Annotated in this window: 50 protein-coding genes and 5 tRNA genes (2 of these 55 running past the window's edge); 49 read left to right on the top strand and 6 right to left on the bottom strand. The window is 43.5% G+C overall.

Annotated features, from left to right (window positions below; genetic code table 11):
• A protein-coding gene (gene accD / locus L0659_RS19580) for an acetyl-CoA carboxylase, carboxyltransferase subunit beta (protein ID WP_235128284.1) crosses the window boundary here: on the top strand, nucleotides 1-325 show its 3' portion. The gene continues 518 nt to the left of window position 1, outside the view; only the last 325 of its 843 coding nucleotides appear in the window; the start codon falls outside the window, past its left edge; the stop codon is at nucleotides 323-325.
• Nucleotide 326: 1 nt separating this feature from the next.
• Complete coding sequence (locus tag L0659_RS19575; RefSeq protein ID WP_235128283.1) at nucleotides 327-1304, top strand: radical SAM protein; 978 nt, start codon at nucleotides 327-329, stop codon at nucleotides 1302-1304.
• On the opposite strand, the gene L0659_RS19570 is transcribed toward L0659_RS19575, so the two are convergent.
• Entirely contained in the window at nucleotides 1301-1687 is a 387-nt protein-coding gene (locus L0659_RS19570) for a nuclear transport factor 2 family protein (RefSeq protein ID WP_235128282.1), read from the bottom strand. The two genes, L0659_RS19575 and L0659_RS19570, sit on opposite strands and share 4 nt — an antisense overlap.
• Before the next feature lie 165 nt (nucleotides 1688-1852).
• Between L0659_RS19570 and smpB the strand changes: the two genes are divergently transcribed.
• The 21 genes from smpB (at nucleotide 1853) to L0659_RS19465 (ending at nucleotide 24731) form a co-directional block, all read left to right on the top strand.
• Nucleotides 1853-2311 (top strand): SsrA-binding protein SmpB, encoded by a 459-nt coding sequence (smpB, locus tag L0659_RS19565; protein WP_235128281.1) that lies wholly within the window; start codon nucleotides 1853-1855, stop codon nucleotides 2309-2311.
• Nucleotides 2312-2452: 141 nt separating this feature from the next.
• Nucleotides 2453-2962: an HNH endonuclease gene (locus tag L0659_RS19560; RefSeq protein WP_235128280.1), complete on the top strand. Its 510-nt coding sequence runs from the start codon at nucleotides 2453-2455 to the stop codon at nucleotides 2960-2962.
• A gap of 195 nt (nucleotides 2963-3157) precedes the next feature.
• Nucleotides 3158-4984 carry a 30S ribosomal protein S1 gene (gene rpsA / locus L0659_RS19555; RefSeq protein WP_235128279.1) on the top strand — a complete coding sequence of 609 codons (1827 nt, stop codon included), beginning with the start codon at nucleotides 3158-3160 and terminating at the stop codon, nucleotides 4982-4984.
• A gap of 81 nt (nucleotides 4985-5065) precedes the next feature.
• Nucleotides 5066-5136 (top strand) — tRNA-Cys (locus tag L0659_RS19550).
• Nucleotides 5137-5411: 275 nt separating this feature from the next.
• The gene (locus tag L0659_RS19545) at nucleotides 5412-6728 is read left to right on the top strand and encodes a c-type cytochrome (RefSeq protein WP_235128278.1); all 1317 of its coding nucleotides are present in this window, start codon (nucleotides 5412-5414) and stop codon (nucleotides 6726-6728) included.
• 45 nt (nucleotides 6729-6773) lie between these two features.
• Nucleotides 6774-9866, top strand: coding sequence for a TAT-variant-translocated molybdopterin oxidoreductase (locus L0659_RS19540; protein WP_235128277.1), 3093 nt, complete (start codon nucleotides 6774-6776; stop codon nucleotides 9864-9866).
• A 49-nt stretch (nucleotides 9867-9915) separates the two neighbouring features.
• A complete protein-coding gene (nrfD, locus tag L0659_RS19535; protein WP_234615148.1) occupies nucleotides 9916-11349 on the top strand; it encodes an NrfD/PsrC family molybdoenzyme membrane anchor subunit in 1434 nt (477 codons plus the stop codon).
• A 34-nt stretch (nucleotides 11350-11383) separates the two neighbouring features.
• Nucleotides 11384-11914, top strand: a complete 531-nt coding sequence (locus L0659_RS19530; protein ID WP_235128276.1) for a DUF3341 domain-containing protein — start codon at nucleotides 11384-11386, stop codon at nucleotides 11912-11914.
• On the top strand, nucleotides 11914-12537 hold the full coding sequence (locus L0659_RS19525; RefSeq protein WP_235128275.1) for a cytochrome c: 624 nt from the start codon (nucleotides 11914-11916) through the stop codon (nucleotides 12535-12537). Before L0659_RS19530 ends, L0659_RS19525 begins: the two co-directional genes overlap by 1 nt.
• 33 nt (nucleotides 12538-12570) lie before the next feature.
• Nucleotides 12571-13926, top strand: coding sequence for a quinol:cytochrome C oxidoreductase (locus tag L0659_RS19520; protein WP_235128274.1), 1356 nt, complete (start codon nucleotides 12571-12573; stop codon nucleotides 13924-13926).
• Nucleotides 13927-13948: 22 nt separating this feature from the next.
• A complete protein-coding gene (locus tag L0659_RS19515; protein WP_235128273.1) occupies nucleotides 13949-15055 on the top strand; it encodes a cytochrome c oxidase subunit II in 1107 nt (368 codons plus the stop codon).
• 28 nt (nucleotides 15056-15083) lie between these two features.
• On the top strand, nucleotides 15084-16964 hold the full coding sequence (locus L0659_RS19510) for a cbb3-type cytochrome c oxidase subunit I (protein WP_235128272.1): 1881 nt from the start codon (nucleotides 15084-15086) through the stop codon (nucleotides 16962-16964).
• Complete coding sequence (locus tag L0659_RS19505; protein ID WP_235128271.1) at nucleotides 16942-17967, top strand: heme A synthase; 1026 nt, start codon at nucleotides 16942-16944, stop codon at nucleotides 17965-17967. The genes L0659_RS19510 and L0659_RS19505 overlap by 23 nt, the downstream gene beginning before the upstream one ends.
• Before the next feature lie 17 nt (nucleotides 17968-17984).
• Entirely contained in the window at nucleotides 17985-18878 is an 894-nt protein-coding gene (gene cyoE / locus L0659_RS19500; RefSeq protein ID WP_235128270.1) for a heme o synthase, read from the top strand.
• Between the two features lie 19 nt (nucleotides 18879-18897).
• Entirely contained in the window at nucleotides 18898-19485 is a 588-nt protein-coding gene (locus tag L0659_RS19495) for a cytochrome c oxidase subunit 3 (protein ID WP_235128269.1), read from the top strand.
• A gap of 10 nt (nucleotides 19486-19495) precedes the next feature.
• On the top strand, nucleotides 19496-20266 hold the full coding sequence (locus tag L0659_RS19490; protein ID WP_235128268.1) for a cytochrome c oxidase subunit 3: 771 nt from the start codon (nucleotides 19496-19498) through the stop codon (nucleotides 20264-20266).
• Between the two features lie 30 nt (nucleotides 20267-20296).
• Nucleotides 20297-20626, top strand: a complete 330-nt coding sequence (locus L0659_RS19485) for a cytochrome C oxidase subunit IV family protein (RefSeq protein WP_235128267.1) — start codon at nucleotides 20297-20299, stop codon at nucleotides 20624-20626.
• 9 nt (nucleotides 20627-20635) lie between these two features.
• On the top strand, nucleotides 20636-21265 hold the full coding sequence (locus L0659_RS19480; RefSeq protein WP_235128266.1) for a hypothetical protein: 630 nt from the start codon (nucleotides 20636-20638) through the stop codon (nucleotides 21263-21265).
• 2 nt (nucleotides 21266-21267) lie between these two features.
• Nucleotides 21268-21807, top strand: a complete 540-nt coding sequence (locus L0659_RS19475) for a DUF420 domain-containing protein (RefSeq protein WP_235128265.1) — start codon at nucleotides 21268-21270, stop codon at nucleotides 21805-21807.
• Nucleotides 21804-22085: a hypothetical protein gene (locus L0659_RS19470; protein WP_235128264.1), complete on the top strand. Its 282-nt coding sequence runs from the start codon at nucleotides 21804-21806 to the stop codon at nucleotides 22083-22085. Before L0659_RS19475 ends, L0659_RS19470 begins: the two co-directional genes overlap by 4 nt.
• Before the next feature lie 129 nt (nucleotides 22086-22214).
• Nucleotides 22215-24731, top strand: coding sequence for a glycosyl hydrolase (locus tag L0659_RS19465; protein WP_235128263.1), 2517 nt, complete (start codon nucleotides 22215-22217; stop codon nucleotides 24729-24731).
• Nucleotides 24732-24734: 3 nt separating this feature from the next.
• On the opposite strand, the gene murI is transcribed toward L0659_RS19465, so the two are convergent.
• Complete coding sequence (gene murI, locus L0659_RS19460; protein ID WP_235128262.1) at nucleotides 24735-25544, bottom strand: glutamate racemase; 810 nt, start codon at nucleotides 25542-25544, stop codon at nucleotides 24735-24737.
• Between the two features lie 161 nt (nucleotides 25545-25705).
• On the opposite strand from murI, the gene L0659_RS19455 reads away from it, so the two are divergent.
• From L0659_RS19455 to L0659_RS19355, 21 genes are all read left to right on the top strand, one after another.
• Nucleotides 25706-26296, top strand: a complete 591-nt coding sequence (locus L0659_RS19455; RefSeq protein ID WP_235128261.1) for an RNA polymerase sigma factor — start codon at nucleotides 25706-25708, stop codon at nucleotides 26294-26296.
• Nucleotides 26277-27074, top strand: a complete 798-nt coding sequence (locus L0659_RS19450) for a hypothetical protein (RefSeq protein WP_235128260.1) — start codon at nucleotides 26277-26279, stop codon at nucleotides 27072-27074. The genes L0659_RS19455 and L0659_RS19450 overlap by 20 nt, the downstream gene beginning before the upstream one ends.
• Nucleotides 27075-27084: 10 nt before the next feature.
• On the top strand, nucleotides 27085-28188 hold the full coding sequence (locus tag L0659_RS19445; RefSeq protein ID WP_235128259.1) for an outer membrane beta-barrel protein: 1104 nt from the start codon (nucleotides 27085-27087) through the stop codon (nucleotides 28186-28188).
• Between the two features lie 167 nt (nucleotides 28189-28355).
• Nucleotides 28356-28438 (top strand) — tRNA-Tyr (locus L0659_RS19440).
• 59 nt (nucleotides 28439-28497) lie between these two features.
• Nucleotides 28498-28570: transfer RNA gene (locus L0659_RS19435), tRNA-Gly, on the top strand.
• 234 nt (nucleotides 28571-28804) lie between these two features.
• A tRNA-Thr gene (locus L0659_RS19430) sits at nucleotides 28805-28876 on the top strand.
• Between the two features lie 163 nt (nucleotides 28877-29039).
• Entirely contained in the window at nucleotides 29040-30227 is a 1188-nt protein-coding gene (gene tuf / locus L0659_RS19425; protein WP_026631774.1) for an elongation factor Tu, read from the top strand.
• A 102-nt stretch (nucleotides 30228-30329) separates the two neighbouring features.
• A tRNA-Trp gene (locus L0659_RS19420) sits at nucleotides 30330-30400 on the top strand.
• Between the two features lie 16 nt (nucleotides 30401-30416).
• Nucleotides 30417-30608 (top strand): preprotein translocase subunit SecE, encoded by a 192-nt coding sequence (secE, locus tag L0659_RS19415; RefSeq protein ID WP_082216649.1) that lies wholly within the window; start codon nucleotides 30417-30419, stop codon nucleotides 30606-30608.
• A 36-nt stretch (nucleotides 30609-30644) separates the two neighbouring features.
• Nucleotides 30645-31199: a transcription termination/antitermination protein NusG gene (nusG, locus tag L0659_RS19410; RefSeq protein WP_026631776.1), complete on the top strand. Its 555-nt coding sequence runs from the start codon at nucleotides 30645-30647 to the stop codon at nucleotides 31197-31199.
• Nucleotides 31200-31276: 77 nt separating this feature from the next.
• Nucleotides 31277-31726: a 50S ribosomal protein L11 gene (rplK, locus tag L0659_RS19405; RefSeq protein ID WP_026631777.1), complete on the top strand. Its 450-nt coding sequence runs from the start codon at nucleotides 31277-31279 to the stop codon at nucleotides 31724-31726.
• A 37-nt stretch (nucleotides 31727-31763) separates the two neighbouring features.
• The gene (rplA, locus tag L0659_RS19400) at nucleotides 31764-32462 is read left to right on the top strand and encodes a 50S ribosomal protein L1 (protein ID WP_235128258.1); all 699 of its coding nucleotides are present in this window, start codon (nucleotides 31764-31766) and stop codon (nucleotides 32460-32462) included.
• 1 nt (nucleotide 32463) lies between these two features.
• Nucleotides 32464-32994, top strand: coding sequence for a 50S ribosomal protein L10 (gene rplJ / locus L0659_RS19395; RefSeq protein ID WP_235128257.1), 531 nt, complete (start codon nucleotides 32464-32466; stop codon nucleotides 32992-32994).
• Between the two features lie 85 nt (nucleotides 32995-33079).
• Nucleotides 33080-33466 (top strand): 50S ribosomal protein L7/L12, encoded by a 387-nt coding sequence (gene rplL, locus L0659_RS19390; protein ID WP_026631780.1) that lies wholly within the window; start codon nucleotides 33080-33082, stop codon nucleotides 33464-33466.
• 321 nt (nucleotides 33467-33787) lie between these two features.
• Entirely contained in the window at nucleotides 33788-37654 is a 3867-nt protein-coding gene (rpoB, locus tag L0659_RS19385) for a DNA-directed RNA polymerase subunit beta (protein ID WP_235128256.1), read from the top strand.
• A 79-nt stretch (nucleotides 37655-37733) separates the two neighbouring features.
• Nucleotides 37734-42056, top strand: a complete 4323-nt coding sequence (rpoC, locus tag L0659_RS19380) for a DNA-directed RNA polymerase subunit beta' (RefSeq protein WP_235128255.1) — start codon at nucleotides 37734-37736, stop codon at nucleotides 42054-42056.
• Nucleotides 42057-42192: 136 nt separating this feature from the next.
• On the top strand, nucleotides 42193-42522 hold the full coding sequence (locus L0659_RS19375) for a DUF3467 domain-containing protein (RefSeq protein ID WP_235128254.1): 330 nt from the start codon (nucleotides 42193-42195) through the stop codon (nucleotides 42520-42522).
• 141 nt (nucleotides 42523-42663) lie between these two features.
• Nucleotides 42664-43125, top strand: a complete 462-nt coding sequence (locus L0659_RS19370) for a (2Fe-2S)-binding protein (protein ID WP_235128253.1) — start codon at nucleotides 42664-42666, stop codon at nucleotides 43123-43125.
• 2 nt (nucleotides 43126-43127) lie between these two features.
• Nucleotides 43128-45272, top strand: a complete 2145-nt coding sequence (locus tag L0659_RS19365) for a xanthine dehydrogenase family protein molybdopterin-binding subunit (RefSeq protein ID WP_235128252.1) — start codon at nucleotides 43128-43130, stop codon at nucleotides 45270-45272.
• 103 nt (nucleotides 45273-45375) lie between these two features.
• Complete coding sequence (locus tag L0659_RS19360; RefSeq protein WP_235128251.1) at nucleotides 45376-46341, top strand: hypothetical protein; 966 nt, start codon at nucleotides 45376-45378, stop codon at nucleotides 46339-46341.
• Between the two features lie 339 nt (nucleotides 46342-46680).
• Nucleotides 46681-47076 carry a hypothetical protein gene (locus L0659_RS19355; RefSeq protein ID WP_235128250.1) on the top strand — a complete coding sequence of 132 codons (396 nt, stop codon included), beginning with the start codon at nucleotides 46681-46683 and terminating at the stop codon, nucleotides 47074-47076.
• A gap of 96 nt (nucleotides 47077-47172) precedes the next feature.
• On the opposite strand, the gene L0659_RS19350 is transcribed toward L0659_RS19355, so the two are convergent.
• Entirely contained in the window at nucleotides 47173-47424 is a 252-nt protein-coding gene (locus tag L0659_RS19350; RefSeq protein ID WP_235128249.1) for a hypothetical protein, read from the bottom strand.
• Nucleotides 47425-47684: 260 nt separating this feature from the next.
• Here L0659_RS19350 and L0659_RS19345 point away from each other — a divergent pair, with 260 nt between their 5' ends.
• A complete protein-coding gene (locus L0659_RS19345; RefSeq protein WP_235128248.1) occupies nucleotides 47685-47996 on the top strand; it encodes a hypothetical protein in 312 nt (103 codons plus the stop codon).
• A 76-nt stretch (nucleotides 47997-48072) separates the two neighbouring features.
• On the opposite strand, the gene L0659_RS19340 is transcribed toward L0659_RS19345, so the two are convergent.
• Nucleotides 48073-49377 (bottom strand): YihY/virulence factor BrkB family protein, encoded by a 1305-nt coding sequence (locus L0659_RS19340; protein WP_235128247.1) that lies wholly within the window; start codon nucleotides 49375-49377, stop codon nucleotides 48073-48075.
• 128 nt (nucleotides 49378-49505) lie between these two features.
• On the opposite strand from L0659_RS19340, the gene L0659_RS19335 reads away from it, so the two are divergent.
• Both L0659_RS19335 and L0659_RS19330 read left to right on the top strand, forming a co-directional pair.
• Nucleotides 49506-49868, top strand: coding sequence for a hypothetical protein (locus L0659_RS19335; protein WP_235128246.1), 363 nt, complete (start codon nucleotides 49506-49508; stop codon nucleotides 49866-49868).
• Nucleotides 49869-50117: 249 nt separating this feature from the next.
• A complete protein-coding gene (locus L0659_RS19330; protein ID WP_235128245.1) occupies nucleotides 50118-51584 on the top strand; it encodes a Gfo/Idh/MocA family protein in 1467 nt (488 codons plus the stop codon).
• A gap of 55 nt (nucleotides 51585-51639) precedes the next feature.
• Here L0659_RS19330 and L0659_RS19325 read toward each other — a convergent pair whose 3' ends face one another.
• A complete protein-coding gene (locus L0659_RS19325) occupies nucleotides 51640-52377 on the bottom strand; it encodes an NrtR DNA-binding winged helix domain-containing protein (protein ID WP_235128244.1) in 738 nt (245 codons plus the stop codon).
• A gap of 122 nt (nucleotides 52378-52499) precedes the next feature.
• Between L0659_RS19325 and L0659_RS19320 the strand changes: the two genes are divergently transcribed.
• Complete coding sequence (locus L0659_RS19320; protein WP_235128243.1) at nucleotides 52500-55952, top strand: ThuA domain-containing protein; 3453 nt, start codon at nucleotides 52500-52502, stop codon at nucleotides 55950-55952.
• 43 nt (nucleotides 55953-55995) lie between these two features.
• Nucleotides 55996-56379 (top strand): hypothetical protein, encoded by a 384-nt coding sequence (locus tag L0659_RS19315; protein WP_235128242.1) that lies wholly within the window; start codon nucleotides 55996-55998, stop codon nucleotides 56377-56379.
• A gap of 79 nt (nucleotides 56380-56458) precedes the next feature.
• Here L0659_RS19315 and L0659_RS19310 read toward each other — a convergent pair whose 3' ends face one another.
• On the bottom strand, nucleotides 56459-57671 hold the 3' portion of the coding sequence (locus L0659_RS19310) for a C25 family cysteine peptidase (protein WP_235128241.1). The gene runs 2105 nt beyond the window's last position; 1213 of the gene's 3318 nt are visible here — the last part of the coding sequence; the start codon falls outside the window, past its right edge; the stop codon is at nucleotides 56459-56461.

The following is a 57671-nucleotide window of genomic DNA, read 5'->3' as shown; positions in this document are numbered from 1 at the left end:
GTTTTCATTGATGCAAATGGCCAAAACTTCGGCGCGTTTGGCACAATTATCGGAAGCAAAAATTCCATATATATCACTTTTGACGGATCCTACAACGGGCGGTGTTACGGCTTCGTACGCAATGTTGGGAGACTTTAATATCTCGGAACCGGAAGCATTAATTGGCTTTGCAGGGCCACGCGTAATTCGTGAAACCATTGGTAAAGATTTACCTAAGGGGTTTCAAAGCGCTGAATTCGTGCTTGAACACGGATTCCTGGATTTCATTGTTGACCGCAAAGACCTGAAAGATAAATTAACCAGCCTGCTTACCATGCTTCGTTGATATGCGTTTGATTTCCCATCCGGTCCTTTGCAATTACTATGTGACTTATCGCTGCAATGCATCATGTAGTTTCTGCGACATTTGGGAAAAGCCTTCGCCCTACATTACGGTTGAGAATTTAAGAGAGAATTTAAGGGATTTAAAAAAACTCGGCGTTAAGGTCATCGACTTTACCGGCGGCGAACCATTGCTCCACAGGCAGCTGGATGTGCTTTTAAAAGAGGCTAAGGACCACGGCATGATCACAACTGTGACAAGTAATGGTCTGCTTTATCCTAAGCAAGCCGAAAAACTCCGTGGGCTCATCGACATGCTCCATTTCTCGCTGGACTCTCCGGATCGTGATGAGCATGATAAATCGCGAAATGTAAAGTGCTTTGATAAGGTCATGGAATCCATTGCCATTGCCAAATCATTAGGCGAGCGTCCGGATATCATTTTCACTGTTTTCGAGGATAATGTTGATAAAATCAGGCAATTGTGGGAAGAGGTTTGTTTGCCTAATGATCTGATTCTTATTTTGAACCCTGTTTTTGAATATAATAATGTCGGCTCTAATCTTTCCAAAGAAACATTGAATGCGCTGACATGGTGGGGAAAACAGAAGAATATTTACCTCAATGACGCTTTTGTACAACTGCGGCTTGATGGCGGAAACCACGTCGACGATCCGGTGTGCAAAGCTGCCAGCACAACCATTGTCATTTCTCCTGAAAATAAACTCGTTCTGCCCTGCTATCATTTAGGTCTGAAAGATTTTGAGATTGAAGGAAATCTTTATGATCTCTATCATTCAGACGAAGTTCAGAAACTTGTAGCACTCGAAGGGAAACTTCCCGCTTGCGAAAGCTGCGCGATTAACTGCTATATGCAGCCTTCCTTTGCAGTTGAATTGAATAAATACTGGTGGAAAGCACTTCCCAGCACCATTAAGTATAACCGCATTAAAGGCACCTGGAAGCAGATGGTGAAGTTCTAGTTTGCAGATGCCAGGCAGCCCTCTTTTCTGCGTGTATCTGTAACGGAAGTAATTTTCCAACCATTGCTCATTCTGATTAATGTGAAGACATTGACGCCGCAATGTGAAAACTTATCTCCTAAATAGAATTTGTAGGGAGCCCAAACTATCGCCATCGGTAAGTCACAGGAAATGTCGACATTATATATCTGCTCATCCCATCTATCAGGATGCGGTGTGCCTACTGCTTTGACAAATCCATCAATCGAACTCTTCTTAACAGCAAGAGAATCTGTCGGATCTTTCGGGACTGACATCATAACGGCGCCTAATGCAAAGGCATTTCGGACTTTCGTTGAATCTCCTGCACGCATACCATCGAAAAGGGACTTGACAGTCCGCATTATTTCAGGATCATATGCTTGGCTAAAAGCGTTCGTGAAAGAAAATAGACCGCACGAAATCAACAAGGTAAACTTTAAAGGGCTCATACGCGTGTGCATTTTCATTAATTGGTATAGTTTTAACAAAAGCTTAATTTTGAGCCCCTTTTGAATTTGAGAATCAATATGTCTGAAAAAATAGTTAAAAAAGTAGATATTAAAAACCGTAAAGCCTCATTCGAATACTTTTTCATTGAGGAGTTTACAGCTGGAATGGCATTGACCGGAACTGAAATCAAATCAATCCGCCAGGGCAAAGTCAACTTTCAGGATGCATATTGTTTGTTTATGGATGGAGAGCTGTATATCAGAAGCTTACACATTTCTCCTTACACAGAGGGCACACATTTCAATCACGATCCCATGCGCGATCGCAAATTGCTCATTACAAAACGGGAAAGGAAAAAATTGACTGAAAACCTTAAAGATCAAGGACTGACGATTATTCCTGTAAGGTTATTTACGAGTGAACGGGGATTTGCAAAACTGCACATTGCGCTGGCAAAAGGTAAAAAACTTTACGACAAACGCGATTCGATTAAAGAACGGGATGTGAAACGCGAAACGGACCGGATCAACTTCTGACATTTACCCATTGTACAAAAAGAGCTAAACCGGTGATATAGGGCACGTTCTGTCGGTAATTTTTCACAATAATTGAATTTCCCAGCGCGTTTTTTTAGGTAAAATTTCCTATATTGTCGGAATTAAATACCTCTAGGGCTCATGGGTAAAGTACTGGTTCTTAATCAAGATTATAGTGCGTTAAGTGTTTGCACCGTTCCAAAGGCGTTTTTATTAGTCTACATGAACAAGGCCGAAATGCTGGCCGAATCTCCAAGACATTATCTCCGGACTGTCAACGATCAGTTTCCCATGCCCGTTGTCATCCGCCTCAACCGTTACATTCATATTCCGTACAAAGGCGTCGTCATGACAAGGCAAAACCTTTTTAAGCGGGATAGCAACAGATGTCAATATTGCGGGACACACGATAATCTTACACTCGATCACGTTATCCCAAAATCGCGCGGCGGCAAGACAACCTGGGACAATCTTGCCACTGCCTGCAAGCGCTGCAATTCAAGAAAAGGGGACCATACACCAGAGGAAGTGGGCATGCCACTTCGCCAGCGTCCGTTCCGCCCTTCATTCCTCATGTTTATCCGTGACTTTTCCGGTTTAGCGGATGATGAATGGCTTCCTTATCTGGGTGTTAAGGAAAGATCATATTAATTTATAGCCTGGATTTCACTTTAAAAGCTTTATTTCGCTCCATCTTCTCCTTAATTCAAAAAAATCCTTTGGTACTAGGGATTTTATTTTGAATAATGCGTACTTTTGCGCTCTATTTTTCCAAAAATACTTGTTTAACTAATTTTCAGCTATTTAGCTCGGAAGCTGATGTACACAGAGCAATAATTCCTATTTATGTCTAAGGAAAATCAACATCAACCTCTTCCTGATTTCGATTGGGATAAAGCAGCAGACAAAGGTTTCGGTACGGGTTATTCAACTGCTGACCGCGATCGTTTCGAACAAATGTATGAGACTACCATTTCTCCCGTTCAGGAAAAAGAAGTAGTAAAAGGTATTGTAGTAGGTATTACAGACCGTGAAGTTATCCTTAACATCGGCTTCAAATCTGATGGTATCGTTTCTTCAAATGAATTCCGCGATTTGCCAGGAATGAAAATTGGCGACGAAGTGGAAGTTTACGTAGAAAACCAGGAAGACGCTCAGGGTCAGCTTGTTCTTTCACGCAAAAAAGCAAAAGTTATTACAGCATGGGATAACATTCAGAAATCGTTTGACGAGGATGTGGTTATCGATGCTAACGTGAAAAGAAGAACCAAGGGTGGTCTTATTGTTGATATATTCGGCATCGAGGCTTTCTTGCCAGGTTCACAAATCGATGTTAAGCCAATCCGCGATTTCGACATTTTTGTTGGAAAGCGTATGGAGGTTAAAGTTGTTAAGATTAACTACGCAAATGATAACGTAGTTGTATCTCACAAAATATTGATCGAAAAAGATCTTGAAGCACAACGTCAGCAAATCTTGAACAACCTTGAAAAAGGTCAGGTTCTGGAAGGCGTTATCAAGAACATGACAAACTTCGGTGTGTTCATTGACCTTGGTGGTGTAGATGGTCTTCTTCACATTACGGATATCTCATGGGGCCGTATCAACCACCCATCTGACCTGCTTGCGTTGGATCAGAAATTGAACGTGGTTGTTTTGGATTTTGACGAAGAGAAAAAACGTATTTCTCTTGGCTTGAAACAACTTCAGTCTCACCCATGGGATTCTCTTGCAGAAGAAATGCAGGTTGGATCGAAAGTTACAGGACGTATTGTTAATGTTGCTGATTACGGCGCATTCCTTGAAATCAAACCAGGTGTTGAAGGTTTGATCCACGTTTCTGAAATGTCATGGTCTCAGCACCTGCGCAATCCACAGGAATTCATGAACGTAAATGACGAAATCAGTGCAGTAGTTTTGACACTGGATCGTAACGAGCGTAAAATGTCTCTTGGTATTAAGCAATTGACTGAAGATCCTTGGACTCAGGCTTCGTTGAAAGACAAATATGCAATCGGAACACGTCACAAAGGAGTTGTTCGTAACCTTACTAACTTCGGTTTGTTCATCGAACTTGAAGAAGGAATCGACGGTCTTGTACACGTTTCTGACCTTTCATGGACTAAGAAAATCAAACATCCTTCTGATTTCGTGAAAGTAAATGATGAGCTTGAAGTTGTTGTTCTTGAATTGGATGCGGACAACCGTCGTCTGGCTCTTGGCCACAAACAACTTGAAGAAAACCCATGGGATACTTTCGAAAGCATCTTTGAAGTGGGTTCTGTTCATAAATCTACGATCGTTGCAAAAGGTGATAAATTCGCAACACTTGAACTTCCTTACGGAATCGAAGGCGTTTCGGCTATCAAAAACCTGACGAAAGAAGATGGTACAGTGGCAGAAGTAGGTGAAAGCCTTGACTTCACTGTTCTTGAATTCCTGAAAGACGAAAAGAAAATCGTTCTTACGCATTCGAAAGTTACGAAAGCAGCTCCTGCTGCTGAGGAGAAGAAAGAAGATCGTCCTGCGAAGGCACCTTCATCTGCTCCTGCGAAAAGCGCTCCTGCTTCGGACTCGACGAAAGAAGGTGAGAAATCAACTTTCGGAGACCTGAGCGTTCTTTCAGCATTGAAAGAACAAATGGAAGAAAGCGAAAAGAAAGGAAAAAAGTAAACAATAGTGCGGAGTAGCGAATTTTTTTGATACTTTTGCACCCGGATTAGCTGCCAGCGAGAGCAGCAGCTAATCCAAATTGGTTCCGTGGCCGAGTGGCTAGGCAGAGGTCTGCAAAACCTCGTACAGCGGTTCGAATCCGCTCGGAACCTCTTCTGATTGTTGTGTAAAAAGCGTAAGGCGAAGCACAATAAAATACTTAAAAAATGCCATTTGGTTAAAGTCAAAATGACGGCTTCCAAATGGCATTTTTTGTGCGTAAGTATTTGATAATCAAGGTAAGTTTTATTGAATGTGAATTTCGGGTACGAACTATAAATTAGACGAATTATAAATAAGAATGGCACCCAAAATATCCCTTAAATACTTTTGTGGATAAAAAATCGTGAACTAGTTTTGTCTGTTGAAGAATAATGAATAGTTGATTATGAATATACCATTCCGAAAGGACGCTAAGTTTTGTTCCTTCTTTAGTTACTCAAAAACTTTAATAGCCAGTTTTGCTCTTGCTATTTTATTAAGTGTTCCTAGCTTAATATATGCACAAGATAGCACCGCAGCAGCTGGTGGAGCTGCCGCCGGAGCAGCGCCTGCTGGTGGAGGTGATGCCGCCAAGGGCGAAACGTTATTTAAAAACAATTGCGCGCAGTGCCATGCTGTTACAGACGAGCGCGTTGTTGGTCCAGGTCTTAAAGGAGCCAGCGGTCGTCATGATTTTGCCTGGCTTGCCAAGTGGGTTCGTAATTCCCAGGCGGTCATCGCTTCCGGCGATCCTTATGCCGTTAAAATTTACAATGAGTACTCAAAAGCACAGATGACAAGCTTTCCTAATTTATCAGATGATGATATAAAAGGAATCTTTGCTTACGTGGATCAGGCTGGAACAGCCGCTCCTGCTGCTGCCGGAGCACCTGCTGCCGGTGGTGCTGCTGCCGGAGCTTCTTCTGCACAAGGCGGTGGCCCGTCAGATTTGTTTGTCATTGTGCTTGTGGCGCTGGTGGTTGTAATGCTTCTGGTGCTTGGTGTTCTTTTAGTGATTGTATCATTGCTTTCAAAAGCGGTGAGCGGTGAACCGGGAACAGCAGTGGAAAAACAAGATTTTATGGGTCGCTTAGGTAACTCATTGAAAAGAATCGCTTCTGATCCTGCCATTCGTTCTGCTACAATCTGGATCTTTGTTTTGCTCGTTTTGAAAGCAACATTGGATGGCGCGTATAGTGTAGGTGTGCAGCAGGGTTATGCGCCCAAACAACCGATTTCTTTCTCTCACAAATTACATGCTGGAGAATACAAGATCGACTGTAACTATTGCCACACTGGTGTTAACCGTGGTAAATCAGCGCACATTCCTTCTGCTAACATTTGTATGAACTGCCACGGCGTCATCAAAAAGGAATCTCCTGAAATTCAGAAAATTTATACTTCTATTGAAAACAACCAGCCTATTGAATGGGTAAGGGTGCATAACCTTCCTGATCTGGCTTATTTCAATCACGCCCAACACGTTAACGTGGGCGGACTTGAATGCCAGAATTGCCACGGCGAAGTTGAGAAAATGGAAGTGATCCAGCAACGCTCATCCCTGACAATGGGATGGTGTATTGACTGTCACCGTAAAACGGAGGTTAATACAAAAGATAATAAGTACTACGACAAGTTGGTACAGCTGCACGCTGGCGAAAGCAAAGAAGCATTGAAAGTTGCTGATATAGGTGGGTTGGAATGTTCTAAATGCCACTATTAATCAAAAAATAATACCTGATACAACTCATTTGTATTGAATAGTTTTATGGAAAATACTAATAAAAGATACTGGCGGGGACTTGAAGAGCTGCGGAACGACGAAAAATTTGTAAAAGACGCACGTTCAGAGTTTTCCGACGGTCCGACCGAAAACCAATACGAAAGTTTGGTAGATGGAGCCGGAACCCACCGCCGAGATTTTTTGAAAGTGCTGGGTTTTGGAATGGCTGCGGTATCACTGGCAGCTTGCGAAGCGCCTGTAAAGAAAGCAATACCGTACGTTAATAAGCCCGAGGGAGAATTCCCAACCATAGCAAACTGGTACGCATCTACTTACGCTGAAGGTGGCGATTATGCGAGCATTCTGGTTAAGACCCGCGAAGGCCGTCCTGTTAAGATTGAAAGCAATTCACTTTCCAAAACGTCTTTCGGTGTTAGCGCCCGCGCTCATGCTTCGCTTTTGGGATTATATGATAACGAAAAATTAAAAGGCCCAAAAAAGGGATCAGATACAAAAATTAGCTGGGATGCGGTTGACAAGGAAATTTCTGACCAACTGACCAAAATAGCAGCACAAGGCGGAGCGATCAGAATTCTTTCATCTACAATCCTGAGCCCTTCGACGAAATCTGTTATCGCTGATTTCACAACAAAATATCCTACGACTTCGCACGTGATGTACGATGCGAATTCGTCTTCCGCGATTTTAAAAGGGAATGAGCTTTCGTTTGGTAAAGCAGTTTTCCCATCTTACGATTTCAGCAAAGCAAAGGTTATCGTTGGTATTGACGCAGATTTCCTTGGAACCTGGGTTTCACCTGATACATTCTCTGCTCAGTTTGCAGATACACGCAGAGTTAGCAGCGGCAAGGAAGGCAAGAAAGAAATGTCGCGGCATTATCAGTTTGAAGCCATTCTTTCGGTAACCGGATCAAACGCAGATTACCGTACAGCAGTTAAGCCGTCACAACTTGGCTTGGTTGCAGCTGCTCTTTACAACAAAGTAGCAGCCAAATTAGGCGGATCTCCTATCTCAACGGCTGCCATCGAAGTTCCTAACCTTGACAAAGCAGCGGCAGATTTAGTAGCTGCAAAAGGACAGGCGCTGGTTGTGAGTGGCATCAATGACGCATCTGTTCAGGTGGTCGTTAATGCTTTGAACAGTTTGCTTGGAAGTTACGGAACGACTATTAATCTGGATAAGCCTGCTAATTACCGCCAGGGTAATGATGTGGCTATGAACACTCTGGTTGACGAAGTGAAGGGCGGAAAAGTGGCAGCATTGATTTTATTCGGTGCTAACCCAGTTTACGATCACCCTCGCGGAGCAGAATTGGCAGCGGCTTTACCACAGGTTTCCCTGAGCGTTTCCTTCAATGACCGCGCAGACGAAACGTCATCATTATTGAAATACATTTGTCCAGCCCCACATTACCTGGAATCCTGGAATGATGCAGAGCCGGTTGCAGGATCTTACAGCCTTGCACAGCCTGCGATCAGCATGATTTTCAGCACACGCCAGGCTCAGGTTAGCTTATTGAAATGGGCAGGATTGGCATCTGATTATCACGAATATATTAAGGCATATTGGAGAAAGAATGTTTACACACAAGGTGGAACGGGAGATTTTGAGAAATTCTGGATCAAATCCCTCCATGACGGTGTGTATGACGCGCCTGCAACTCTGATGGCTTCGGGAGCAACATTCTCGGGAAATCTAAGTGCAGCAGCAGCAGGAATTGCTAAAAAATACAAAGCTTCTTCGTCTGGGATAGAACTTACATTGTTCGAAAATGTTGGTCTCGGTAACGGATTTGCAGCGAATAATCCATGGCTTCAGGAATTGCCTGAGCCGATCACCAAAGCATGCTGGGATAACCACGCATGTGTTTCTCAGAAGACAGCTGCAGACCTTAGCCTTGCACAGGGAGATGTCGTGAAAGTGGATATCAAAGGTAAAGCGGTAGAGGTGCCGGTGATCATTCAGCCAGGTCTGGCTAATGGTACAGTTGCGATTGCAATTGGCTTTGGCCGCGAAAAGGCTGGGAAGTCGGCAAATGGAGTTGGAAAGAATGTTTATCCTTTGGCAGCGTTTGCAGATGGCTATCTGACATTCGCTCCGGGTGAAGTAACTGTTTCAAAAACAGGCGATACAAGAGAAATAGCCCAGACTCAGACGCACAATACGGTGATGAACCGTAAGTCAGTTCTACAAGAGACTGTTTTGGCTCATTTCCAGAAAGATCCAATGGCGGGCCGGTTTGCTCCGAAAATCCCGACATCAGATGGCGTAGTAGATGCGACTGATCTGTCTCTTTGGAATGGACATAAATATAAAAACCATTCATGGGGAATGGTCATTGACCTGAACACATGCTTTGGCTGTGGTTCTTGCGTAGTGAGCTGCCAGGCTGAAAACAACATTCCCGTTGTAGGACGTCAGGAAGTAATCAACGCGCGTGAAATGCACTGGCTGCGGATTGACCGCTATTACAGCAGTGACGCGGATGTTGAAGATTTGAGAGGATTGGAAATCGCTTCTGAAAATCCGGAAGTTACATTCCAACCGATGCTTTGCCAGCACTGTAACAATGCACCTTGCGAAACGGTTTGTCCTGTTTTAGCAACTACGCACAGTTCAGAAGGGCTTAACCAAATGACTTACAACCGTTGCGTCGGTACTAGATATTGTGCAAACAACTGCCCCTATAAAGTACGTCGTTTCAACTGGTTCAAATATTTCGATAACGATAACTTTGATTACCACTTCAATAATGATTTAGGTAAAATGGTGATCAACCCAGACGTAACGGTACGTTCAAGGGGAGTTATCGAGAAGTGCTCAATGTGTGTTCATAGAATTCAGGATGCAAAATTGACTGCTAAGAAAGAAAGAAGACGCATTGTAGACGGAGAGGTTAATGTGGCTTGTGCTTCATCTTGCCCAACCAATGCGATCACTTTTGGAGATATGAACGATCCTGAAAGCAGAATTTCGAAATTGCTTGAAGTAGAGAAGGAAGGCCGCGCATTCCACATGCTGGAAGAGATTAACGTTCGTCCTCAGATCTCTTATTTGACCAAGATTCGTAACAAAGATGCTGCTGCGAAAGCTCCTGAAAAAAAGGAACACGCTTAATTGAAAATAGAGTTTAAAAGAAGATTAAATCATTATAAATAATAGTAGTATGCATGTTACTTCACCTGTAAGAGAACCACTGATCCAAGGTGGGAAAACGTACGCAGACGTAACGGAAGACATATGCCGGCATGTGGAAGGGCCACCGACAAAAGAATGGAAAATTGCTTTTGGGCTTTCTCTGATTGTTCTGGCTTATGGATCGGTTTGTCTTGCATGGACTTGGTGGGAAGGGCTTGGCGTATGGGGTCTTAACAAGACAGTTGGCTGGGCATGGGATATCACAAACTTCGTTTGGTGGGTTGGTATCGGTCACGCCGGAACCCTGATCTCGGCGATCTTGCTTTTGTTCCGTCAGAAATGGAGAACATCAATCAACCGTGCAGCAGAAGCGATGACTATTTTTGCGGTTCTCTGCGCAGCATCATTTATTTTAATGCACATGGGCCGTCCCTGGATGGCATATTGGGCGCTTCCGCTTCCAAACGCATTCGGATCTCTTTGGGTTAACTTCAACTCACCGCTTGTTTGGGACGTATTTGCGATCAGTACATATTTCTCAGTTTCATTGGTTTTCTGGTACATTGGTCTGATTCCAGACCTTGCTACGATCCGTGACCGTGCAACTAGCAAAGTTTCTCGTCTGATGTACGGAACATTTGCAATGGGCTGGGATGGATCAGCAAAAACCTGGGCTCGTTATGAGTATATCAGCTTAATCCTTGCAGGTCTGTCTACACCACTTGTACTTTCGGTTCACACCATTGTAAGTATGGACTTTGCAACGTCGGTGATTCCGGGATGGCATACTACCATTTTCCCTCCTTACTTCGTTGCGGGTGCAATCTTCTCAGGATTTGCAATGGTTCAAAACCTGATGCTTATCACAAGGGTTGTTTACAAATTAGAAGACTACATTACACTAGAGCACATTGAAACAATGAACAAGGTTATCACATTGACCGGTTCTGTGGTTGGTGTGGCATACATTACCGAGTTCTTTATTGCTTGGTACTCAGGTGTTGAATATGAATATTATGCATTCTTCAACCGTATGACCGGACCTTACTGGTGGGCATACTGGGCGATGATGACCTGTAACGTAATTTCTCCACAACTTTTCTGGTCGAGAAAACTGCGCAGAAGCATCACATTTACATTCTTCATTTCAGTAGTTGTAAACATTGGGATGTGGTTCGAGCGTTTCGTGATCATTGTTACTTCGCTGCACCGTGATTATATCCCTTCAAGCTGGGCCATGTTCTCGCCAACGCGCTATGACATTGGTGATTACATTTTCTCATTCGGATTGTTCTTTACCTTATTCCTTTTATTCTCGAAGTATTTGCCAGTGATAAATATGGCGGAAGTAAAGGCAGTGATCCGTTCTACTTCTGCTAATCTGCCAACCAAAATTGCTGGTGTGGCAAAGGTAAGACAGCGCGGTACAGCTGAACCGGCTTTTGATAAGGACAAAGAATAATTAGACTGACAGGTATTTTAATATAAGTATTGATATGGCAGAATTATCTGGTAAATATTTGGTCGGAGTTTACGACGATGACGATACTGTACTTCACGCAGTGCCAAAGCTTAGAAAAGCAGGAGTAAAAATAAAAGAGGTCTATTCTCCATTTCCGATTCACGGACTGGACGAAGCATTAGGCCACCCAAGAACAAGGATCGGGATTGCCGCATTCATGTTTGGTGTAACAGGATGCTGCGTTGCGTTAACATTGATGATCTGGACAATGGGAATTGACTGGCCGATGATCGTCGGTGGTAAGGATCCGATTTCGATTCCCAACTATATTCCGATCACATTTGAGCTTACTGTGTTGTTTACAGCTTTTGGAATGGTAACAACATTTTTCATTTCAAATGGCCTGGGACCCGGTGCTCACTTTCATCCAAGATTTGATTTGCGCTCAACAGATAACAAGTTTGTAATGGCGATTGATCTGGGGAGAAATTCAATGTCAGAAGATGAAATTTCAAGAGCATTGAAAGACAGCGGAGCAGAAGAAGTCAACATTAAGCAATTTTAATGGAGTTTGAGAAAATGAAATTCAAAGATTTATATAAATATCTGTTAGTTGCTGCTGTAATCCTTACTGCTGCGGCTGGTTGCACGAGGGATCCTAATGATCCTGGTAAAGAGTATGCACCAAATATGTATCTGCCTGTTGGCTATGAACCATACAAACAGGAAAAAGCGAACCCTATTAATCCAATGGGTCTGACAATGAGATTACCGGTTGCAGGAACAGTTGCACGACGTAACTATCAGACATCATTCGGTGATGCAGATTCTGCGAGTACTGATTTGATGGTTTACAACATTCCGGCTGACAGTATTTCAATCTCGGAGCGTGTATTGAAAAACCCTATTCCATTGAATGAAAATACTTTGGCAGAAGGTAAAGTGCTTTACGACAGATATTGCCAGCACTGCCATGGCGCAACAGGAGCCGGAGACGGGAAAGTTGCAGCGATGTATAAAGGGGTTCCAAATTATGCGAGCGACGCTTATAAAAATCTGAATGAAGGTCACATTTTCCACGTCATTACACATGGAAAAGCACGTATGTGGCCACACGGATCTCAAATCAATCCTGAGGAGCGCTGGAAGATTGTACATTATGTACAGAAATTGCAGAAGGGAGCTTAATTACTTTTTGATAACAGAGAAATAAAATAAATAATGGCATCAGCACATTCGATTCCTTCTATTGAAGAACGGTTTGAATTTACATCGGGGGCTAAAAGAAATTTGATCATAGGTGGCGGCGTAGGCATTGCGCTGATCATATTAGGCGCTTATCTGGCGGCTAATGGTGGCGGCGGACACGAAGCGGCTGCACATGGCGCAGAAGCGGCTGCCGCAGTAGGACATGGTGCAGCAGAACACGGCGCTGCCGGACACGAAGCCGCAGCAGCAACGGGACATCATGAAGCAAACTGGGTTACACGTATCTGGGCGAACCTTTGGGTAAACGGCGTTTACTTCACGGGAATGGCAGTTGTCGGAATGTTCTTTATTTCTTACAATTATCTCGCTCAGGCAGGATGGTCAGCTGTATTTAAACGAGTTCCGGAAGCGCTTCCAGCATTCTTGCCAATTACAGGAGTAGTAATGTTGTTAACGTTTTTCTTCGGTGGACATGATTTATTTCACTGGACGCACGAAGGTCTTTACGAAGTAGGCGGACCGGAATATGATCCTATTATTGCTGGAAAAAGAGGATTTCTAAATACACCATTCTTTGTTTTCAGACTTGTATTTTACTTTGTTGTTTGGTACGGAATGTGGCGTGTGATCCGTAATCTGTCTTTGAAAGAAGATGAAATCGGCGGCACGGAGTTCTATGAAAAGTCTATTCGTTTTGGAACTGCGTTTCTGGTCGTTTTTGGTGTTACCTCATCAACTTCCGCATGGGATTTTGTCATGTCAATTGACACGCACTGGTTCAGCACAATGTTCGGTTGGTATACATTAGCTAGCTGGCACGTGGCTGGTTTGGCGGTGATCACATTGACCATTGTGATGTTGAGGGAGCGTGGATATTTAAGAGCGGTTAATTCGAGCCACCTTCGTGACTTAGGTAAGTTTGTATTTGCATTCAGCATCTTCTGGACATATGTATGGTTTGCGCAATTTCTTTTGATCTACTATGCCAATTTACCAGAAGAGACGATTTATTTCCTGGAGCGTTTTAGAGGACATGACGGATTTTTCAAAGCGCCATTCTTTATTACTCTGTTCCTGAATTTCTTCTTTCCATTCCTTGTTTTAATGACACGGGATGCGAAGTATACACATTCAATTCTCAAAGTGGCTTGCTGGAGTGTGATCATTGGTCATTATATGGATTTTTATACCAATATAATGCCGGGTACACTCGGATCAAGTGCAGGGTTCGGTCCGTTGGAATGGGGATTTTTCCTCTTGTTTATTTGTGCGTTTGGTTATTCAATTGCAAGTCAGTTAGAAAAGGCGAATTTGATACCAAGGAATCATCCAATGTTGGAGGAATCATTGCATCACGATATCGCCTAATTGCAAAACCCAGTTAATTATCATGAATATTATTATCGCATTAATTGCTCTTGTTTTTCTGGTTCTCACAGGCGTTGTGATATCCAGACTTCAGAATGTTCTTAAAAATGTAAACAGAACCGATTCGCCAGATGCGGAGCCATCGGGGAATAAGTGGAATGGTGCCATGTTTATCGTGATCCTGATTCTTGGAGCGATTTCAATTACCTGGTCCTATCTGCACGCCCGCGAATTCTTCCTGCCTGAGGCATCTTCGATTCACGGTAGAAGAACTGACGACCTATTCTGGTTCTCAATGGGTATTTTAACAATACCGTTTATCATCGTTAACTTCCTGATCTTCTTTTTTGCGTGGAAATATCAGCACAAGAAAAACCACCGTGCATCATTCTACCCTGATAACCACAGGCTTGAACTTATCTGGACTATTGTTCCAGCTATTGTTATGGCACTTTTGGTATTCACCGGCTGGAAAGCATGGTCTGACATAACATCTGATGCACCGAGAGATGCTGAGGTTATCGAGATTACAGGAAAGCAATTCAACTGGATCGCGCGTTATGCGGGGATGAGCGATAATAAATTGGGAGATTATAATTACAAATTGATAGATTCTCAAAATGAGGTTGGTATAGATCTTTCTGACGAGAATTCTTTTGATGATTTTACCAATCCAAGTGAAATGCACATCCCGGTAAACCGTCCTGTATTGCTAAAAATACGTGCAAGGGACGTTTTGCATAGTGTATTTATTCCTCACATGCGTGTGAAAATGGATGCCGTTCCGGGTATGCCGACCAAGTTCTGGTTCGTTGCAGATAAAACAACTGCTGACATGCGTGCTGAAACTGGTAATGCAAATTTTGATTACGAAATTGCATGTACTGAGGTTTGTGGACAAGGACACTTTTCAATGAAAATGCGATTGATAGTTGAGGACGAAGCGTCTTATAAGAAGTGGTGTGCTGAGCAAGCAACTTTCCTTCAAACTTACCCTGAGTATCTTGCGAAAGTGCCAGAGAACTTGAAAGCGAAAGCGATGAAATATGTGCCAGCCGAAGCGGCAACTCCTGCTGATAGTTCAGCAACTTCAACAGGAGGAGCAGGAACAAGTACAAGTCTACGCTAATTTGTTAATTTAAATACATTAGAAGTATATGTCAGCTATTGAAGGATTGGAAACAGCTCATCACCACGAAACTGAGCATGAACACCACCACGAAGCACAAAACTTTTGGCAGAAATATATATTTTGTGAAGATCACAAAGTTATAGCGAAGCAATATTTGATCACCGGGATTATGTGGGCGGTGATCGGGATTTCCATGTCGGTCATCTTCCGTATTCAATTGGGTTTGCCGGATTCAAATCTTTCCTGGCTGAAACCTGTTTTGGGCGGCTGGATCAGCGATGCCGGTAAGTTAGATCCGAACTTTTACCTTGCTTTGGTTACCATGCACGGAACCATCATGGTATTCTTCGTATTGACTGCCGGATTAAGCGGTACTTTCAGTAATTTCTTGATTCCGTTGCAGATCGGTGCGCGCGATATGGCGTCTGGTTTCATGAACATGTTGTCGTACTGGTTCTTTTTCCTGGCCAGCGTTATCATGTTTGCGTCACTCTTCTTACAAGCAGGGCCAGCAGCGGGTGGTTGGGTTATCTATCCGCCATTAAGTGCTTTGCCTCAGGCGCACCCAGGCTCAGGAATGGGTATGACGCTTTGGTTGGCTAGTATGGCCCTTTTCATTGTGTCACAGCTTTTGGGCGGGATTAACTACATTACTACGGTCATCAACTTGCGTACAAGAGGAATGTCATTCGATCGTCTTCCGTTGACAATTTGGTCTTTCCTTATTACAGCGGTTTTGGGCCTGATTTCTTTTCCGGTTCTTTTGTCTTCCGTATTGCTGTTGATCTTCGACCGTCACTTCGGGACAAGCTTTTATCTTTCAGATATTTACATTAATGGTGAAGCGCTTCCAAACGTTGGAGGTAGCCCTATCTTGTTCCAGCATTTGTTCTGGTTCCTGGGTCACCCTGAGGTTTACATCGTATTGTTGCCAGGACTTGGTATCACATCGGAAGTTATTGCCACAAATTCACGTAAGCCGATCTTTGGTTACCGTGCAATGATCGCATCGATGTTGGGTATTGCATTCCTTGCATTTATTGTATGGGCTCACCATATGTTCGTAACAGGTATGAATCCATTCTTGGGATCCGTATTCATGTTCCTAACATTGATTATTGCGGTTCCTTCTGCGGTGAAAGGCTTTAACTATATTACGACTCTCTGGAAAGGAAACATTGTTTTCACACCGGGAATGTTGTTTTCAATTGGTCTTGTTTCATTGTTCGTGTCAGGCGGTTTGACAGGGATTATTCTTGGAAACAGCGCACTTGATATTCAATTACACGATACATATTTCGTTGTTGCCCACTTCCACCTTGTAATGGGAGCTGCATCGGCATTTGGACTTTTTGCTGGGGTGTATCACTGGTTCCCTAAGATGTTTGGCCGAATGATGAATACGACATTGGGTCAGATTCACTTCTGGTTGACGTTCATTGGTATTTATCTTGTATTTATTCCAATGCACTATGTCGGTATCGCAGGTTTCCCTCGCAGATACTACCAGTTCACCAGCTACGACTTTACGCATAAGTTCATGGACATGAACATGTTCATCTCTATTGCTGCGATCTTGTCATTCCTTGCACAATTTATATTCTTGTGGAACTTCTTTTACAGCATTTTCAAAGGAAGAAGAGCGCCGCAAAATCCATGGAGATCAAACACATTGGAATGGACTACGCCGATCAATCCTGGTCACGGAAACTGGGTTGGAGAGATTCCTGCAGTTTACCGCTGGTCTTATGATTACAGCAAACCAGGCGCTAAGGAAGATTTCATTCCGCAAAATCTACCATATTCTCAAACACTGGAATCTAACTTCCCGCATGAGAATGAACTGATAGCCACAGAAAAGGCGATTGAGTCACAAAATTATAATGACCAGTTCAACGCACATTGATATCAAGGCCAACCGACGGTTCCGTCGGTTGGCCTTGAATACTGTCATTGTACTCTATTTCCTTATAATAGCGGGTGGGGTAGTGAGGAGCACGGGTGCTGGAATGGGTTGCCCGGATTGGCCCAGATGCTTCGGACGATGGGTTCCACCGACTGAAATTTCAGAATTACCAGCCAATTACAAAGAACTTTACGGCGCTAAGCTCAAAGGCGAGGTAGAATTTAATCCCGTGAAAACCTGGATTGAATATGTGAACAGACTTCTCGGCGCTTTTACGGGGATCATGATTTTTCTTACCCTGTTGGCCTCTATACCTTTCGTCAGATCCGGTAACAAGCGTATCTTTTATTACAGTTTGTCAGCGTTCATTTTGGTAGGATTTCAGGGGTGGCTGGGTGCCAAAGTTGTGTCCTTTGAATTGTTGCCAATTGTTGTTACGCTCCATATGCTGTTGGCCATTGTGATCGTATTTTTGCTTTTGTTTCTTTATACATGGTCAGCGCATGCTGGTAACATTTTAAAGTTAAAGGAGACAAGCAAGAAGGCAATTGGTGGGATTGGCGTTGTGGTCATAACATTATCCTTAATTCAGATCTTGCTTGGAACTCAGGTAAGAGAGGCAATGGATGAAGTTATACATCGATTAGGTTACCAGGCAAGGAGTCAGTGGATCGATGAATTAGGCCTGAACTTTTACATACACAGGTCCTTTTCGATATTAGTGTTTGTTGTAAACCTTTTTTGGATCAACAAAATTTTTAAAGCGGAAGGAAGGTATTCGATAGCAGGAAGGATCGCGATGGCTTGCTTTTGGATATTGATCCTTGAAATTGCCACCGGCGTTATAATGGCTTATTTCGGAGTGCCGCCATTTGCGCAGCCTTTACACCTTACATTTGCAATCCTGTTGATCGGACTTCAATTTGTGATATGGCTGGTGGTCAATGGGAATAAGTATCTGAGATATTCGTCCGATATTCATTTAGTGAAAAGTACGGTTTAGAAATAAATAGTTTAGTAATGATATCAGCTGAGGGAAGCTTAGGAGGCGTTGGGAAGTTAAGAGAGCGGATAGGCGTTTTATTTGAGTTATTGAAATTCAGGTTGGCATCGCTGATTGCATTTTCTGGTGCAATGGGTTACTGCCTGGGTGCTAAGGAAGTTGAAACAGGAAAATTGATCCTTTTCATCATTGCATCGATAGGGATTACAGGAGCGGCGAACATCATCAATCAAATTCTGGAAAAGGATTTTGATAGGCTAATGAAAAGAACTGCGAACCGACCATTGCCTAGTGGCCGGATCACAGTAGACCAGGCGATTATCTGGGCCGTGTTTTTAGGAATTGTGTCGCTGGCGATTTTTGTGTTAGTATTCAACCTGAGCACAGGTTTGATTTCGCTTCTATCACTTGTTCTTTACGGCTTTGTTTACACACCATTAAAGAGAGTTGGGCCGATAGCGGTTTTTGTAGGCGCTTTTCCAGGCGCATTTCCTCCAATGATTGGGTGGGTTGCTGCCACAGATCATTTCGGTTTAGAACCAGGAATCTTATTTGCCATTCAATTCTTTTGGCAGTTTCCCCATTTCTGGGCGATTGCGTGGGTGCTTGATGAAGATTATAAGAGAGCAGGGTTCAAATTACTTCCCGCCAATGGCTTGAAGGATATTAATACGACCTTGCAAATAATGATTTATACCGTATTTCTTTTGCCGATTGGCTGGCTGCCCTATGAATTGGGTATGACAGGTATCAATTCGGCTTTTGTTGCTACGGTTTTTGGCGTTCTGTTTTTGGCCCAAACATTCCACTTAATGCGCACTTGCACGGATAAAACGGCAAAGCAATTGATGTTCGGATCGTTTATATATTTGCCAATCGTTCAGATCGCGTTTTTGTTGGATAAATTGTGAAAATGAAAAATCAGTGAAAATGGAAAGTGTTCAGCAGTATAAAGTAGAAAAAGAACCACAGGAAACCTTGGCTATGGATCCAATGAAATTCATTCTGTGGCTGTTTTTGGTTAGCATTATCATGTTATTTGCTTCTCAATCAAGCGCATATCTTGTGAGAAGGGCCGAGGGGAACTGGCTGGAATTCGCAATGCCAAAAATTTTCTGGTATAGCACGGGTGTTCTTTTAATTAGCAGCGCAGCAATGCAATGGGCTTTCTTTTCGGCAAAAAAAGATCAGTTCAAAGAATTGAAAATAGCAATTTCTATTACTTTTGTACTCGGTCTGGTGTTCCTTTGGATGCAGTTTGAAGGCTGGAAAGAGCTGGTTGCCATGAATGTTTATTTCGTTGGAAACCCGTCTGGTTCGTTTTTTTATGTATTCACTGGATTGCACGGTTTCCACATTATCAGCGGATTAATTGTATTGCTTTATTCTTTGACAGCGGCGTTTCGGTTGAAAGTGCACGCCAAAAATTTAAGACGCATTCAGATCTGTGCCACTTACTGGCATTTTCTAGATTTACTTTGGTTATACCTTTTTGTTTTTTTATTGACTTTTAATTAATACTTTTTCAATGGCTGCAAATGTAACAACACCTGGCGCGGTAGAACCCAAAATGTGGATGGGGGGAATTGAGCCTATGAGAGCTAGTTATGGTAAACTGATGATGTGGTTTTTCCTTATCTCGGATACCTTTACTTTCTCAGCCCTGCTCGTTGCCTACGGTACAGCACGGTTCGCCTTTCCGGCATTTTCCGGAAACGTGGAGGACTTTACATTTTCAAACATGTATTGGCCGATTCCTGAGAAGGTGTACGAGGCAGTGCCTTTCCTTCACGGAATTTCCCTTCCCCTGGTTTTTGTAGGGATTATGACATTCATCCTGATCGCGAGCAGCGTGACGATGGTTCTTGCAGTAGAAGCAGGTCACCGGATGGATCGTGCCAATGTTGAAAAATATATGCTTTGGACAATCCTGGGCGGATTTACTTTCCTGGGCTGCCAGGCTTGGGAATGGGCTCACTTTATTCATGGTACGGATACAGGTAGCGTGATGAAAGTAATTGAAAACGGAACCTGGGTGGACAAAACGATTTTCGGGGCGAACCTGACAGAAAATCAATACGGACCTCCTGCATTTGCTGACTTCTTTTTCTTTATCACAGGCTTCCACGGAACGCACGTATTTAGCGGTGTTATCTTGAACATTCTGATTTTCTTCCGTACAGCCACAGGTTTTTATGATAAAAGAGGAAGCTACGAGATGGTGGAGAAAGTAGGACTTTACTGGCACTTTGTAGATTTAGTGTGGGTATTCGTATTTACATTCTTTTATCTGGTTTAAAATCATCCAATAATATTAATTCCTAATCAAATGTCGGAAGTACACCATATTCATAATCAGGATCCAAACGCTGGTGCTGAGCAACGCAAAGCAATCTGGAAAACATTTTGGATCCTTCTTATCCTTACCGCTGTCGAATTCCTTGTCGCATTCACAGTGCCTCACGGAATTTTGAAAATCACTATTTTCATTGTGATGACGATTGTGAAAGCATTTTACATCGTTGGTGAGTTTATGCACTTAAAGCACGAAACCAAGTCGTTGATCTGGTCAATTCTTGTTCCTGTTATCTTTGTAGCCTGGCTGATCTTGGCTTTAATGTTGGAAGGAAATGCAATATTTGAAGCAGTATTTGATTAAATAGTGCACATGAAAAATTTTCCCAAGGCCGGATTACTGATCGTAACATTAGTAATACCGGCTTTGATTTTTGTACTGCTCAGGCTTTTTGCCACCAATCATTATGATCTTCCCTATTTCAACCCTGAATTGGATAGCAATGGCCAAGTTCAAATAGTAAATGGCGACACAGTTTTTCAAAAACGCTCAGAATTGCAGCTTGCATCTGGAAAACATCCGCTTGAAAATGACATTACAGTAGTCAGTTTTTTACCAAAAGAATGCGCAGATACTTGTAAGCTCGTGCTATCCAACCTGAAAAGGATTTATGATATGCGCAGTGAGACAAATCGTTTAAGCATTACAACGCTTTTAGAGGACAATTTATCTGCTGCTTCAGCATATCCAAGTGAGCTGGGTACGAAGGGCTGGAAGACATTGAAAGCTACTAATACAGAAGCAGAAACATTACTCAATTTAGAATCAGCGTCATCACAACGAAGATCTGAACTTTATCCGCTGGAAAGCAGGTTAATGTTGATAGACAGCAAAGGCTACACAAGAGGCTATTATAATGGAGCCGATCCTGAGGAGATTGATCGCCTGATGGCAGAATTGAAAATTTTGAATTACGAGAAAAAAGCAAGTGCTAACCCATAGTTATGGCAACATTAGTTTTAGAAAAGAAACCCAAATACGAGCGCATTATCAATATTCTTGCCATTGCTATTCCCATTGCAGTTGCAGCATTGTTAGGTATTCGCCAAAAAGTTGAATTAGGCGCCTGGACGAAGGTTTTGCCCCATGTTATCGGCGTGATCAATACGCTGACAGCAGTTTTTTTGATAGCAGGATTTTATTTTGTCAAAAACAATAACATTAAAGGACACCGGAGGTCGATGACAGGTGCATTTCTGTTGGGTGCCGTTTTTTTGGTATGTTATATTTTGTACCACATTTCGAATAAATCAACACCTTTTGGTGGTGAAGGTTTTGTGAGGCCGATCTATTACTTTTTACTGATTTCTCACATTACATTGTCGATTGTGGTCGTTTGGTTTGTATTGCGTGCTGTATATTTTGGTTATACCAACCAGATCATTGAACACAGAAAGGCTGTGAAATGGGCTTTGCCGATCTGGCTTTATGTGAGTATCAGCGGTGTTGTGGTTTATCTGATGATTAGTCCTTATTACGTATGAAAAATTTTAAGATCATATTTGGTTTTATAATGCTGTTTGTGCTTTCCGGCGTGGACACGTGGGCGCAATGTGCTATGTGCCGCGGATCTGTGGAAAGTTCCATGGGCAATGGCCGGAATAATGTTGGCGTAGGGCTGAACACCGGTATCATGTTTCTTTTTGTAATGCCTTACTTATTGGTAGGTGTTATTGGTTATCTGTGGTATCGAAATAGCAGGAAGAATTTGGAGGAACGCCAGTTTATCGCTTCCCGTGTGAAGCAGGCTTTTCAAGGCTAAGATTTAAGTTAGTGATATGTATAGCGAAGCGATCAGCTTCGCTTTTTTTATGTCCAATCCAATGCGTAAATAATATTCGCACGGGGCGTAGAAAAGCATTTCAATGCCTTTAAAGAGAAACCTGGAATTATGCGACTGTTACTTTTACTCATATTGCTTCTGAATGGTGCCTTGACAAATGCACAAACTATTTCCACAGCAAAACCATGGACTTTCTGGTGGTGGATGGGCAGCGCAGTCAATAAAAAGGACATTACGACGCAATTAGAATACTTTCAGAAATCGGGAGTTGGGGGCGTGCACATTATCCCGATCTACGAAGTGAAAGGTTATGAGTCGCAGTCGGTTCCTTTCCTGACACCGAAGTGGCTGGATCTGATGCAGCATACAGTTCGTGAGGGTAAGCGGCTTGGATTGGGAGTAGATGTAACAACAGGAACGGGCTGGCCATTTGGCGGGCCTAATGTTTCGCCGGAGTTTGGAGCAAAAAATATGACTTTCAAAAACAATGCATTATTAGTTGAGCCTACCAAACAAAAAGTGAAACGCGCTGCGCCGGGTGGCGAAGGACTGGTCCTGGATCCATTTCATGCAACCGCAATGTCACGTTATCTTACAAGATTTGATTCTGCTTTTGCAGGAAAGAAAGATTTGCCCCGCTCCATGTATAATGATTCCTATGAGGCATACGGGGCTAACTGGACGGACGATTTTTTGCAAGAATTTGAAAAACGGCGGGGTTATGACCTCGGTGAAAATCTAGCATTACTATCAGACTCAACTGGCAAAGCCGGCTCGGAACTGGTTCGGATTGACTATCACCAAACATTGTCGGAGCTGCTAAGAGAGCGCTATGCCAAGCCGTGGACAGATTGGAGCACGAAACATGGGTTTCTAACAAGATATCAGGCGCATGGCTCGCCTGGCAATTTGCTTGACCTGTACGATGCGGCAGACATTCCGGAAACTGAATCTTTCGGCACCAGCCGATTTTCCATTCCCGGGCTCCGCATTGATCCCGATTATTCCATCGACCAATTTGGAACTCCTGATCCGTTGGCAATGAAATTTGCTTCTTCGGCAGCGCATTTTTCTGGTAAGAAACTGGTGAGCTCGGAAACCGGAACGTGGCTTGCAAACCATTTTAAAGTTTCATTGTCACAGATTAAGCCACAGATCGACGAGCTCTTTACGGCAGGCATTAACCACGTTTTTTATCACGGAAGTACTTACTCGCCTGCGCAGGAGCAGTATCCGGGCTGGTTATTTTATGCCTCCACGAACTTTGGATCGACCTCACATTTCGCTATGCACATTTCTTTGCTAAATAAGTACGTACAGCGCTGTCAGGAACTGCTTCAAAACAGCAAAGCGGACAATGATGTACTGATTTATTTTCCGATTCATGACCTCTGGGTGACGAAGGCGAAGTCATCCGGGAATGTGCATTTACTGGAAGTGCATCATGTGGATCGCTGGCTTCTGGATCTGCCATTTGGTAAGCTCGCGCAGCAGCTTTGGAAAAAGGGTTTTGGGTTTGATTATGTTTCGGATTTGCAGTTGCAACGCCTGAAATTGGATAGCAATGGTAATCTCACCAGTGGGAGTGCGGTTTATAAATCCATGATCATTCCGGCGAGCACTTATATGCCTGAGGAAACATTAAAGGAATTACAACGACTTGCTACAAACGGAGCAAAAATCATTTTTCAAAACCACTTGCCGGAAAAATCAACGGGATACGCTGCTCATTCGAAAAAGCAAAACAACTTCCAGGATGCATTAGCAAAGTTAAAAGAAGAAAGGAATGTTCGAATTTCAAGTGATTTTGAAAAAGAGCTGCTGGTAAGCGGAGCACTTCGGGAATCGTTTTCAGAAAAAGGCTTGACATTTATTCGTAAAAAAACACCGGACAACAAGCGACTTTACTTTATCAGCAATTTGGCTGACCAGTTTAAGGAAGGCTGGATTAATATTAACAATGCTGGCGGATTTGAACAACTGAAGGCAATGGATGAAAATGCTTCCTGGAAGCCAGTCCCGCAAAACGGAGCAGCGATTTACTTGATGCTTCTACCGGGACAGTCATGTTTTCTGAGAGAAACAGCAAAAAATACAGGCTCAGAAAAGGTTAACATGGCAGACAAGCAATTTGAAATAAAAGGCAATTGGAATCTGAAATTTCTAAAAGGAAGACCTTCGATCCCGCCCCCGGCAAAATTTAACGACCTCAAAACCTGGACAAACCTGCCTGATTCAGCGGTTTATTTTTCAGGGACAGCCAGATATGAAGTTCACTTTGATTGCCCGGATAATCTGCTGAAAAGTGCTGTTAGAATTCTGGATCTGGGCGATGTGAGAGAAGTGGCCGCTGTAAAACTGAATGGTAAGCCCATAGGAACGGCTTGGAGCATTCCTTTTCAGCTAAGCTTCACGGATAAGCTCAAACCACAGGATAATGTGCTTGAAATTGAGGTGACGAATCTTTCAGCCAATTATATGCGCCTCAGGGATACGCAAAAGCCTGATTGGAAAAAATTTCACGACATTAACATTGTCGATATCACTTATAAAAAGTTTGATGCGACAAAATGGGAGCCGATGCCGTCTGCCTTGTTAGGACCAGTGAAAATTTTTTTCCGTTAAATGTTACTCCCAAAGCGGATAATGTTCCAGCTGGATTTGACTTCCAAAGAAAATGTTGGTCGATTGTTCAAATGAGAGCGTGTAATCCGACACGTAAAATGCGCGCTTGCCTTCACCTTTTTCATTTACGAGATAATGTTGTTCCAGCCAGGATTTTAAGGAGAAAGCAACGATTTCAGAAGTGTCAAGAATTTCGACATTCCCCTGGTAAAACTGCCCTATCTGGTTTTTGATAAGCGGATAATGGGTGCAACCCAGAATTAATGCTTCAATGTCTGAAAGCGAAGCATCCGATAAATAACTGGTTATGATGCTTTCACTAATGTTATTATCAAAAAAGCCTTCCTCGATCATCGGCGCCAGCAACGGAGTGGCCAGTGATTTCAACTGAATATTTTTTCCTAATGCATCTACTTTCTTTTTGTACACATTCGAAAGGACCGTTTGCTTCGTTCCAATCAGGCCGATCGTTTTGCCGTCATAATGCTCTTTAATGTAGTCAACCACAGGATCAATTACATTTAAAACCTTCGCCTTACTGCCTACGTATTCCCTAACAAGCTCGTAGGCCGCCGCAGAAGCGGAGTTGCAGGCAATGAGGATCAGCTTACAATTTTGCTGCAAAAGCATGTTGCAGATCTTGATAGAATAGGCCTGGATCGCAGCCTGCGATTTATCGCCATAAGGAAGATGGGCCGTGTCGCCGAAATAGATTGTATTCTCCTGAGGCAAAAGCCTGGTTACTGCACTGGCAACGGTCATTCCGCCAATGCCACTATCAAAAATCCCGATCGGCGCAGAAGAATCAAACATATTGGATGGGGTAGATCTATTTGGTTAAAAAGATATTTGATCCAAAACTAAGGAACGGTTCGAATAACTTTTTAAAAATTAAATCAATTCGCAAATTTTTTGAGAACTGATGCAACCTCACCGAGAGGAATGCGCATCTTGCTATTGAAACCACCAAATGAATGGGTCGAATTTTATCACTTTTTAGTAACGAAGCACAGCTGCTCAAAGCGCTTAGGAAGGAAGATCCGAAGGCACAGCGACAGTTGTACGATAAATACAGCGCTCGCATGCTGGCTTTATGTTTTCGTTACATCTGTGATGATATGGCCGCGGAGGATGTGATGGTTGAGGGTTTTATCAGAGTGTTTTCAAAGATCGGGCAGTTCAATGAAGAAGGCAGTTTTGAAGGCTGGATCCGCAGGATAATGGTGAATGAGGCGCTGGGCTATTTGAGAAAACAAAAACGCATCCTGGAGGACACATTATCGGACGAGGCAAACAACATTCCGGATTACGCCCATGCTGATCAGAATCTGGAAACGCAGGAGTTGTTACAATTGATTGAATCGCTGCCTACGGGATATAGAACGGTTTTTAATTTATATGCCATTGAAGGTTATCCGCACATTGAAATTGCGCAAATGCTTGGCATAACAGAAAGCACGTCGAAATCACAATTGCATCGGGCAAGGGCAATGTTGCAGAAAATGGTTGCCGATTGGGAAAATGATTTTAAAAAAAAAGTAGAATATGAAAAAGCATCCGGTTGATGATCTTTTCAAGCATAGGCTTTCGGAGTTGGAAAAAAAGCCATCTGCCGCTGCCTGGGAAAAAATTCAGATAAGCACTAAAAAGGAGCGTAAGCTGGCGGGCTGGGTCTGGTATGCCGCGGCGAGTGTGGTCATCACGCTTGTTGCAGGTTATATCGTCTGGAACAATGAACGCCCGAACATTGAAACGATTGGCAAGGAAAAGAAAATTGCGATTGTTTCTGAGCCGGCAAAAGCTGTTAAGGGGCATGAAATAGAAAATGTTCACGATGTGCAGGCTGACATTAAGGGAATTCCGGGTTCTTCCGCTGAGCTTGCGACTAGTGAAAATAAAAAGCATTTAAAAAAATCAGATTCTGCAAAGCAGATTTTGAAGGAGGCGATTTCGGTTGATAGGCCCAGTCAAATTATTGAAAATCAGAGCCTGGCGACAAATGTAGAAGTAACAGAGGCGCCTGTTGCTGAGCCGCCAACTGTGGAGAAGATCGACCCAAAACCGGAAGAAGCTTTTTCTGCCAAGATTTCGCCTGCACCGGTTGAACAGACCAGGATTGTTGTCGTGGCAGTGGAGACAGACGATCAGGATAAACCAAGATCTTCCAAATTTTCAAAAGTTTTTCGTCAGCTGAAAAATGCGAGAGCGGGCGAGCGCGTGGATTGGGAAGAAGTAGGTTTTAATCCAAAAAGCCTCGTTGCGAAAGTAGACGACCGCTTGCGCAACGGAGAAGAAAGAGTGTCGGAAAAGTATCATAACCTCAAAGACAAAACAAAACTATAATATCACAGCAATGAAACTGAAATTATATATAGCCGCCCTATTCCTCGTATTTGGAATGAATGTGCATGCGAGTGGTTTTAAACCTGCACAACAAAGCACCCTTCAAGAGAAAGATTCTATAATCGTAACCTTTGGCGACCGGACAAGGCTTATTATCTATGGAGAAGACCGCAAAGAACTCGATAAGATCATGCAATATGACCTGAATACATTATTAAAGGACTTGAAGGTCAGACTAGATAGCACAGATTCCGACACGACTTACTTGCGTGAGGAGATTAATGGCAGCAAATATTTAAAGGATAAGTCAAATGATGAAGATTATGTGCGAATTGGCCTGCGCGGAATCCACATTAAAAACGGAGACACCGAAGTTAAGATTAATGCTAAGGGGGTTGAAGTAGAGGACGAGGACGAGGAAAACGAAAAATCAGATTCCAATTACAGGCGCACGGGCAAACGCTTTTACCGGTCTGGCGGTGGTTCGAGTCCGCGAAAAGGATTTAACATTGCATTAGGTCTGAATACTTACGGGACAAACGAAACTACGACAGGCTTTTTAAAGGACGATTACGACCTCAAACCATTCGGATCCCGATACATTAGCCTGGGGTTCATTGCCAGCACAACCATTGCAAAAGGTAAAAATGTGCGTCTGCACTTGGATTTTGGCGTCGATTTCTCCTGGTACAATTTGATGTTTGATGGAAATAATACAGTTGCGAAGGATTCTCTCCAAGTTAGTTTCCCACTGGTTACAAATGAAAACGGCGAAGAGATTGAAATGAAAAAGAGCAAGCTAACTGTTCCATACGTAAACATCTCGTTCATGCCGACGCTCAGTTTCTCCCGATCGTTCATCTCATACATTAGCGCAGGCGTGTATGGAGGCTACCGACTGGGAAGCTATACCAAGTTACGTCGCGAGGGAAGTAAGGATGTGGACCATGTTCGAAAAAACTTTTACGTAGAAGATCTGAGATATGGCTTATCTGCCGAACTAGGCATCAGAAATTTCCCGGATTTCTTTGTCAACTACGATTTCAATAATCTTTACCAGGAAGGAAAAGGGCCATCAGTAAGGATGCTTAGTTTCGGAGTGAGGTTGTTTTAAAAAGCTCAAATGTGCGCAGTAGCGGCTTAAAACAATGTATTTTGTTTGAGCCGCTATTTTTATTTATTTTTTTTTCAAAAGAATTTGAGAATTTAAGAAAAGAGCTTAATTTTGCGACTCCAAAAAGTGAGACAAGCGGTTTTCACGGTTGTGTTGAAATGTTGATTGGGGGTGTACCAGAGCGGCCAAATGGGGCAGACTGTAAATCTGCTGGTGTATGCCTACGGTGGTTCGAATCCATCCGCCCCCACAGTTTGTGCCACAATGAGCTTCTGAAATCACCAGTTTCAGGAGGAGGCAAAAACAAATGCGGAAGTAGCTCAGCTGGTAGAGCGATAGCCTTCCAAGCTATAGGTCGCGAGTTCGAACCTCGTCTTCCGCTCATTTAAAACACCATCGAAGCGATTAGCGAAAACATTCATTAGATACTTTTTCGCTAATCGCTTTTTGGTTGTAATAGCCTGGAATTGCTTAACGTGGCATTTCAAATGTATTGAAATTGCTTTTGTAGCTCAGGGACGGTCCGCCGCGCGGTAGAGCATTTCCTTGGTAAGGAAGAGGTCAGGGCGGTTGCTCGGAAATGTTTAAAGTAGCATTTCAAATGTATTGAAATTTTGCTTTTGTAGCTCAGGGGTAGAGCACTTCCTTGGTAAGGAAGAGGTCAGGGGTTCAAATCCCCTCAAAAGCTCGGAAGATGAGAAGTTGAGGCAATCCCCTCAAAAGCTCGGAAAAGATTTTGATCCTTGTATTTAGTTAAATTGATTTTGGAGTGCTTGGCTAGTGTAAGCTAAACAGGATCAATCATTAGTGTTTAATAAATTGTAACTTTTAATTTTAAGCGTACTTAAGTCATGGCAAAAGAGACGTTTGACCGCTCGAAACCCCACGTAAATATTGGTACTATCGGGCACGTTGACCACGGTAAAACTACCCTTACTGCAGCTATCACAACTGTGTTGGCTAAGAAGGGTCTAGCAGTACTTCGCGATTTCTCATCAATTGATAATGCTCCTGAAGAGAAAGAGCGTGGTATCACGATTAACACATCCCACGTTGAGTATTCGACAGCAAACCGTCACTATGCTCACGTTGACTGTCCAGGTCACGCGGATTATGTAAAAAACATGGTAACTGGTGCTGCCCAGATGGACGGCGCTATCATCGTAGTTGCTGCTACTGATGGACCAATGCCACAAACACGTGAGCACATTCTTTTGGCTCGCCAGGTTGGTGTTCCTCAGCTTGTAGTGTTCATGAACAAAGTGGATATGGTTGATGATCCAGAGCTTCTTGAACTTGTTGAAATGGAAATTCGTGAGCTTTTGAGCTTCTACGATTACGATGGAGACAACATTCCTGTAATCCAAGGTTCTGCTTTGGGTGGTTTGAATGGCGAAGAAAAATGGGTTAAAACAATCGAAGAATTGATGGACGCTGTTGACAGCTACATTCCAATTCCTCCACGTATGACTGATCTTCCTTTCCTTATGCCTGTTGAAGACGTATTCTCGATCACTGGTCGTGGTACTGTTGCAACTGGTCGTATTGAAAGAGGAGTAATCAACTCTGGTGAAGCGGTTGATATCCTTGGAATGGGTGCAGAAGGTCTTAAATCAGTAGTAACTGGTGTTGAGATGTTCCGTAAGATCCTTGACCGTGGAGAAGCTGGTGACAACGTAGGTCTTTTGCTTCGTGGTATCAACAAAGAAGATATCCGTCGCGGAATGGTAATCTGCAAGCCAGGTTCAGTTAAGCCTCATGCTGCTTTCAAAGGCGAGGTTTATGTACTTTCGAAAGAAGAAGGTGGACGTCACACTCCATTCTTTAACAAATACCGTCCTCAGTTTTACTTCCGTACCACGGACGTAACAGGTGAAATTTCTCTACCAGCTGGTGTTGAAATGGTTATGCCTGGTGATAACATCACAATTGATGTGAAATTGATCAACAAGATTGCTATGGAAAAAGGTCTTCGTTTCGCGATTCGTGAAGGTGGACGTACCGTAGGTGCTGGTCAGGTAACTGAAATTCTTGACTAATCAAGATTGAATATTAAAACAAGTGCATTTCTTATGAGATGCACTTGTTTTTTATAATAAAATCGTATCTTTGCAGCCCGAAAGTACCGGGTCGTTAGATAAACGGGTGTAGTTCAAGGGTAGAATAGCGGTCTCCAAAACCGTTGATGGGAGTTCGAATCTCTCCACCCGTGCATAATAAAAGGACAAATGGAAAAATTTACTTCTTTTTTGAAAGCTTCCTGGGAAGAAATCACGCAACACGTGACATGGCCTCCTTTTAATGAGCTTCAGGCCAATACGACATTGGTGCTAGTCGGTTCCCTCATTTTTGCCTTTGTAGTAGGCGTGATGGATTTTGTCTTTGAGAATGCACTGAATCTGTTTTATCAGTCTTTCTAAGGCTATTTTTTATTATAGTGGCAACCCCCGTAATGTATGAGTAGTCTAAATTGGTTTGTATTGAGAGCAGTGTCCGGACAAGAAAAAAAGATCAAGTCCTACATTGAAAATGAAATAGCTCGGCAGAAACTGGATGAATTCGTTCCGCAAATTCTGATACCTTCTGAGAAGATATATGAGATGCGTAACGGAAAGAAACGTGTAAGGGAGAAAAATTTCTTTCCTGGTTACATTATCATTTCAGCAGATCTGTCCAAAGGTGAGGTTCTACACATTATAACAAGTATTCCTGGTGTTATCGGCTTCCTCGGAAGTGCAGAAGGCAACTCAAAAGTTCCTGTTCCACTTCGTCAATCTGAAATTAACAGAATTTTAGGGAAAGTTGATGAAGCTGAACAACACGAAGAAGCACCAAGCATGTCCTTTATCAGAGGGGAAACTGTCAAAGTTGTTGACGGTCCTTTCAGCGGATTCATCGGCGTGGTTGAAGAAGTATTTGACGAGAAGAAAAAACTCAATGTAGTTGTAAAAATATTCGGGCGTAATACACCCGTGGAACTCAGTTACGCACAAGTAGAAAAGGATAGTTGAAAGAGTAACGGGCAGGGTAAGCTTCCACTTGCATGTTAAGCCGTTAAACAATCAATGAACCGACAAATTACAAAACAATGGCAAAAGAAATAGGTGGATACGTCAAACTACAGGTAAAAGGTGGCCAAGCCAACCCTTCACCTCCAATCGGTCCTGCATTAGGATCGAAAGGTTTGAATATCATGGAGTTTTGCAAGCAATTCAATGGCCGTACCCAGGATAAAATGGGTGTGGTATTGCCGGTAGTTATTACTTACTATAAGGATAAGTCTTTTGACTTTGTCATTAAGACCCCCCCGGCCGCGATTCTGCTTCTGGAAGCATCAAAAGTAAAGACCGGTTCGGCTCAGCCAAACCGTTTAAAAGTGGGTTCGGTATCATGGGATCAGGTTCGTACGATCGCTGAAACTAAGATGCCAGACTTAAACTGCTTTACAATTGATTCTGCTATGAAAATGATAGCGGGAACGGCTCGTAGTATGGGTATTACTGTTGCAGGCAAGGCCCCGTGGGAAGAAAACAACTGAGCGTAAAAATATTTATACGCTGAAAGAAACAAAGAACATGGGAAAATTAACCAAAAAGCAAAAAGAAGCTCTTTCGAAATTCGACGCGAATCAAGTTTACTCTCTTGAGCAGGCAGCGGACGTACTTAAGACGATTTCTTATACCAAATTTGATTCTTCCGTGGATATCGACGTTCGTTTGGGCGTAGATCCTCGTAAAGCTGATCAGATGGTACGTGGCGTGGTAACATTGCCACACGGAACCGGAAAAGAAGTTCGTGTATTGGTTTTGTGTACTCCGGATAAGGAGGCAGAAGCGAAAGAAGCAGGAGCGGATTATGTTGGTCTTGATGAATATATCCAAAAGATAGAACAAGGCTGGACAGACATCGACGTAATTATCACAATGCCGAGTGTGATGGCAAAAGTGGGACGGTTAGGTAAGGTTTTAGGTCCTCGCGGATTGATGCCAAACCCTAAATCAGGAACGGTAACGCCGGACGTAGCGAAAGCTGTGAAGGAAGTAAAAGCAGGTAAGATTGATTTCAAAGTTGACAAAACAGGAATCATTCACACAAGTGTTGGTAAAGTTTCTTTTGGAAACGAGCAGCTTGTACAAAATGCTACAGAAGTTATCAATACTCTGGTTCGCCTTAAACCATCATCGGCAAAAGGAACTTACGTTAAAAGCATTCACTTGTCAAGCACGATGAGCCCGGGTGTTACTATTGATAAAAACACGATTCCAGGATTATAATATGACACGGGAAGAGAAAGCAGTAATTATAGACGAGTTAAGTCAAAAATTCGCTAGCACCCCATACTTCTATATCACCAGCGCAAACGGAATGTCTGTAGGTGAAACAAACCAGCTAAGAGGCCTTTGCTTCGAACGTGGTGTGGAGTATCGTGTTGTTAAGAATACATTGATTAAGAAAGCATTAGAAACATTAGATACGGATTATTCCTCTTTTGACGAAGTTTTGAAAGGATTTTCCGGAGTTATGTTTCACCCGGAGTCAGGTAAGGTTCCTGCACAATTGATTAAAGAATTCAAAAAGAAATCAGGTAGTGACAAGCTTAAATTTAAAGGAGCTTCTGTTGATTCATCTATTTTCGTTGGTGAAAGCCAGCTTGACGTTCTGATCGCTCTGAAATCAAAACAAGAAATGATTGGAGAGATTATCGGATTGTTGCAATCACCTGCTAAAAATGTTATCGGCGCCCTACAAAGCGGTGGAAACAAATTGGCTGGTATCTTGAAGACCTTGTCTGAAAAAGAAGACTAATATTAATAGCCAGGCTGAGCTCTCCGGGACAAAAAATGGAGCTTTTAAAATCATCTTATTGTATAATCAAAAAATCTAAATAAAAATGGCAGATTTGAAAGCTTTCGCAGAACAGCTTGTTAACCTTACGGTTAAAGAAGTGAACGAATTGGCTACAATTCTTAAAGACGAGTACGGTATTGAGCCTGCAGCTGCTGGTGCAGTTATGGTAGCAGGTCCTGCTGCTGGCGGTGGTTCAGATGCTCCTGCGGCTGAAGAGAAAACATCTTTTGATGTAATCTTGAAAGCAGCTGGCGCAAGCAAACTTGCTGTTGTGAAATTGGTTAAAGACCTTACAGGTCTTGGCTTGAAAGAAGCAAAAGAACTAGTTGACGGTGCTCCAAAGCCTGTTAAAGAAGGAGTTGCAAAAGACGAAGCGGAAGCTTTGAAAAAACAACTTGAAGAAGCAGGTGCAGAAGTTGAAGTGAAGTAATTTGCTTTATACCAAAAGCCTATAATTCTAAGGAATGAGGCCTGATTAACGTCAGGTCTTTTTCCTATTTATGTGTATACCAAACGAAAAATACTTTTTTTGCGTTTGTACTTAGATAGCCCTTCATTTATTCCGGGTTCATCATTCTTCTTTTCAAATAATTTGCGCGAAACACTTCTTTACTCGTAGGAAAGGAGAATAGGGGCAGTTATTTATCTCTACGAGGCAATAGATTAGGTTTAAAACTAATTATTACGATTGCGGCGCGTAAAGGTTACTCCGGCGCATTAGTTTTTCTACTAACCCAAATCAAACATAGCCTTGGCTACAATTAAAGCAACAACACCTAGAAAAAACTTTTCAAGGATCAATCAGATTATCGATTATCCGGATTTGCTAGGAATCCAGGTTCAGTCGTTCCGCGATTTCTTCAGTCTTGATACATCGGTTGAAGATCGTTCGGGAGAAGGATTGTACAAAGTTTTCGCAGAAAACTTTCCTATTGCCGATTCACGCGACAATTTCGTGTTGGAGTTCATTGATTATCTTCTTGAACCACCGAAATATTCTGTCGATGAATCCATTGATCGCGGACTGACTTATGCAGTGCCGTTAAAAGCAAAATTACGGTTGATTTGTAATGATGCTGATCATGAAGAATTTGAAACCATTGAGCAGGAAGTCTTCTTGGGAAACATTCCTTACATGACTGAAAGAGGTTCTTTCGTCATCAATGGTGCTGAGCGTGTTATCGTTTCACAACTTCACCGCTCACCAGGTGTGTTCTTCTCCATGAGCAAGCACACTAACGGTTCTAAATTGTACTCTGCACGTATTATCCCTTTCAAGGGATCTTGGATTGAATTCTCGACAGACGTGAACAATGTGATGTACGCGTACATCGACCGTAAGAAAAAATTCCCGGTAACAACATTGCTTCGTGCCATCGGTTTCGGATCTGATAAAGATATCCTAGACCTTTTTGGATTGTCAGAAGAAATCAGTGCAACACCAACAAACTTGAAAAAAGCTGTTGGCCGTCGCTTGGCTGCAAGGGTTTTGAGAACTTGGACAGAAGATTTCGTTGACGAAGATACTGGCGAAGTTGTTTCTATTCAACGTAACGAAGTGTTGCTTGAGCGTGATTCAACAATTTCTGCTGAGGACATCGAAGTGATTGTAGAATCAGGCCAGAAATCTGTTATTCTGCATAAAGAAGATATGAATGTTGCGGATTATAACATTATTTATAATACGCTTCAAAAAGATAGCTCAAACTCTGATAAAGAGGCAGTTGAGCAAATTTACCGCCAATTGCGTAATGCTGAGGCACCGGACGAACAAACTGCTCGCGATGTAATCCAGAGCTTGTTCTTCAGTGACAAACGTTACGACCTTGGTGATGTTGGCCGTTATAGGATCAACAAAAAATTAGGTTCTGACACAAGTTTGGACGTTCGCGTTCTTACAACAGGCGATATCGTTTCCATCGTGAAGTATTTGATCGGTTTGATCAATGCAAAAGCGGTTGTCGATGATATTGACCACTTGTCAAACCGTCGTGTGCGTACGGTAGGCGAGCAGCTTTATGCTCAGTTTGGTGTAGGTCTTGCACGTATGGCGCGTACAATTAAGGAGCGTATGAATGTGCGTGATAATGAAGATTTCAAGCCTGTTGATTTGATCAATGCGCGGACTTTGTCTTCTGTTATCAACTCATTCTTTGGTACAAACCAATTGTCACAGTTCATGGATCAAACCAATCCATTGGCTGAGATTACGCACAAGCGTAGAATGTCTGCACTTGGACCTGGTGGTCTTTCTCGCGAAAGAGCTGGTTTCGAGGTTCGTGACGTTCACTACACGCACTACGGTCGTCTTTGTACGATTGAAACACCGGAAGGTCCAAACATTGGTTTGATTTCATCCCTTTGCGTTTTTGCAAAAGTGAATGGAATGGGCTTTATCGAAACACCTTATCGCGTAATCGATGGTGCTGGTAAGCTGACTGATGAGCTTATATATATGACTGCCGAAGAAGAAGACTCCAAATACATTGCACAAGCGAATGCTTCTGTAGATGATAAAGGAAACTTTACGGTAGAAAAAATCAAAACGCGTTTTGAAGGTGACTTCCCAATGGTTGATCCTTCGCAAGCGTCTTTTATGGACGTTGCTGCGAACCAGATCGTTTCGGTTGCTGCTTCGTTGATTCCATTCCTGGAACATGATGATGCCAACCGTGCTTTGATGGGATCTAACATGCAGCGCCAAGGTGTTCCATTGTTGCGACCACAAGCGCCAATCGTTGGAACAGGCCTTGAAAAGCGTGTTGCAATGGATTCACGTGCACTTGTTGTTGCAGAAGGTGACGGTGTAATTGAGTTTGTAGATGCTAAGAAAATCGTTGTTAAATACGACAGAACAGATGATGAGCGCCTTGTAAGCTTTATTGAAGACAGCGTTTCTTACGATCTTGTTAAATTCCGTCGTACCAACCAGGACACTTGCCTTAACCTTCAACCAATGGTTCTTAAAGGCCAAAAGGTGAAAAAGGGAGAAGCACTTTGCCAGGGATATGGTACAGAAGGTGGTGAACTTGCATTGGGCCGTAACCTTTTGGTTGCGTTCATGCCTTGGCAAGGATACAACTTTGAGGATGCGATTGTAATCTCGGAGAAAGTGGTTCGTGAAGATATCTTTACTTCTATTCACATTGAAGAATTTGAATTGGAAGTGCGGGATACAAAACGTGGAGAAGAAGAGCTTACAGCTGAGATTCCAAACGTAAGTGAGGAAACTGTTAAGAATCTTGACGAAAATGGTATCGTTCAGGTTGGTACAGAAGTAAAAGAAGGAGATATACTAATTGGTAAGATCACTCCAAAAGGAGAATCAGATCCAACTCCGGAAGAAAAACTGCTTCGTGCGATCTTTGGTGATAAAGCAGGTGATGTGAAGGATGCTTCTAAAAAAGCACCACCATCGATGAAAGGTGTGGTTATTGACACTAAACTTTTCTCTCGGCCAACCAAAGAAGAGCGTGCTAAACACAAAGACGAGCTTCGCTTATTGATGAAGAAATATGGCCGTGAGCTTACAGCGCTTCGTGGTCGTATCATTGAGAAGTTGGTTGCACTGGTTGACGGTAAAACCAGCCAAGGTGTTAAACACAAGTTTGGTGATGAGTTAGTAAGTAAAGGAATGAAGTTCAATGTGAGAAATATCTCGGAGAACCTTTTCCCTGCAAACAACCCTTACCGCGATGAGTCTCAATATGCAGTTGCCGAAGAAGTTAACTTGATCGGTGACGTGCTGACAGATTCTTGGACTGAGGATTCTGAAACCAACTTGCAAGTTTCGTTGGTTTTGAAAAATTACCTGAACGCCCGCAGTGAATTGATGGGCCGTTTCAAACGCGATCGTTTTGCGCTTGAAGTAGGTGATGAGCTTCCAGCTGGAATCGTGAAATTGGCGAAAGTATACATTGCTAAGAAACGTAAATTGAAAGTTGGGGATAAAATGGCGGGTCGTCACGGTAACAAAGGGGTTGTTGCCCGTATCGTTCGTGATGAAGATATGCCATTCCTTGAAGACGGAACGCCAATGGATATCGTGTTGAACCCACTAGGGGTGCCTTCACGTATGAACATTGGTCAGATATATGAAACCATTCTTGCTTGGGCAGGTCTGAAACTGGGTCGTCGCTATGCTACTCCGATCTTCGATGGAGCTACGGAAGCAGAAGTTGCGGCTGAGTTGAAAGAAGCTGGTTTGCCAGACTGGGGACGTACATTCCTTTACAATGGTTTGAGCGGAGATCGTTTTGATCAGCCTATTACAGTTGGTTTGATGTACATGATGAAATTGGGTCACTTGGTTGATGATAAGATGCACGCGCGTTCTATCGGGCCATACTCACTCATCACGCAGCAGCCATTGGGTGGTAAAGCACAATTCGGAGGTCAGCGTTTTGGAGAAATGGAAGTGTGGGCGCTTGAAGCATTCGGTGCATCTCACATTCTTCAGGAAATCCTAACGGTTAAATCTGATGACGTGGTGGGCCGTGCCAAAGCATATGAAGCAATCGTGAAAGGTGAAAACCTTCCGAAACCGAATATTCCGGAGTCATTCAACGTACTTGTTCACGAGCTTCGTGGATTAGCATTGGAGATTACACTGGACTAATATTTAGTCGTTGGCGCGGGAAACCGCGCCATAATGAAATCAATTGAGTTTCGACTAACAGACAAACGACTTTTTAATTATGTCTTTCAAAAAGAACAAAAAACTTAATAGTGATTTTTCCAGAATGACGATCAGTCTGGCTTCACCTGAGTCTATCCTTGAGAGCTCTTTCGGTGAAGTAACACAGCCTGAAACCATCAACTACCGGACTTACAAGCCGGAGATGGGCGGATTATTCTGCGAAAGGATCTTCGGTCCTGTAAAGGACTGGGAATGTCATTGTGGGAAATACAAACGTATCCGTTACAAAGGAATCATCTGCGACCGTTGCGGTGTAGAGGTTACTGAGAAAAAGGTGCGTCGCGAGCGTATGGGCCACATTGAACTCGTTGTTCCTGTTGCACATATCTGGTATTTCCGCAGCTTGCCGAACAAAATCGGTTACTTGCTTGGACTTTCTACCAAGAAACTGGATCAAATTATTTATTACGAGCGATATGCAGTAGTTCAGGCTGGTATCAAGGAAGAAGATGGCGTAGGTTATCTTGATTTCTTGACAGAAGATGAATATCTGGATATCATCGACAAATTGCCTCGCGAAAACCAAATGCTTCCGGACACGGATCCAAACAAGTTTATCGCGAAGATGGGTGCCGATGCGCTTGAAATGCTTTTGAACCGGATCAAACTGGATGAGCTTTCATACGAACTTCGTCACCAGGCAGCAACGGACACTTCGCAGCAACGTAAAGCAGAAGCATTAAAGCGTCTGAAAGTTGTAGAAGCATTCCGTGATGCCAATACACGCATCGAAAACCGTCCGGAATGGATGGTGATCAAGATGGTTCCGGTTATTCCACCAGAACTTCGTCCGCTAGTGCCTTTGGATGGTGGTCGTTTCGCGACTTCCGATTTGAACGACCTTTATCGTCGGGTGATCATTCGGAACAACCGTTTGAAGCGTCTGATCGAGATCAAAGCACCTGAGGTGATTTTGCGTAACGAAAAAAGGATGTTGCAGGAAGCGGTCGATTCGCTTTTCGATAACAGCCGTAAAGTAAACGCGGTGCGTTCAGAAGGTAACCGTGCATTGAAATCACTTTCTGACATGCTGAAAGGTAAGCAAGGACGTTTCCGTCAAAACTTGCTTGGTAAGCGTGTCGATTATTCTGGTCGTTCGGTAATCGTTGTTGGACCTGAATTGAAATTGCACGAGTGCGGTTTGCCAAAAGATATGGCGGCAGAATTATTCAAGCCGTTCATTATCCGCAAGCTGATCGAGCGTGGAATTGTTAAAACTGTAAAATCAGCTAAGAAGATTGTAGATCGTAAAGATCCTGTGATTTGGGATATTTTGGAAAACGTTTTGAAAGGACATCCTGTTCTGCTTAACCGTGCTCCAACATTGCACCGTTTGGGGATCCAGGCATTCCAGCCTAAACTGATCGAAGGAAAAGCGATTCAGTTGCACCCATTGGTTTGTACTGCATTCAACGCTGACTTTGACGGTGACCAGATGGCCGTTCACGTGCCATTGGGTCAGGAAGCCGTTTTGGAAGCTTCGATGTTGATGCTTTCGTCACATAACATTCTTAACCCTGCCAACGGTGCACCGATTACGGTTCCATCACAAGACATGGTTTTGGGTCTGTATTATGTAACAAAAGGCCGCATAAGCACTCCTGAATATCCGATTATCGGAGAAGGAATGATTTTCTACGGTCCAGACGAAGTGATCATTGCCATCAACGAAGGCAAATTGTCAAAACATGCTAATATCAAATGCCGCCTGCGCGTACGTAACGACGACGGAACATTTGAAACGAAAATGGTTGACACCGTTGCCGGACGTATCCTTTTCAATCAGGCTGTTCCTGAGGAAGTAGGTTACATTAATGAATTGCTGACTAAGAAAAAATTGCAGCAGATCATTGGTTTGGTGTTCAAATTGGCTGGTGTTGCGCGTACAGCTCAGTTCCTGGATGAGATCAAAGAACTTGGTTTCCAAATGGCCTTCAAAGGCGGTTTGTCAATGGGATTGAACGACGTAATGGTGCCAGACGAAAAAGTGAAGCTAATCGAGCAAGCGAAACTGGACGTAGAAAACGTTTGGAGCAACTACTTGATGGGTCTTATCACTGAAAACGAGCGTTACAACCAGGTTATTGATATCTGGACACGTGTTAACTCACGCATTACAGAGACGTTGATGAAGCAATTGGAAACAGACCAAGGCGGATTTAACTCAATTTATATGATGATGCACTCAGGTGCACGTGGTTCGCGCGAGCAAATCCGTCAGCTGGGTGGAATGAGGGGTCTTATGGCCAAGCCTCAGAAAAACATCGCGGGTGGTGCAGGTGAAATCATCGAGAACCCGATCCTTTCCAACTTTAAAGAAGGTTTGGACGTTCTTGAATACTTTATCTCAACACACGGTGCACGTAAAGGTCTTGCCGATACAGCCTTGAAAACGGCTGATGCGGGTTACCTGACACGTCGTCTGCATGACGTTGCACAAGATGTTGTTGTTATCGAAACAGACTGCGGATCCCTTCGCGGAATTGCAATTTCTGCTTTGAAAGACAACGAAGATATCGTTGAGCCACTTTCTGAGCGTATCCTGGGTCGTGTAAGTGTTCATGATGTATTTGATCCTTTGTCTAACGAAATGATCTTGGCTTCTGGTCAGGAAATTACGGAAGAGATTGCTTCTTACATTGATGAAACGAGCATTGAAACTGTTGAAATCCGTTCGGTATTGACTTGCGAAACTCGTAATGGTGTTTGTGCAAAATGCTACGGACGTTCATTGGCATCTGCGCATATGGTAAACATTGGTGAAGCTGTGGGTGTAATTGCATCGCAGTCCATCGGTGAGCCCGGAACGCAGTTGACACTTCGTACATTCCACGTCGGTGGTACGGCTTCCAACATTTCTGTTGAAGCAAACATTAAAGCGAAATTCGATGGTGTAATTGGTTTTGAAGATCTTCGTCTTGTTCAGTCTGTGAATTCAGAAGGAGATGAAGTAACAGTAGTAATGGGTCGTTCAGGAGAGGTTAAAATTACTAATCCAGAAACAGGTCAATTGCTGATCTCGAACAACGTTCCTTATGGAGCACACCTTTTGGTAAAAGATGGTGAGAAGGTTCTCAAAGGACAAGAACTTTGTACTTGGGATCCATATCACGCAGTAATTCTTTCTGAATTCACTGGTGCCGTTTCATTCGACGCTATTGAAGAGGGGATTACTTATCGTGAAGAATTTGATGAGCAAACTGGTTTCCAAGAATCGGTGATCATTGAGACACGTGATAAAACCAAAAACCCTGCATTGGTGGTAAAAGGTAAGAGCACGTTGTTGAAAGATCAAACTGAAAAAGGATATAACTTGCCAGTAGGAGCTCGTTTGGTTGTGAAAAACGGAACAGCGATCAAAGCAGGTCAGCCATTGGCGAAAATCCCACGTGTTGTTGGTAAAACACGCGATATTACGGGAGGTTTGCCACGTGTAACTGAACTTTTCGAAGCGCGTAACCCGTCTAACCCAGCAACGGTTTCTGAAATCGATGGTGTAGTTTCTTATGGAGGTGTGAAACGCGGTAACCGTGAAATTCATATCGAATCAAGAGACGGAACACAACGTCGTTATATGGTTGCCCTTTCGAAACACATTCTGGTTCAGGATGGCGACTTCGTAAGAGCAGGAGATCCATTGTCTGACGGAGCGATCACACCAGCTGATATCCTTTCTATCAAAGGACCAACAGCGGTTCAGGAATATTTGGTAAATGAAATTCAGGAAGTATACCGTCTGCAAGGTGTGAAGATCAACGATAAGCATATCGAATGTATCGTACGCCAAATGATGCAGAAAGTAGAGATCCTGGATGCAGGTGATACCAACTTCCTTGAAATGCAACCGGTTGACCGTGTTGTATTCCGTGAAGAGAATGATAAGATCCTGGATTTGAAAGTTATTGAAGACGCTGGTAGCTCTGAGACTTTGAAGCCGGGTATGATTGTTTCAGTTCGTCGTTTGCGTGATGAAAATTCAAGCTTGAAACGTCGTGACTTGAAACTGGTTACTGCGCGTGATGCGCAGGCAGCTGTTGCGAAACCTACTTTGATGGGTATCACACAAGCTTCATTAGGTACTGAAAGTTTCGTTTCCGCGGCTTCGTTCCAGGAAACAACCAAAGTATTGAGCGAAGCAGCTGTTCGTGGAAAACGCGACGAACTGAAAGGCTTGAAAGAAAACGTGATCGTAGGTCACTTGATCCCAGCCGGAACAGGAATGCGTCAATACGAAAGCCTGATCGTTGGATCAAAAGAAGAATTCGATGCCTTGACAGATTCTCGTGAGAAACTTTCTCGCAAGAAAAAGGAATTGGTATAGATCAATCTGAATAAATAAAAAGAGCCGGTTCTGCGCAAGTGGAACCGGCTCTTTGCTGTATTAATGCTAAATTTTAGTAATTTCCGCAGAGATAATCATTTGCTGCCAAGCACTGTAATGCCAATAAAACCAACCGATGGAAGATAACACAAAAGAAAACGAACAGCAGATCAATGTAGAATTGTCAGAGGAAATGGCCGAAGGAGTTTATTCTAATTTAGCCATGATCGCACATTCAAACAGCGAATTCATCCTTGATTTTATACGCCTGATGCCCGGCGTTCCTCGTGCAAAAGTAAAAGCGAGAATCATCATTACGCCGGAACATGCGAAGCGTTTGATTTTAGCATTAAAGGACAACATTCAAAAATACGAAGACCAATACGGCACGATCCAAAGCACTCAGGATAACGAGCCTTCCTTTAATTTTCCAATTAGTTTTGGAGGTCCTGGTGGCGAGGCTTAGGACTATTAATTGTTTACTTGTTAACATTGACAGACTACAAGTCTAATTTTAAGTCCTTTATCGTCAATGTCGTTCTGACATTTTTTGTAACTTCGGTATCTGCATTAGGAACAATCATTTCCGAAACCCAAAAAATTCACCATGGCGTTATTTAAACTTTTAATTAACAACCGCGCTTACGATGCGGATGTGGAGCGGGATACTCCCCTTTTGTGGGTGCTCCGCGATAATCTCGGACTCGTAGGCACCAAGTATGGCTGCGGAATAGCACAGTGCGGCGCTTGCACAGTGCATCTCGACGGCAAAGCAGTGCGTTCTTGCGTATTGCCTGTTTCAGCCGTTGGAAAAGCAAAGGTTACCACCATTGAAGGACTTTCAGAGAAAGGCGATCATCCTGTTCAGCAAGCCTGGGATGAAGTGGACGTGGCACAATGCGGTTACTGCCAGGCTGGCCAAATTATGACGGCTGCAGCATTGCTCAAAGAAAAGCCAAAACCAACCGAAGAAGAAATCGTTTCCACCATGAGCGGCAACATTTGCCGTTGCGGAACTTACCACCGCATTCGCGAAGCAGTGAAAGTAGCAGCATCCAAAACCAACTGACCATGCAGACATTAGAACAAACTTCGAGGCGCAATTTTATGAAAATTGCAGCCGCGGCAAGTGGTGGGCTGTTTTTGGGTTTCAATTGGACAAATTCCACTGCACTTCCCGTGGTTGTTGATGCCAAAAGCATTGCGGCCGGCAATATCAATTTTAACAGTTATTTGTCCATCGGCACAGATAACATCATTACAATTGTTTCCCCAAATCCGGAAATCGGACAAGGAATCAAAACTGCATTTCCAATGGTCGTAGCCGAGGAACTGGATGCGGATTGGAAACAAGTAAAAACCGTTCAGGGAAATCTGGATACAGGCATTTTTGAAAGACAAGTAACTGGCGGAAGCGGCGCCGTTCCACATTCGTGGGAGCGGCTTCGTAAAGCAGGAGCGACGGCAAGGCATCTTTTGGTAGAAGCGGCCGCAGCTAAATGGAATGTTCCCGCCGCTGAGCTGACTACTGAAAATGGTGAGGTCTTGCATAAAACCTCAGGCAAATCTGCCACATATGGTGAACTGGCCGAAGCCGCTTCGAAGCTGACAGCGCCAACAGAGGTTAAATTAAAGAATGAGAAAGATTTCAAACTGATCGGACAATCTGTTCGTAACGTTGATAACCATAATATAGCAACGGGTAAGCCGCTTTTCGGACTTGATTTTTATAAGGAGGGAATGCTGTTTGCCTTAATCCAGCGGCCCAAAGCATTTGGATTAAAACTAAAATCCGTCGATTCTGCAGCGGCGAAAGCAATGCCTGGAATTGTTGATGTGGTAACATTTGAAAACAGCGTAGCCGTTGTCGGAAAATCGACCTGGCAGGTTAAGAAAGCCAAAGATGCATTGAAAATTGAGTATGAAAAAGCTGCCGAGCTGGAAAGCACTGCCGACCATAACCGCATTTTCTCGCAGCTGATGGACAATGGCGAAGCCACAGTAAGGCGTAAAGATGGAGATGTTGAGGCAGCATTCAAAAGCGCTGCCAAAGTCATTAAGGCTGAATATCAATGCCCTTTCCTGCCGCACAGCCCATTGGAGCCCATGAACTTCTTCGCGCATGTGCGTGAGGACGGCGTTGAATTGGTTGGACCTACACAAACTCCCGAGCGCGCGCGTACGGAAGTTGCCAAAATCACAGGCATTGCACCGGAAAAAATAACAGTTGAAATTACCCGTCAGGGCGGAGGATTTGGTCGCAGGCTTTCAGCTGACTTTGTCATTGAAGCAGCACATGTTTCCAAATTGGTGAAAGCGCCTGTCAAAGTGGTTTGGACGCGCGAAGATGACATGACCGGCGGCACTTACCGCCCCGCAGTGCGTTACCGCTTTGAAGCAGCATTGGATAAAAGCGGAACATTGATCGGTTATAAATTGCGTGGCGTGGGCATGAACTCCGGCAATTCGACTCGGGAGGATAATTTCCCTTCCGGCTCCGTAGATAACCTGCTAATTGATTCAGTCGAGCACAAATCACCTATTACAACTGGCCCCTGGCGTGCACCGATCACCAATTTTCTCGCTTATGCAGAACAGTCGTTCCTGGACGAAGTTGCAGAGGCAGCAGGAAAAGACCCGGTTGCATTCCGGCTTGAACTGCTTGAAAAAGCGAAAAAATCGCCCGTTAATGCGGTGAAATACGACGTGGATAGAATGATCGCTGTTGTTAAAATGGCAGCTGAAAAAAGCAACTGGGGCAAAAAGAAAGGCGTTTACCAGGGATTCAGCGTTTACTTCTCCCACCGCTCGTACGTTGCACAAGTAGGCGAGATTGTCATGCAAAAAGGCAAACCGGTTCTCAAAAACGTCATAGCAGCCGTGGATTGCGGCATTGTGATCAATCAAAGTGGATCATTACAGCAGGTTAGGGGCGGCGTGGTGGATGGTTTGGGCCATGCGATGTATGGTAACATGACATTCAAGGACGGCGCACCGGATCAGACCAACTTCAATGGTTTCCGCCTGATCAGGATGAATGAGATTCCGGAAGTGGATGTACATTTTGTTAATAACGGCATTTCCCCGACAGGTTTAGGGGAACCGGCATTGCCGCCTGCTGGTGCTGCAATGGCTAATGCGTTTTACAAAGCCACTAAACAACGCTTGCGTAATCAGCCATTCGTAAACGAGGAAGCCTTCAAAGGCATTTCATAGATCCGTAGTTTTTTACAATTTTATCAGACAGTAAGAATAAATGTGCATTCACATTTTTATCTTACTGTCTTTTATTTAAACCCATCATTCCTGAACCACAAACATGAAAAAGATCATCCTGCTTATCGCCTCCATATGCCTGTTTATCACCGCATTTCGACTGGCAGATTTTCCTGAGGCAACCATTTCAAACGGCATTATCAAGGCAAAGTTGCTTTTGCCAGATGCTGAGGCAGGCTACTATCGCGGGATGCGTTTCGATTGGGCGGGCCAGGTTGCCAGCCTTGATTACAAGGGACATTCCTATTTTGGGCAATGGAATAGTACATATGATCCCAAACTGCATGACGCTATTATGGGGCCGGTGGAGGAGTTTGTGGCGCTGGATTTTGATGCGGTAAAGCCGGGTGATACATTCGTGAAAATTGGTGTGGGCGTTTTGGTGAAACCGGATGATAAGAAGTACGCATTTGCAACAAATTACGAAGTGAAAGACGCTAGCAAATGGACTGTGGATAAAAAAGATGATCAGGTAACATTCACGCATACATTGAAGGACGCGACTGGATATGGCTATGTGTATACAAAGACATTAAAACTGGTAAAGGGGAAACCGCAACTCGTTTTGGAGCACAGCCTGAAAAATACCGGCTCAAAAGAAATCAAGACCAGCACTTACAACCACAACTTTTTCATGATTGATAAAGAGCCGACCAATGAAAATATCCGGATCGTATTTCCTTTTGAAGTAAGTGGAGAAGGCGCCGGTTTCGGGGCCATCATCCATGCAAAGGACAAAATGCTCAGCTATTCAAGGCCGGTTGTGAATGGAGATCAGATATTTAGTAGCGGGCTGAAAGGCTTTGGGCCAAGCGCGAAAGATTATGATATACGCATTGAAAACACAAAAACATCAGCCGGGGTGAGAATTACGGGTGATAAGCCCCTGGAAAAACTGGTTTATTGGGCCAATCCAACTACTTCATGCCCAGAGCCTTATATACAGGTCAATGTTAAGCCGGGTCAGGAAACAAAATGGAATATCAAATACGATTTCTACACTTTTTAACACAGTAGTGCTTTGCGAATCTTGCATACGCTGCATCTTAATTTTTCAAACAGCAATTTTCGCGATAGAATTACTTCGTACATTAAATATATATTTAATCTTATTCCATTGATTTAAAGCTTGACACTTTGGGTAACACAATGCGCATTTTGTGGATAAGATACTTAGTGCTAGTAAGATAACAATCTTGACGAAGTGGGTAACCAGTCAAAAAATGCCCTTGATTTATTTTAAACAAACAATCTTAAAATAATATTTACCATCGGAAAATTTCGGCATTTGGGAATAGTTTTGGATGTCACTGCTGTATCAGATCATCGACAACTAAACTGAACTAAAATGAAAACTTTGAAAGCAATTATCCTGATCGCAGCACTGGGAGTTTCCGCCGCAAGTTATGGGCAGACTGTGCCAACAACGCCCACATCTCCATCGCAGCCACAGACTGTTCCGACCCAGGATCCGACAACAACAACCCCGGCATCGACAAATCCGACCACTGAAAAAAAAGCGGAATTCAATTCGCCTCAATCTCCCGTAAGGCCTTCTAACACACCTTCGGAAGATACATTGATCAAGTCCCAGGGCGCATCCGGTGCGGTGATGAAGGATTCGCTTATGCCGGCTACGGATAAAAAAGCAGAAAGAAAAAACCGTAAGAAAAATAGGAAGGAAGCAAATTCTACCGACACAAATTCATCAGGCTCAGCAACAGAAGCCGACAGAAAACCATAATCATCAGCAAACGAAAATTAAAATGCCCGGAAATTATTCCGGGCATTTTAATTCAATGCAGTTGCCTGAATGTGGAGAAACGAAGGTCTTGTAAAATCAGTAATTTGCAACAGCTTGGGGAACAGCCGGTTCAAGGTCTGATTCAAGAAAGGGTTGTGTGACCACAGCTTTATTTTCATTAACCCAGGTGCACCAAACTTTCCCGTTATAACTTCTTTTTGTTATGGGCGTGGAGTTTCCATTTACGTAAGTTACAGTTTCTACAACCTGATATTCATCAATTTGCATAATACGGGTTCCGTTTTTCTCCTTCACCCAGTCATCCTTCATATAGTTCAATGTTACCATCGGTTTATGTGTTTTCGTCCAGGAGAGATTTAAAATTTTATGCCACTTTTTAAATTCTCACAAGCCATAAATATTAGATTTTAAAATGTAGAATTAAAAAGTAGAATTACTTATACAAGTGCTGTGGAAAGAAATTTTTGGACAGAGATGAAAGCTCGTCTTACAGCACAATTGGCAACAAATGCATAAGTCGAACATACATTAGTTGGATCTGGCTTATACTATTTGAGTATTTTTTAGGACAATTAAATTGGTAAATCATGAAACATGCAGACACTAGAAAAACAGTATTGTCTTTGAGCAATGAATGCTTCAAGCACTATTTGTTACTTCGTTATGTAAACAATTCCAGCGATCCGAAGTGGAAAAAGCTTAGCTTCGTTTCAGCAGAATTAATCACACCTGAAATTTGGATACAACTTCATAATTACGCCCGCGCGGATGTAGAGAGCCAGGGAGGGAAACTTTTGGGTTATGAAGTAGTAGATGAAAAGCTCGTCAGACACGACAGCATTGGATCTAATTCCTGGCCGGCAAACTGGATGTGGGTGATTCAAAAGAAAGACTTTTAAAGCCATTCTTGAAGCGCTGATAAACTAGAAAAGGGGACATGCGTCCCCTTTTCTAGTTTATCATGTGAGTATTTATTTACTGTTCATTGCTGGACTGCACTTTTTTGGCAACTGCTTTCCTAATGCCACTAAGTAGTTTTTCCCTAAAAATAAAACCCAGGGAAAATAGAACCAATGTAAATCCCAGTAACACCACAAAGCCCAGGTAATCACTGTTGAATGCATTATTCAGGAAGTGTCCTAATAAAACAACTACCATGATCACGATCATGAATACAATGATCGCAACAAATGCGTAGTAAGAAAAAGGCGCGGTAATCTGAGCTATTTTTGCTTTAATTTCGGCACGTATCGCATTCAGTTTGTCATCAATTAACGTCGTGATCGAGTCCATCATTTTATGTGTAACTTCTTTCGGATTAATTGAGGAAGCGGCGTGCTCAACATCTGCAACCGCTTCTCCCGGCTTGCTCTGTTCCATTTCCCTCCTTACCATCAGCACCGCATGCTCATTAGGTGAAATTCCTACACCGTCCGTTTTAGCATAAACCTTGGTAAACTCAGCCCCGAAATACAGGATAATGGATGAATAATAAACCCACGTCAGCAGGATCACAATAGAAGCCGAAGCACCATAAGTGGCACCGAGATCCTGCTTTCCCAGATAAAAGGTGATCGCAAATTTACCGATCGCAAAAAGTATAGCCGTAAATGCCGCTCCGACTATGCATTCTTTCCAGCGTACATGGCCATCAGGCAGTATTTTAAATATGACAGAAAAAAGCGCTGTAATAATCGCCATCACCACGACGACATTCAAAACAGAGAAGAAGATCACAGAAACCTCGGAGAAATAGCGCTCCAGACGGGCGCTCATCAAATCGACAAGTGTGTTTACGCCAAGAGAAACGATAAGCAAAAAGCCAAGGGTAATAATGATGGAGAAAGATAGCAGTCGGTTTTTCAAATATTGCAGCCATCCCTTCTTGGGTTTGGATTTAATAGACCATATATAATTGATCGAATCCTGAATCTCGGCGAAAACCCCGGTCGCACCAATCAGCAATGTCACAATCCCGATCGTCGCAGCAAGCCCCGACTTATTGGAAAGCTCTGCATTTTTGATCAGTTCTTGCAATTGCAATGCAGCTTCCTTGCCCACAAGACCGCTTATTTGTCCAAAAAGCTCACCCTGAAACGCTTCCTTACCAAACACAATGCTGACGATCGAAATGATCACGAGCAGCATGGGCGCCAGTGAGAATATCGTGTAATAGGATAGTGCGGCGCTTAGTTTGAGACAGTTGTCTTCCATGAACTCAGAAAAACTGTCTTTGAAAACCGATAGGAAAAATTTAGGCTTTGATGTAGTCGTATCCATAGTGAAGCATGCTTTCGTGTAAACGCCTACAAACGGTAAATATCCATGCCAGTTGGGCCAGTATTTGTTGCAGGTACGATTTTTAAACACCTACGCATTCAACATTCAACAACTAATAATATCCAATCATGAAAAAGGTAATAGCAAGTTTAATATTCACTTTTGCCGTTTCTGCATCGGTATATGCGCAAACAACAACGCAGTCAACCAATCCCAAACAGCAGGGAACAGCGACAGCTGACAGCAGTAAATCAGGTGGAAAAAATGAGGGAACAGACACGCAGGGAACCACGCAAGGCGCTAATCACGAAGTTGGTAATGCCAATGCTACGCAGCCAGGCAAAGCCGGTCAGGTAAACGGTTCAAATAAAACAAGCGGAACAGGCAAGGAAGGCAATGGCGCCAACGGCAAATCCAATGTTAACAAAATGAACAAAGGCGACGCTTCATTGAATAAGAACAGCAAGTCGACGCCAAAGAAGGAAAATTAATTGAAATAGAAAATTTGGATAAATAATCTGTTCCTTCATTGGGGCAGATTATTTTTTTGATCAAAAAAACGCGGGATCGATTACGTAGCCTTTTAACAAGGTTTTGGAGTAGCATTATGAGGCAGGAAGTCAGTGAATTATTTTCGAGTAAATTATGAAAATAACCTGCTTAACAAAATAATGAGCCTGTCCAAACTGTTGGATAAGGGCTGAATTGTTGCTAGCAAAAGCACTAAACCAAAACCCGTGATGGAAAAAAAGAGTACAACAAGTGAAAAGTCAACCGCTTCCAGGAGAGACTTTGTAAAAGCTGCTGGTGTAACCGCAGCTGGTTTTATGATCGTCCCAAGGCACGTGCTGGGTGGAAAAGGTTTCACCGCACCGAGCGATAAGCTTACGGTTGCCGGTGTTGGCGTAGGAGGAAAGGGCACATCCGATCTTGCCAATTTTGCAAAAAGCGGGAAAGCCGACATTGCTTATTTATGCGATGTAGACGACCGCCGCGCCGCTACAAGCATTGCCAATTATCCCAAAGCCAAATATTACAAGGACTTCCGGGAAATGTTTGAAAAAGAATCCAAAAACTTTGACGCCGTTTCGGTCTCTACGCCTGACCATACACACGCAGTTGTGGCCATGGCCGCTATGCAACTTGGCAAGCACGTATATGTGCAAAAACCAATGACGCACGATATTTACGAAGCAAGAAAACTAACCGAGGCCGCTGCGAAATATAAGGTCGTAACCCAAATGGGCAACCAAGGCTCATCCGGCGACGGCGTAAGAACACTGCACGAATGGTATGACGCCGGCATCATCGGCGACGTCGACACAGTCTATATCTGGACCAATCGCCCGATCTGGCCGCAAGGCATTCCCTGGCCATCCGAAAAGCCACCGGTTCCAAAAGAGCTTGACTGGGATCTTTGGCTGGGAACTGCACCTAAAAAAGATTATGTAGAAAACCTGATCCCCGGAAGCTGGAGAGGTTGGTGGGATTACGGAACCGGCGCATTGGGCGACCTGGGCTGCCACTTGATGGAAGCTCCATTCCGCGTGCTGGGATTGAAATACGCAACAGATATGCAGGCAAGTGTAGGCAGTGTTTTCACTGCGTTTGGTAAAAGAGGTGTTTTCCCTGACAGCTGTCCTCCATCAAGCCACGCAACATTAACATTCCCAAAAACGGCCAAAACAAAAGGCCCGGTAACCATGCACTGGATGGACGGCGGCATCAAGCCAGAACGTCCGGAAGAACTTGGACCGAATGAATTATTTGGAGATGGCAACAGCGGTATTTTGTTTGTTGGTTCAAAAGGCAAGATGATGGCCAGCGAATATGCGGCTAATCCACGTTTGCTGCCTTTGAGCAAAATGCAGGAAGTAAAAGTAAAACAAAAATTCGCCCGCGTACCTGGAAGCGCAGAAGGCCACTACGCGCAATGGGTGGAAGGCTGTATCGCAGGTTACGGTAAAATGGAGCTAAGCTCGCCATTCGAGCTGGCCGGTCCACTAACCGAAGCAATCCTGGGAGCAAACCTCGCCATCCGCGGAGCAGATATGCCCAAAGCAAGAGAAGACGGCAAAGGCTTCACATATCCGGGAAGCAACATGAAAATGCTCTGGGACGCCCAAAATATGAAAGTGACCAACTTCGACGAAGTAAATCAATTCGTCCGCCGCAACTACCGCGAAGGTTGGAGTTTGGGAGTTTAAGGATTTAAATCAAACATTAAGCCAAAATAGCCGTGACTAATCATCACGGCTATTTTTATGCCCCTAAGCTTTTCCTGCGATACAAATACGGAGCCTTGTTGGCTGCTCCGGTGAATTTTTTTTCCAGGCGCTCTAATACATTCAGATCCAGGATTTTCTTTTGAAAATTGTTTCTTGCGAAAGGTTTATCGTAAATGGTTTCGTAAAGTTCCTGGACATCTTTCATGGTGAAGGTTTCGGGGAGCAGGTTGAATGCGATCAGCTTTTCGTCCAGATGGAAGCGGAGCGTTTCGAGCGCTTTAGTGACAATTTCATTATGGTCGATGATCATTTCGGGCAGTTCTTTAATGTTATACCAATCAATCGACGAGTCAAGATCCGTTTTTTCGGGGACGACCTGATTCAGGTCCACAAGCGCGTAGTAGCCGATTGAAACGAATCTTTTTGTAAACCAATTGAACTCCTTCCCATGCTGCCCGTTTTCGCTCAGGAGCTGCGGATTGAGTTCAATAAGCTTGTTCATGAATTTCAAGCTGTTCCTCGCAGCTTTACCAAAAATGTGAAACTGATCGAGGTAAATTTCCTTAATGCCGGTCCGCTGCTGAAGAATGCGATTTGCTGCAATGTCAATGTCCTCGTCTTGAGAGATAAAACCGCCAGGCAAAGCCCAGAAATCACCATTGAAATTGAGCTTAGGCACTAAAACTTTCAGTTGCTTATTGTGATAACCGAATATCACACAGTCGATAGACAGCTGTTCAATATAATTTTGTTCACTTGGATTACGGAGCATGTCGGGTTTAGGGATGTAGTACAATACAAATGTAAAATAGAAAAATATTTATTGTCTAAATTTAAGACAATAAAAAAATTAATTATAGCTTTGCTTCCACTTAATCAAACCTAAGATAACGGATGAAAGTAAAGTCTCTACTACTAAGCATGCTCGCTTTGAGTTTTTGCTTAACATTTCAATCTGCTCACGCTCAAACCGCTAAGATAAATGTGCTGGTTTTCAGTAAGACGGCTTCGTTCAGGCATGAGTCCATTGCTGCGGGAAAAACAGCATTGACCAAAATGACCAAAGAGAAGGGTTTCGGTGTCAGCTTTACGGAAGATGCCGGCCAGTTTAATGAACCAAACCTGAAAAAATACAATACTGTCGTTTTCCTGAACACAACAGGCGATGTGCTCACCAATGAACAGCAAACGGCTTTTGAGCGGTTCATCCAGGGTGGTGGAGGATACACAGGCATACACGCAGCCACGGACACGGAATATGACTGGCCATGGTATGGGCAACTGGCGGGGGCTTATTTCCTGGATCACCCTATGACGCCCAGTAATGTTCAAAAAGGCAAATTTATCGTAACGGAAAAGAACCATTGGGCAACGCAGGGCATGCCCGACGAGTTTGAGAGAACCGATGAATTTTACAGTTTCAAAGACATTTCACCAAAAATCAATGTCGTCCTGAAAATCGATGAAAAGAGCTATATAGGCGGTAAAAACCCTGATTTTCACCCCATGGGCTGGTATCAGGAGTTTGATGGCGGCCGCTCATTTTATACGGCGATGGGACATACGGACGAAACATTCTCGGACCCGCTTTTTCTGAACCATCTGTATGCCGGGATCAAGTATACAGCTGGTGGCGACGCCCCAAAGGCAGTAGATTTTTCTAAATCACGACCAGAAGAAAACCGCTTTACGAAGGTGATCCTGGAAGAAAAACTGGACGAGCCTATGGAGCTGAGCGTGCTGGATAAGGACCGGATCCTGTTCATTCAACGTAAGGGCGAAGTGCGGCTCTATAATGTCAAAACGAAAGAATTGAAAAATATTGCCAACATTCCGGTCAGTACAAAGTACAAAAATAAGGAAGGCAAGGAATCGACGGGCGAAGATGGACTTTTAGGTTTAAATAAGGATCCAAACTTCGCTCAGAATCACTGGATCTATCTATACTACTCCATACCGGAAGCACCCAAGAATGTGCTCGCAAGATTTGAAATGAAAGGCGACCAACTCGATCTTGAATCGAAAAAAGTGTTGCTGGAAGTGGAAACGCAACGTGAAGAATGTTGCCATACGGGGGGCTCAATTGCCTGGGACAAAGCGGGTAACCTGTATTTATCCACAGGCGATAACACCAACCCGCACGGCTCGAATGGTTACAGCCCAAGCGATGAACGTGAAGGCAGATCGGCCTGGGATGCGCAAAAATCGTCTGCAAACACCAATGACCTTCGAGGTAAGATCATCCGTATTAAACCGCAGCCGGATGGCACATACTCCATTCCGGAAGGTAATCTGTTTGCAAAAGGAACGCCGCAGACACGCCCGGAAATTTTCACAATGGGTCACAGAAACCCGTTCAGGATCTCAGTAGATCAGAAAACAGGTTACGTATATTGGGGAGAGGTTGGGCCGGATGCCGCCAAGCCGGATTCAAGCAGAGGTCCTGCCGGGCATGATGAAGTAGGGCAGGCGCGGAAGGCCGGGAATTTTGGCTGGCCGCATTTTGTGGGCGATAACAAAGCCTATAATAAGTTTGATTTCGCAGCAAGCAAGTCTTTGGAAAAATGGGACGTTGCTGCACCGACCAATAATTCGCCAAGCAATACTGGCTTAAAAGTCCTTCCACCAGCTCAAAAGGCATTTATTTGGTATCCATATGGCGCTTCAAAAGAGTTTCCGTTAACCGGCAGCGGCGGGAGAAATGCAATGGCAGGACCTGTTTTTTATGCTGATGGGTTTAAAAATGCTCCAAATGCTTTTCCGGCATACTATAATGGCAAACTGCTTACTTATGACTGGATGCGCGGCTGGATAATGTCTGTAACGATGGATAAAGAAGGCAATTTTGCTGCCATGGAGCGGTTTATGCCGAGTTATAAATTCTCAAATCCTATGGACATGGAGTTTGCAGAAAACGGCGATCTATATATGCTGGAATACGGAACAGGCTGGTTTTCAGCGAATGATGATGCTCGTTTGATCCGCATTGAATACAATGGCGGCAATCGCAAACCGCAGATTCAAATGGCTGCCAATAAAATGGGTGGTGCTGCGCCGCTTGCGCTCAAACTGGATGCAAAAGGAACGGTTGACGCGGACAATGATGTGTTAAATTATTCATGGAAAATCACCTCAAAAAATGGTTTTTCGAAACAGATCAATACACCGGATGCAAATTTGACCCTTACTAAACTAGGTGTTTACAAAGCAACTTTAACCGTTAATGATGGCAAAGGGGGCGTGAACACGCAGTCCATGGATATCACGGTCGGAAATGAGCCGCCGGTGTTAAGCCTCGACATGCCGATGGGCAACAAATCCTTTTATGCTGCTAATAAACCTTTCAATTACGATGTAAAAGTTTCCGACAAGGAAGACGGAACATTGGAAAAAGGCATTGATGCAGAACGTGTTGCAGTGAACATTGATTATCTGGCGGAAGGTTTTGATAAAATAGCCATTGCGCAGGGACACCGCTCGGCAGATGCAAGCGCTGCATTTGCTCCGGGTAAAAAACTGATAGAGGCGAGTGACTGCAAGGCTTGTCATAGTGTGGATAAAAAGTCAATTGGTCCTGCTTATCGTGAGGTTTCTGCAAAATATAAGGATGATAAATCGGCTGTTGAGATACTGACCAAAAAAGTCATTGCTGGCGGGGGAGGCGTTTGGGGCGAAACGGCCATGGCAGCGCATCCGCAACTTTCTGCGGCGGATGCATCGGAAATGGTAAAGTACATCCTGAATGTTACCAATGAAAAACCAAAGGAACAATCGATGCCGGCGAAAGGCAGCTATGTGGCCAAAGTGCCGGCTGGCGACAAAGGCAAGGGTGTTTTCATTGTGAGGGCTGCTTATGAGGATAGCGGGGCAAGCGGGTTACCATCGTTGAAATCGGAAAAAACGCTTGTGTTGAAGAACGCAAAAGTAGATATGCACAATTTTGATGTGTATGAGGACATGATGAAGATCTCAAATGGTGGCATGAACCTGGCTATTGCTTCAAAATCAGGTTCCTATGTCGTGCTTAAACAAACGGATCTGAGCGGAGTTTCGGAAGTGCAGTTGCAAGCCCTGGCACCGAAACCTCAGGTCAATGCTGCCGGTGGAAAAGTCGAGGTGCGCCTGGATAGCCCAACCGGCCCGGTAGTAGGAACATCCGAATTCCTTGAACCGACTGAAAAGATGGATTTTAAACCAAATATCCTCAGCATCCCGATCAAACTTTCCGGAAAACCGGATGGCAAATTGCACGATGTATATCTGGTCTTTACGAATCCCAAAGCAGATGGACATTCGCTGATGGTTGTTCTCGGAGCAGAGTTCAAGCTTGCAGAAATCAGTAATTAAGGAAAATAAATAGTCATTCTCTCAATCTCAATTAATCAAAGCAATGAAAAGAACCTGTCTCGCCTTCGTATTTTTAATTTTAGGACTTGCAATCAACGGATTTTCCCAAACTGCGACAACCAACGACCTTTTCCTGGGTAAATGGGAGGTGCTAGTTGTAGGCACTCCCGATGGAGATTCAAAATTGGTGACTGAGCTGACCAGGAAAGATGGCAAGCTAACCGGCGAATTGAAAGATCCGACTGGAAAAAACCCAAATGCTTTGCCGATTTCCAACATTATCGAGGAAGGAAATAAAATGACCATTTTCTTTGAAGCGCAAGGAACGGAAGTGTCTTTGGACTTGTCAAAAGTGGATGATGACCATTTGAAAGGCTCCGTGATGAACGGAATGTTCGATGCTACGGCCGTCAGAGTTAAGGAATAGAATTTGATCTGAAACCAAAGTTAGTCTGCCGGAAATGAGGTGTCATTTAGAACTGCCTGAAGCCTCGTTTCCGGCTTTTTTATTTTCCTTGCATAATAACCTTACCCGGCAGTGTCACGAAGGTCTCATTCCCGGCATTGATCAGAAAGACCTTGTACACGTAAAGTCCTGCCGCGGGATTGGCAGGCAACCAATACCATTCATGGGTGAGTGCTTCTGGTGAAACTATGATATTTCTGTCTTCAACAACAATGCCCCGCTGATTGTAAATGACAGTCCGGATGGCTTTTAGATCAGCGTTTTTTGCAGCTTTAAGCTCGAACCGCAGGTAAGACGATGCGGGATTCGGGCTTACAATAAGTTCGGTAGGCGGGTTTCCATCATCACTGATCTCAAAAATCATCCGGTAGGGCTGCACCATTGCGTTCCCGGCGCGGTCTTTGGCATTGACCAGAATCTCGTAAACCCCTGCTTTCAGATCGGTCGCATAGCTTAGTTGCAGGGATTTAGGATCGTTGGTATTGATTAAGATATCATTATCAGCATATGAGACCTTCTGGAAATCACAATTGTCGTCCTCACAGCGCTTTATAAACATTTCTAACAACGAAGTATCCGGCAAAAGCGACCTGTCGTCCGACAGAAACAATGTCACAATCGGATCAGCTGATATGGTTTCCTTATGCTTTAACAACCTGTCATTGAATTTGACCGTGAGTAATGGCGGCACAATGTCCCTGGTATTTTCCGAGGAGAATGTGGTTTTAGTCTTAACCAAATCCCAGTCAATGTCCAGTTCCGCAATGTTATTCGCCGTGTTCAGCTCATTGATTGAATGATCAGGGTTTACCTCGACCTCGATTTTTTGAATGTCTTTTAAATTGAGAAACGAAACCTGCAATGTGTTTTGAGCAGGAAAGGATTTTATCGTTTGCGTTTTGGTAACATGGCCCTTTTTTCCAGAATAAGTCACTTTAACGGGCACATTTTGTCCATGAATATAGCTGCCGTTATTTGCAATATTGATTTTAACTCTCAAAGAATCAGACGCTTCCAGGGACTGTTCTGCTGATTCTGAATGCAACGAAATACTCCCATCCGGATCGACGGAATAATCAGGCTTGTCGACAGTAACAAGCCGCAACGCAGGATCGCCTTGAAGCACCGACTGATGGATATTGGCAATGCTGTACTCGTCCTCATCCTTGGAAATAATGTCGCTCGCAACCGCCATTTGGATTTTCCCGATCGGCAGATTTACAGTGGCGGGATCTGTGAACATATAATGATAT

This window comes from Dyadobacter sp. CY347 (genome assembly GCF_021502655.1).
Taxonomy (GTDB): domain Bacteria; phylum Bacteroidota; class Bacteroidia; order Cytophagales; family Spirosomataceae; genus Dyadobacter.
Note: the sequence above shows the minus strand (reverse complement) of the source record. Positions and strands in the feature narration are given on the sequence as shown.

Excerpts from the sequence above, each read along its gene's own strand:
- nrfD (WP_234615148.1), top strand. The coding sequence starts at position 9,916 with ATGCATGTTACTTCACCTGTAAGAGAACCACTGATCCAAGGTGGGAAA.
- rpoC (WP_235128255.1), top strand. The coding sequence starts at position 37,734 with ATGTCTTTCAAAAAGAACAAAAAACTTAATAGTGATTTTTCCAGAATG.
- L0659_RS19545 (WP_235128278.1), top strand. The coding sequence starts at position 5,412 with ATGAATATACCATTCCGAAAGGACGCTAAGTTTTGTTCCTTCTTTAGT.
- L0659_RS19455 (WP_235128261.1), top strand. The coding sequence starts at position 25,706 with ATGGGTCGAATTTTATCACTTTTTAGTAACGAAGCACAGCTGCTCAAA.
- L0659_RS19510 (WP_235128272.1), top strand. The coding sequence starts at position 15,084 with ATGTCAGCTATTGAAGGATTGGAAACAGCTCATCACCACGAAACTGAG.
- smpB (WP_235128281.1), top strand. The coding sequence starts at position 1,853 with ATGTCTGAAAAAATAGTTAAAAAAGTAGATATTAAAAACCGTAAAGCC.
- L0659_RS19525 (WP_235128275.1), top strand. The coding sequence starts at position 11,914 with ATGGAGTTTGAGAAAATGAAATTCAAAGATTTATATAAATATCTGTTA.
- L0659_RS19325 (WP_235128244.1), bottom strand. The coding sequence starts at position 52,377 with ATGCTCCGTAATCCAAGTGAACAAAATTATATTGAACAGCTGTCTATC.
- L0659_RS19330 (WP_235128245.1), top strand. The coding sequence starts at position 50,118 with ATGGAAAAAAAGAGTACAACAAGTGAAAAGTCAACCGCTTCCAGGAGA.
- L0659_RS19360 (WP_235128251.1), top strand. The coding sequence starts at position 45,376 with ATGAAAAAGATCATCCTGCTTATCGCCTCCATATGCCTGTTTATCACC.
- L0659_RS19575 (WP_235128283.1), top strand. The coding sequence starts at position 327 with ATGCGTTTGATTTCCCATCCGGTCCTTTGCAATTACTATGTGACTTAT.
- L0659_RS19335 (WP_235128246.1), top strand. The coding sequence starts at position 49,506 with ATGAAAAAGGTAATAGCAAGTTTAATATTCACTTTTGCCGTTTCTGCA.
- secE (WP_082216649.1), top strand. The coding sequence starts at position 30,417 with ATGGAAAAATTTACTTCTTTTTTGAAAGCTTCCTGGGAAGAAATCACG.
- L0659_RS19515 (WP_235128273.1), top strand. The coding sequence starts at position 13,949 with ATGAATATTATTATCGCATTAATTGCTCTTGTTTTTCTGGTTCTCACA.
- L0659_RS19355 (WP_235128250.1), top strand. The coding sequence starts at position 46,681 with ATGAAAACTTTGAAAGCAATTATCCTGATCGCAGCACTGGGAGTTTCC.
- tuf (WP_026631774.1), top strand. The coding sequence starts at position 29,040 with ATGGCAAAAGAGACGTTTGACCGCTCGAAACCCCACGTAAATATTGGT.
- L0659_RS19520 (WP_235128274.1), top strand. The coding sequence starts at position 12,571 with ATGGCATCAGCACATTCGATTCCTTCTATTGAAGAACGGTTTGAATTT.
- rplK (WP_026631777.1), top strand. The coding sequence starts at position 31,277 with ATGGCAAAAGAAATAGGTGGATACGTCAAACTACAGGTAAAAGGTGGC.
- L0659_RS19490 (WP_235128268.1), top strand. The coding sequence starts at position 19,496 with ATGGCTGCAAATGTAACAACACCTGGCGCGGTAGAACCCAAAATGTGG.
- L0659_RS19465 (WP_235128263.1), top strand. The coding sequence starts at position 22,215 with ATGCGACTGTTACTTTTACTCATATTGCTTCTGAATGGTGCCTTGACA.
- rplA (WP_235128258.1), top strand. The coding sequence starts at position 31,764 with ATGGGAAAATTAACCAAAAAGCAAAAAGAAGCTCTTTCGAAATTCGAC.
- rplJ (WP_235128257.1), top strand. The coding sequence starts at position 32,464 with ATGACACGGGAAGAGAAAGCAGTAATTATAGACGAGTTAAGTCAAAAA.
- L0659_RS19320 (WP_235128243.1), top strand. The coding sequence starts at position 52,500 with ATGAAAGTAAAGTCTCTACTACTAAGCATGCTCGCTTTGAGTTTTTGC.
- L0659_RS19345 (WP_235128248.1), top strand. The coding sequence starts at position 47,685 with ATGAAACATGCAGACACTAGAAAAACAGTATTGTCTTTGAGCAATGAA.
- L0659_RS19570 (WP_235128282.1), bottom strand. The coding sequence starts at position 1,687 with ATGCGGACTGTCAAGTCCCTTTTCGATGGTATGCGTGCAGGAGATTCA.
- L0659_RS19480 (WP_235128266.1), top strand. The coding sequence starts at position 20,636 with ATGAAAAATTTTCCCAAGGCCGGATTACTGATCGTAACATTAGTAATA.
- L0659_RS19540 (WP_235128277.1), top strand. The coding sequence starts at position 6,774 with ATGGAAAATACTAATAAAAGATACTGGCGGGGACTTGAAGAGCTGCGG.
- murI (WP_235128262.1), bottom strand. The coding sequence starts at position 25,544 with ATGTTTGATTCTTCTGCGCCGATCGGGATTTTTGATAGTGGCATTGGC.
- L0659_RS19505 (WP_235128271.1), top strand. The coding sequence starts at position 16,942 with ATGACCAGTTCAACGCACATTGATATCAAGGCCAACCGACGGTTCCGT.
- L0659_RS19530 (WP_235128276.1), top strand. The coding sequence starts at position 11,384 with ATGGCAGAATTATCTGGTAAATATTTGGTCGGAGTTTACGACGATGAC.
- L0659_RS19485 (WP_235128267.1), top strand. The coding sequence starts at position 20,297 with ATGTCGGAAGTACACCATATTCATAATCAGGATCCAAACGCTGGTGCT.
- L0659_RS19470 (WP_235128264.1), top strand. The coding sequence starts at position 21,804 with ATGAAAAATTTTAAGATCATATTTGGTTTTATAATGCTGTTTGTGCTT.
- L0659_RS19365 (WP_235128252.1), top strand. The coding sequence starts at position 43,128 with ATGCAGACATTAGAACAAACTTCGAGGCGCAATTTTATGAAAATTGCA.
- L0659_RS19495 (WP_235128269.1), top strand. The coding sequence starts at position 18,898 with ATGGAAAGTGTTCAGCAGTATAAAGTAGAAAAAGAACCACAGGAAACC.
- L0659_RS19350 (WP_235128249.1), bottom strand. The coding sequence starts at position 47,424 with ATGGTAACATTGAACTATATGAAGGATGACTGGGTGAAGGAGAAAAAC.
- L0659_RS19375 (WP_235128254.1), top strand. The coding sequence starts at position 42,193 with ATGGAAGATAACACAAAAGAAAACGAACAGCAGATCAATGTAGAATTG.
- L0659_RS19370 (WP_235128253.1), top strand. The coding sequence starts at position 42,664 with ATGGCGTTATTTAAACTTTTAATTAACAACCGCGCTTACGATGCGGAT.
- rpsA (WP_235128279.1), top strand. The coding sequence starts at position 3,158 with ATGTCTAAGGAAAATCAACATCAACCTCTTCCTGATTTCGATTGGGAT.
- L0659_RS19315 (WP_235128242.1), top strand. The coding sequence starts at position 55,996 with ATGAAAAGAACCTGTCTCGCCTTCGTATTTTTAATTTTAGGACTTGCA.
- L0659_RS19560 (WP_235128280.1), top strand. The coding sequence starts at position 2,453 with ATGGGTAAAGTACTGGTTCTTAATCAAGATTATAGTGCGTTAAGTGTT.
- L0659_RS19340 (WP_235128247.1), bottom strand. The coding sequence starts at position 49,377 with ATGGATACGACTACATCAAAGCCTAAATTTTTCCTATCGGTTTTCAAA.
- rplL (WP_026631780.1), top strand. The coding sequence starts at position 33,080 with ATGGCAGATTTGAAAGCTTTCGCAGAACAGCTTGTTAACCTTACGGTT.
- cyoE (WP_235128270.1), top strand. The coding sequence starts at position 17,985 with ATGATATCAGCTGAGGGAAGCTTAGGAGGCGTTGGGAAGTTAAGAGAG.
- L0659_RS19445 (WP_235128259.1), top strand. The coding sequence starts at position 27,085 with ATGAAACTGAAATTATATATAGCCGCCCTATTCCTCGTATTTGGAATG.
- L0659_RS19475 (WP_235128265.1), top strand. The coding sequence starts at position 21,268 with ATGGCAACATTAGTTTTAGAAAAGAAACCCAAATACGAGCGCATTATC.
- L0659_RS19450 (WP_235128260.1), top strand. The coding sequence starts at position 26,277 with ATGAAAAAGCATCCGGTTGATGATCTTTTCAAGCATAGGCTTTCGGAG.
- nusG (WP_026631776.1), top strand. The coding sequence starts at position 30,645 with ATGAGTAGTCTAAATTGGTTTGTATTGAGAGCAGTGTCCGGACAAGAA.